This window comes from Sphingomonas palmae (assembly GCF_900109565.1).
Classification (GTDB): Bacteria; Pseudomonadota; Alphaproteobacteria; order Sphingomonadales; family Sphingomonadaceae; genus Sphingomonas; species Sphingomonas palmae.
This window is the reverse complement of sequence record NZ_FNZZ01000001.1, coordinates 737,349-793,752: the sequence shown is the minus strand read 5'-3', so window position 1 is coordinate 793,752 and position 56,404 is coordinate 737,349. Positions and strand designations below refer to the sequence as shown.

At 68.7% G+C, this 56,404-nt stretch carries 55 protein-coding genes, 1 other RNA gene and 1 pseudogene (2 of these 57 only partly in view); 33 read left to right on the top strand and 24 right to left on the bottom strand.

The window, feature by feature from the left end; genetic code table 11:
* The 5 genes from nuoN to BMW51_RS03825 form a co-directional block, all read left to right on the top strand.
* Positions 1-1,370: the 3' portion of an NADH-quinone oxidoreductase subunit NuoN gene (gene nuoN / locus BMW51_RS03845; protein ID WP_093003436.1), read on the top strand. It extends 91 nt beyond the left edge of the window; the window shows 1,370 of its 1,461 coding nt (coding positions 92-1,461); the start codon falls outside the window, past its left edge; its stop codon occupies positions 1,368-1,370.
* Positions 1,337-2,104, top strand: coding sequence for a biotin--[acetyl-CoA-carboxylase] ligase (locus tag BMW51_RS03840; protein WP_425440960.1), 768 nt, complete (start codon positions 1,337-1,339; stop codon positions 2,102-2,104). The genes nuoN and BMW51_RS03840 overlap by 34 nt, the downstream gene beginning before the upstream one ends.
* 12 nt (positions 2,105-2,116) lie before the next feature.
* A complete protein-coding gene (locus BMW51_RS03835; protein WP_093003433.1) occupies positions 2,117-2,908 on the top strand; it encodes a type III pantothenate kinase in 792 nt (263 codons plus the stop codon).
* A gap of 102 nt (positions 2,909-3,010) precedes the next feature.
* The gene (locus BMW51_RS03830; RefSeq protein ID WP_093003431.1) at positions 3,011-4,651 is read left to right on the top strand and encodes a ribonuclease J; all 1,641 of its coding nucleotides are present in this window, start codon (positions 3,011-3,013) and stop codon (positions 4,649-4,651) included.
* Positions 4,652-4,657: 6 nt separating this feature from the next.
* Complete coding sequence (locus BMW51_RS03825; protein ID WP_093003429.1) at positions 4,658-4,933, top strand: DUF1467 family protein; 276 nt, start codon at positions 4,658-4,660, stop codon at positions 4,931-4,933.
* A 66-nt stretch (positions 4,934-4,999) separates the two neighbouring features.
* Here the strand turns inward: BMW51_RS03825 and BMW51_RS03820 are convergent, their stop codons facing one another.
* Complete coding sequence (locus BMW51_RS03820) at positions 5,000-7,321, bottom strand: coiled-coil domain-containing protein (protein WP_093003427.1); 2,322 nt, start codon at positions 7,319-7,321, stop codon at positions 5,000-5,002.
* Positions 7,322-7,438: 117 nt separating this feature from the next.
* Here BMW51_RS03820 and BMW51_RS03815 point away from each other — a divergent pair, with 117 nt between their 5' ends.
* The 4 genes from BMW51_RS03815 (at position 7,439) to BMW51_RS03800 (ending at position 11,420) form a co-directional block, all read left to right on the top strand.
* The gene (locus BMW51_RS03815) at positions 7,439-7,732 is read left to right on the top strand and encodes an Hpt domain-containing protein (protein WP_093003425.1); all 294 of its coding nucleotides are present in this window, start codon (positions 7,439-7,441) and stop codon (positions 7,730-7,732) included.
* 68 nt (positions 7,733-7,800) lie between these two features.
* Complete coding sequence (locus BMW51_RS03810) at positions 7,801-8,967, top strand: hypothetical protein (RefSeq protein ID WP_093003423.1); 1,167 nt, start codon at positions 7,801-7,803, stop codon at positions 8,965-8,967.
* A gap of 36 nt (positions 8,968-9,003) precedes the next feature.
* Positions 9,004-10,086 (top strand): DUF2336 domain-containing protein, encoded by a 1,083-nt coding sequence (locus BMW51_RS03805; protein WP_093003421.1) that lies wholly within the window; start codon positions 9,004-9,006, stop codon positions 10,084-10,086.
* On the top strand, positions 10,083-11,420 hold the full coding sequence (locus BMW51_RS03800; protein WP_093003419.1) for a sensor histidine kinase: 1,338 nt from the start codon (positions 10,083-10,085) through the stop codon (positions 11,418-11,420). Before BMW51_RS03805 ends, BMW51_RS03800 begins: the two co-directional genes overlap by 4 nt.
* A gap of 48 nt (positions 11,421-11,468) precedes the next feature.
* Here BMW51_RS03800 and BMW51_RS15820 read toward each other — a convergent pair whose 3' ends face one another.
* From BMW51_RS15820 to gltX, 4 genes are all read right to left on the bottom strand, one after another.
* Positions 11,469-12,182, bottom strand: coding sequence for a hypothetical protein (locus BMW51_RS15820; protein WP_143051792.1), 714 nt, complete (start codon positions 12,180-12,182; stop codon positions 11,469-11,471).
* A 143-nt stretch (positions 12,183-12,325) separates the two neighbouring features.
* Positions 12,326-12,529: a hypothetical protein gene (locus BMW51_RS03795; RefSeq protein ID WP_093003417.1), complete on the bottom strand. Its 204-nt coding sequence runs from the start codon at positions 12,527-12,529 to the stop codon at positions 12,326-12,328.
* Positions 12,530-12,535: 6 nt separating this feature from the next.
* Positions 12,536-13,819: a citrate synthase gene (locus tag BMW51_RS03790; RefSeq protein WP_093003415.1), complete on the bottom strand. Its 1,284-nt coding sequence runs from the start codon at positions 13,817-13,819 to the stop codon at positions 12,536-12,538.
* 26 nt (positions 13,820-13,845) lie between these two features.
* Positions 13,846-15,315, bottom strand: a complete 1,470-nt coding sequence (gene gltX, locus BMW51_RS03785; protein ID WP_093003413.1) for a glutamate--tRNA ligase — start codon at positions 15,313-15,315, stop codon at positions 13,846-13,848.
* Between the two features lie 31 nt (positions 15,316-15,346).
* Between gltX and BMW51_RS03780 the strand changes: the two are divergent.
* Positions 15,347-16,891 (top strand): annotated as a pseudogene (locus tag BMW51_RS03780) (ComEC/Rec2 family competence protein); the annotation flags it as partial.
* 568 nt (positions 16,892-17,459) lie between these two features.
* On the opposite strand, the gene lexA reads toward BMW51_RS03780, so the two are convergent.
* The 7 genes from lexA to BMW51_RS03745 form a co-directional block, all read right to left on the bottom strand.
* The gene (lexA, locus tag BMW51_RS03775; RefSeq protein ID WP_093003411.1) at positions 17,460-18,116 is read right to left on the bottom strand and encodes a transcriptional repressor LexA; all 657 of its coding nucleotides are present in this window, start codon (positions 18,114-18,116) and stop codon (positions 17,460-17,462) included.
* A gap of 69 nt (positions 18,117-18,185) precedes the next feature.
* Positions 18,186-19,367: a molybdopterin molybdotransferase MoeA gene (locus BMW51_RS03770; RefSeq protein ID WP_093003879.1), complete on the bottom strand. Its 1,182-nt coding sequence runs from the start codon at positions 19,365-19,367 to the stop codon at positions 18,186-18,188.
* Positions 19,364-19,942 (bottom strand): NUDIX hydrolase, encoded by a 579-nt coding sequence (locus BMW51_RS03765; RefSeq protein WP_245708258.1) that lies wholly within the window; start codon positions 19,940-19,942, stop codon positions 19,364-19,366. Before BMW51_RS03765 ends, BMW51_RS03770 begins: the two co-directional genes overlap by 4 nt.
* Positions 19,939-20,406 carry a cyclic pyranopterin monophosphate synthase MoaC gene (gene moaC, locus BMW51_RS03760; protein WP_093003409.1) on the bottom strand — a complete coding sequence of 156 codons (468 nt, stop codon included), beginning with the start codon at positions 20,404-20,406 and terminating at the stop codon, positions 19,939-19,941. Before moaC ends, BMW51_RS03765 begins: the two co-directional genes overlap by 4 nt.
* Positions 20,403-21,188, bottom strand: a complete 786-nt coding sequence (trpC, locus tag BMW51_RS03755; RefSeq protein ID WP_093003407.1) for an indole-3-glycerol phosphate synthase TrpC — start codon at positions 21,186-21,188, stop codon at positions 20,403-20,405. Before trpC ends, moaC begins: the two co-directional genes overlap by 4 nt.
* Positions 21,185-22,180, bottom strand: a complete 996-nt coding sequence (gene trpD / locus BMW51_RS03750; RefSeq protein WP_093003405.1) for an anthranilate phosphoribosyltransferase — start codon at positions 22,178-22,180, stop codon at positions 21,185-21,187. Before trpD ends, trpC begins: the two co-directional genes overlap by 4 nt.
* On the bottom strand, positions 22,177-22,761 hold the full coding sequence (locus tag BMW51_RS03745; protein ID WP_093003877.1) for an anthranilate synthase component II: 585 nt from the start codon (positions 22,759-22,761) through the stop codon (positions 22,177-22,179). The genes trpD and BMW51_RS03745 overlap by 4 nt, the downstream gene beginning before the upstream one ends.
* Positions 22,762-22,912: 151 nt before the next feature.
* Between BMW51_RS03745 and BMW51_RS03740 the strand changes: the two genes are divergently transcribed.
* A complete protein-coding gene (locus tag BMW51_RS03740) occupies positions 22,913-23,368 on the top strand; it encodes a hypothetical protein (RefSeq protein WP_093003403.1) in 456 nt (151 codons plus the stop codon).
* 71 nt (positions 23,369-23,439) lie between these two features.
* On the opposite strand, the gene trpE is transcribed toward BMW51_RS03740, so the two are convergent.
* A complete protein-coding gene (gene trpE / locus BMW51_RS03735; RefSeq protein ID WP_093003401.1) occupies positions 23,440-24,978 on the bottom strand; it encodes an anthranilate synthase component I in 1,539 nt (512 codons plus the stop codon).
* A complete protein-coding gene (locus BMW51_RS03730) occupies positions 24,965-26,911 on the bottom strand; it encodes a peptidylprolyl isomerase (protein ID WP_093003399.1) in 1,947 nt (648 codons plus the stop codon). The genes trpE and BMW51_RS03730 overlap by 14 nt, the downstream gene beginning before the upstream one ends.
* Before the next feature lie 150 nt (positions 26,912-27,061).
* Here BMW51_RS03730 and tpiA point away from each other — a divergent pair, with 150 nt between their 5' ends.
* On the top strand, positions 27,062-27,802 hold the full coding sequence (gene tpiA / locus BMW51_RS03725; RefSeq protein WP_093003875.1) for a triose-phosphate isomerase: 741 nt from the start codon (positions 27,062-27,064) through the stop codon (positions 27,800-27,802).
* A gap of 4 nt (positions 27,803-27,806) precedes the next feature.
* On the opposite strand, the gene BMW51_RS03720 is transcribed toward tpiA, so the two are convergent.
* Positions 27,807-29,195: a leucyl aminopeptidase family protein gene (locus tag BMW51_RS03720; protein WP_093003873.1), complete on the bottom strand. Its 1,389-nt coding sequence runs from the start codon at positions 29,193-29,195 to the stop codon at positions 27,807-27,809.
* 93 nt (positions 29,196-29,288) lie between these two features.
* On the opposite strand from BMW51_RS03720, the gene trxB reads away from it, so the two are divergent.
* Positions 29,289-30,257, top strand: a complete 969-nt coding sequence (gene trxB, locus BMW51_RS03715) for a thioredoxin-disulfide reductase (protein WP_093003397.1) — start codon at positions 29,289-29,291, stop codon at positions 30,255-30,257.
* A gap of 6 nt (positions 30,258-30,263) precedes the next feature.
* Here trxB and BMW51_RS03710 read toward each other — a convergent pair whose 3' ends face one another.
* From BMW51_RS03710 to BMW51_RS03700, 3 genes are all read right to left on the bottom strand, one after another.
* Entirely contained in the window at positions 30,264-31,037 is a 774-nt protein-coding gene (locus BMW51_RS03710; protein WP_093003395.1) for a hydrolase 1, exosortase A system-associated, read from the bottom strand.
* A 118-nt stretch (positions 31,038-31,155) separates the two neighbouring features.
* The gene (locus tag BMW51_RS03705; RefSeq protein ID WP_143051791.1) at positions 31,156-31,743 is read right to left on the bottom strand and encodes a hypothetical protein; all 588 of its coding nucleotides are present in this window, start codon (positions 31,741-31,743) and stop codon (positions 31,156-31,158) included.
* Between the two features lie 56 nt (positions 31,744-31,799).
* On the bottom strand, positions 31,800-32,072 hold the full coding sequence (locus BMW51_RS03700) for an acyl carrier protein (RefSeq protein WP_093003391.1): 273 nt from the start codon (positions 32,070-32,072) through the stop codon (positions 31,800-31,802).
* Between the two features lie 77 nt (positions 32,073-32,149).
* Between BMW51_RS03700 and BMW51_RS03695 the strand changes: the two genes are divergently transcribed.
* The 12 genes from BMW51_RS03695 to BMW51_RS03640 all read left to right on the top strand — a co-directional run bounded on the left by BMW51_RS03695 (position 32,150) and on the right by BMW51_RS03640 (position 47,355).
* A complete protein-coding gene (locus BMW51_RS03695) occupies positions 32,150-33,649 on the top strand; it encodes an AMP-binding protein (RefSeq protein ID WP_093003389.1) in 1,500 nt (499 codons plus the stop codon).
* Complete coding sequence (locus BMW51_RS03690) at positions 33,646-34,875, top strand: pyridoxal-dependent decarboxylase, exosortase A system-associated (protein WP_093003387.1); 1,230 nt, start codon at positions 33,646-33,648, stop codon at positions 34,873-34,875. Before BMW51_RS03695 ends, BMW51_RS03690 begins: the two co-directional genes overlap by 4 nt.
* A gap of 101 nt (positions 34,876-34,976) precedes the next feature.
* Positions 34,977-35,624: an XrtA/PEP-CTERM system exopolysaccharide export protein gene (locus BMW51_RS03685; RefSeq protein ID WP_093003385.1), complete on the top strand. Its 648-nt coding sequence runs from the start codon at positions 34,977-34,979 to the stop codon at positions 35,622-35,624.
* Between the two features lie 12 nt (positions 35,625-35,636).
* The gene (locus BMW51_RS03680) at positions 35,637-37,160 is read left to right on the top strand and encodes an XrtA system polysaccharide chain length determinant (RefSeq protein WP_093003383.1); all 1,524 of its coding nucleotides are present in this window, start codon (positions 35,637-35,639) and stop codon (positions 37,158-37,160) included.
* Positions 37,157-38,164: an AAA family ATPase gene (locus BMW51_RS03675; protein ID WP_093003381.1), complete on the top strand. Its 1,008-nt coding sequence runs from the start codon at positions 37,157-37,159 to the stop codon at positions 38,162-38,164. The genes BMW51_RS03680 and BMW51_RS03675 overlap by 4 nt, the downstream gene beginning before the upstream one ends.
* A 2-nt stretch (positions 38,165-38,166) precedes the next feature.
* Positions 38,167-39,798: a TonB-dependent receptor gene (locus tag BMW51_RS03670; RefSeq protein ID WP_245708257.1), complete on the top strand. Its 1,632-nt coding sequence runs from the start codon at positions 38,167-38,169 to the stop codon at positions 39,796-39,798.
* 12 nt (positions 39,799-39,810) lie between these two features.
* Positions 39,811-40,860: an ExeA family protein gene (locus BMW51_RS03665; RefSeq protein ID WP_093003377.1), complete on the top strand. Its 1,050-nt coding sequence runs from the start codon at positions 39,811-39,813 to the stop codon at positions 40,858-40,860.
* Between the two features lies 1 nt (position 40,861).
* Entirely contained in the window at positions 40,862-41,707 is an 846-nt protein-coding gene (locus BMW51_RS03660) for an XrtA system polysaccharide deacetylase (protein ID WP_093003375.1), read from the top strand.
* Positions 41,708-41,709: 2 nt separating this feature from the next.
* Positions 41,710-42,750, top strand: coding sequence for a FemAB family XrtA/PEP-CTERM system-associated protein (locus BMW51_RS03655; protein ID WP_093003373.1), 1,041 nt, complete (start codon positions 41,710-41,712; stop codon positions 42,748-42,750).
* Between the two features lie 2 nt (positions 42,751-42,752).
* Positions 42,753-43,922, top strand: a complete 1,170-nt coding sequence (locus BMW51_RS03650) for a TIGR03087 family PEP-CTERM/XrtA system glycosyltransferase (protein WP_093003871.1) — start codon at positions 42,753-42,755, stop codon at positions 43,920-43,922.
* A 65-nt stretch (positions 43,923-43,987) separates the two neighbouring features.
* A complete protein-coding gene (xrtA, locus tag BMW51_RS03645; protein WP_425440967.1) occupies positions 43,988-45,463 on the top strand; it encodes an exosortase A in 1,476 nt (491 codons plus the stop codon).
* Positions 45,463-47,355: an XrtA/PEP-CTERM system amidotransferase gene (locus tag BMW51_RS03640; protein ID WP_093003369.1), complete on the top strand. Its 1,893-nt coding sequence runs from the start codon at positions 45,463-45,465 to the stop codon at positions 47,353-47,355. Before xrtA ends, BMW51_RS03640 begins: the two co-directional genes overlap by 1 nt.
* Before the next feature lie 9 nt (positions 47,356-47,364).
* On the opposite strand, the gene BMW51_RS03635 is transcribed toward BMW51_RS03640, so the two are convergent.
* From BMW51_RS03635 to BMW51_RS03615, 5 genes are all read right to left on the bottom strand, one after another.
* On the bottom strand, positions 47,365-47,904 hold the full coding sequence (locus BMW51_RS03635; RefSeq protein ID WP_093003367.1) for a DUF4337 family protein: 540 nt from the start codon (positions 47,902-47,904) through the stop codon (positions 47,365-47,367).
* 56 nt (positions 47,905-47,960) lie between these two features.
* Positions 47,961-48,146: a hypothetical protein gene (locus BMW51_RS03630; protein WP_017978200.1), complete on the bottom strand. Its 186-nt coding sequence runs from the start codon at positions 48,144-48,146 to the stop codon at positions 47,961-47,963.
* Positions 48,146-48,622 carry an MAPEG family protein gene (locus BMW51_RS03625; RefSeq protein ID WP_342723235.1) on the bottom strand — a complete coding sequence of 159 codons (477 nt, stop codon included), beginning with the start codon at positions 48,620-48,622 and terminating at the stop codon, positions 48,146-48,148. The genes BMW51_RS03630 and BMW51_RS03625 overlap by 1 nt, the downstream gene beginning before the upstream one ends.
* Positions 48,623-48,731: 109 nt before the next feature.
* Positions 48,732-49,811, bottom strand: a complete 1,080-nt coding sequence (locus BMW51_RS03620; RefSeq protein WP_093003365.1) for a 1,9-bis(guanidino)-5-aza-nonane synthase — start codon at positions 49,809-49,811, stop codon at positions 48,732-48,734.
* 108 nt (positions 49,812-49,919) lie between these two features.
* Positions 49,920-51,149: a type III PLP-dependent enzyme gene (locus tag BMW51_RS03615; protein WP_093003363.1), complete on the bottom strand. Its 1,230-nt coding sequence runs from the start codon at positions 51,147-51,149 to the stop codon at positions 49,920-49,922.
* Between the two features lie 161 nt (positions 51,150-51,310).
* Here BMW51_RS03615 and BMW51_RS03610 point away from each other — a divergent pair, with 161 nt between their 5' ends.
* Positions 51,311-52,270 (top strand): threonine ammonia-lyase, encoded by a 960-nt coding sequence (locus tag BMW51_RS03610; protein WP_177171497.1) that lies wholly within the window; start codon positions 51,311-51,313, stop codon positions 52,268-52,270.
* The gene (locus BMW51_RS15815; RefSeq protein WP_143051790.1) at positions 52,267-52,449 is read left to right on the top strand and encodes a hypothetical protein; all 183 of its coding nucleotides are present in this window, start codon (positions 52,267-52,269) and stop codon (positions 52,447-52,449) included. The genes BMW51_RS03610 and BMW51_RS15815 overlap by 4 nt, the downstream gene beginning before the upstream one ends.
* Before the next feature lie 107 nt (positions 52,450-52,556).
* Here the strand turns inward: BMW51_RS15815 and BMW51_RS03605 are convergent, their stop codons facing one another.
* Positions 52,557-53,213 carry an alpha/beta hydrolase gene (locus tag BMW51_RS03605; RefSeq protein WP_093003359.1) on the bottom strand — a complete coding sequence of 219 codons (657 nt, stop codon included), beginning with the start codon at positions 53,211-53,213 and terminating at the stop codon, positions 52,557-52,559.
* A gap of 72 nt (positions 53,214-53,285) precedes the next feature.
* Between BMW51_RS03605 and BMW51_RS03600 the strand changes: the two genes are divergently transcribed.
* The 6 genes from BMW51_RS03600 to ffs all read left to right on the top strand — a co-directional run.
* Positions 53,286-54,362: a cysteine desulfurase family protein gene (locus tag BMW51_RS03600; protein ID WP_093003357.1), complete on the top strand. Its 1,077-nt coding sequence runs from the start codon at positions 53,286-53,288 to the stop codon at positions 54,360-54,362.
* Complete coding sequence (locus BMW51_RS03595) at positions 54,359-55,444, top strand: cysteine desulfurase family protein (protein ID WP_093003867.1); 1,086 nt, start codon at positions 54,359-54,361, stop codon at positions 55,442-55,444. The genes BMW51_RS03600 and BMW51_RS03595 overlap by 4 nt, the downstream gene beginning before the upstream one ends.
* A complete protein-coding gene (locus BMW51_RS03590) occupies positions 55,441-55,746 on the top strand; it encodes a 2Fe-2S iron-sulfur cluster-binding protein (protein WP_093003355.1) in 306 nt (101 codons plus the stop codon). Before BMW51_RS03595 ends, BMW51_RS03590 begins: the two co-directional genes overlap by 4 nt.
* 86 nt (positions 55,747-55,832) lie before the next feature.
* Positions 55,833-56,102: a hypothetical protein gene (locus BMW51_RS03585; protein WP_093003353.1), complete on the top strand. Its 270-nt coding sequence runs from the start codon at positions 55,833-55,835 to the stop codon at positions 56,100-56,102.
* Between the two features lie 12 nt (positions 56,103-56,114).
* Positions 56,115-56,345 carry a hypothetical protein gene (locus BMW51_RS03580; protein ID WP_093003351.1) on the top strand — a complete coding sequence of 77 codons (231 nt, stop codon included), beginning with the start codon at positions 56,115-56,117 and terminating at the stop codon, positions 56,343-56,345.
* Between the two features lie 38 nt (positions 56,346-56,383).
* Positions 56,384-56,404: signal recognition particle sRNA small type (gene ffs / locus BMW51_RS03575), an RNA gene on the top strand; it runs 73 nt beyond the window's last position.

The window sequence follows — 56,404 nt, the reverse complement described above, 5'->3', positions numbered from 1 at the left end:
GTCCGGCGTCGACCAAGGCGGTGTCATGGGCCGCGGTCGCGGTGCTCGGGGGTGCGCTGATCGCGCTCGTCGGCCCGGCAACCTCGGGTGGAGAGGCGTTCGGCGGGCTCTATCGCGCCGACGATTTCGCCGGTTTCGCCAAGGTCCTGATCTTCATCGCGGCCGCCGTCGCGATCGTGATGGCGCCCGATTTCTTCGCACGCACCGCGGGCGACAATCTGCGCCCCGAATATCCGGTGCTAATTCTGTTGTCCGCTGCCGGCATGGGAATGATGGTGTCGGCGGCCGACCTGCTGACGCTCTACGTCGGGCTCGAGTTGCAGAGTCTGTCAGCATACGTGCTCGCTAGTTTCATGCGGCAAGATGCGCGTTCGGCGGAAGCCGGGCTCAAGTATTTCGTGCTCGGCGCGCTCGCCTCGGGCATCCTGCTCTACGGCATCAGCCTGGTCTACGGCTTTACCGGATCGACGATGTTTAACGAGATCGCGGGCGCTTACGCTGCGACGCCGCTGTCCGGCGACGCCAAGTCGTACGGGCTGCTGTTCGGGCTGGTGTTCGTGTTCGCCGGCCTCGCGTTCAAGATGTCGGCGGTGCCGTTCCATATGTGGACGCCCGACGTGTACGAGGGCGCGCCGACGCCGGTAACTGCGTTCTTCGCCTCCGCACCCAAGGTCGCATCAGTTGCGCTCGGCGTGCGTGTCGCGGTCGAGGCGATGGGCCCGGCCGAGGGGCAGTGGCGGCAGATCGTGATCTTCGCCGCACTCGCCTCGATCCTGCTCGGCGCGGTCGCGGCGATCGGGCAGCAGAACATCAAGCGCCTGCTCGCTTATTCGTCGATCAACAACGTCGGCTTCGCGCTGATCGGCCTCGCCGCGGGCACGCCCGAGGGCGTCGCCTCGGTGCTCAACTACATGGCGATCTACATCGCAATGACGCTGGGCAGCTTCCTGGTCGTGTTGCAGATGCGCGACGTAGACGGTCAGCCGGTCGAGACGATCGCGAGCCTGTCGGGGCTATCGCGCACGCGCCCGGCGCTCGCCGCCGCGCTGGCAATCTTCATGTTTTCGCTCGCCGGCATCCCGCCGCTGTTCGGCTTCTACGCCAAGTTCGAGGTGTTCTACGCCGCGGTGCAGGCAGGGCTGTTCCCGCTGGCGGTGTTCGGCATCGCGTTCAGCGTGATCGGCGCTTATTACTACCTCCGCGTCATCAAGACGATGTACTTCGACGAGCCCGTCGCCGAGTTCGGGCGCGGCGATGCGTTTGAGGGCGGGTTGATCGCGGTGGCGGCGGTGATCGTCTCACCGCTCGGCTATCTGGCTATTCCCTTGCTGTCGGGTTGGACGTTGGCCGCGGCGCGAGCCTTGTTCTGATCTCCACGCTGACCGGCCCCCGCATCATCTCGGTGCCGGAAACGGGATCGACCAACGCCGACCTGCTGCGGATGGCGGAAGCGGGTAGCGTTGGCGAGGGCGTGTGGCTGCGCGCCGATCGGCAGTTGGCGGGGCGCGGGCGGCTCGGGCGGGACTGGTCGTCGCCGGTCGGTAATCTGTATGCGAGCACGATCGTCATCGTGCACGCCGACGACCCGCCCGCACCGAGTCTGGCGTTGGTGGCGGCGGTTGCGCTCGACGAGGCGATCGATGCCGTCCTGCCCGACACGGCTCGTCGTAAGCTGGCGATCAAATGGCCGAACGATCTGTTGATCGGCGGCGCGAAAGTGTCGGGCATCCTGCTGGAGCGTGCTGGCGCGCACGTCGTGATCGGCATGGGCGTGAACATCGCGCATTATCCAGACCTGTCCGACCGAGCGACAACGAGCCTGCATGCTCAGGGCGCAAACGTCGAAGTCTCGGCGTTCGCGGAGCGGCTGGCCGGGTTGATGTCCGCGCGGCTGTTGCTGTGGCGCTCACAGGGTCTCGCGCCCGTGATCGCGCGCTGGTGCGAGCGGGCGCATCCGATCGGTGCGCCGCTGCGCGTGCGTCTGCCGGATGGCGCTGAACAGGCAGGCGTGTTCGACGGGCTCGACGCGCAGGGTGCGCTGCGGTTGCGCTTGGAGGATGGCGAGACCCGTGTCATCCACGCCGGCGACGTGTTTCTGGTGTAGGAGAGGGAAGCCATGCTGCTCGCGATCGATGCCGGCAACACCAACGTGGTCTTCGCCCTGGTTGAGGTGAGCGGTCAAGCGCGCGAGATCCGCGCGCGCTGGCGGATCGCGACCGATCCAAGGCGGACCGCAGACGAATATGCGGTGTGGCTGAGCCAATTGCTCGCGCTCGAAGGCTTCGCGCGCGATGACGTGTCGGCGGTGGTTATCTCGACGGTGGTCCCGCGTGCGCTCCACAACCTGCAGGTGCTGGCGAGCAAGTATTTCGGCGGTGACGCGCTGATCGCCGGACGCGCGCCGCTGGAATGGGGCGTGTCGATCGACGTTGACGAGCCCGCGTCGCTGGGTGCCGACCGCGCGGTGAACACGATCGCGGCGCACGCGCTGCACGCGGGCGACCTGATCGTGATCGATTTCGGCACCGCGACGACGGTCGACTTCTCCGACTACAAGGGTGCGTACAAGGGCGGGATCATCGCGCCGGGCATCAATCTGTCGCTCGACGCGCTGGTCGCCGCCGCCGCCAAGCTGCCGCGGATCGCGATCGAGGCGCCGGCCGTGAACAGCGTGATCGGGCGCAACACGGTCGATCAGATGAACATCGGCATCTACTGGGGCTACCTCGCGATGATCGAGGGGCTGGTCGCGCGAATGAAGGCGGAGGTTGGCCGCCCAGTAAAGGTGATCGCGACCGGCGGACTCGCCACGTTGTTCGAACGGCACACGGCTGTGTTCGACGCGATCGAGCCCGACCTGACGATCCAGGGGCTGGCGATCATGTGGCAGGGCGCCCATATAGGTTAGTGAGATCGGCGCCGGGGCCGCAGCCCGGAAATCAGCGAAAACCGCGCTTTGGAGCTACCGTTCGACCACGCGTCCGAGCGGAGCGGCGCGTGAAGGACAAGAATGACACCGAAGAACAACGAACTACTTTTCTGCGCGCTCGGCGGATCGGGCGAAATCGGGATGAACGTCAACCTGTACGGCCACGCCGGCAAATGGGTGATGGTCGATTGCGGCGTGACCTTCGCCGATGCCGGCTTCCCGGGGATCGACGTGATCCTGCCCGACCTGCGCTTCATCGAGGAGCAGATCGACAATCTGGTCGGACTGGTGCTGACGCACGGGCACGAGGATCATATCGGCGCGCTGCCGTATCTGGCCGAAGATCTGGGCGTGCCGCTCTACGCGACGCCGTTCACCGCCGGGCTGATCCGCGGCAAGCTTGAGGAAGAGCGGATCGACGACCGGGTCAAGATCAAGCTGGTCGAGGCGAACAAGGCGTTCGACGTCGGCCCGTTCAAATTCACGATGGTGCCGCTCGCGCACTCGATCCCCGAAGCGAACGGCCTGGTGATCGAGACCAAGTCGGCGCGGGTGTTCCACACCGGCGACTGGAAGCTCGATGCGACCCCGCTGATCGGCAAGCCCTCGACGCCCGAGGAACTGCGCGCGATCGGCGATAAGGGCATCGACGTGCTGGTGTGCGATTCGACCAACGTGTTCAACGCCGAGGCGTCGGGCAGTGAGGCGGACGTGCGGCGTGGTATCGCCGAGACGGTGGCGAAGGCGAAGGGGCGCGTGCTCGTCACCTCGTTCGCGTCGAACGCGGCGCGGATCGCGACTCTCGGCAAGGTGGCGGAAGAGACCGGGCGCAAGCTGGCGGTGGCGGGCCGCTCGCTCGATCGCATCATCCGCGTGGCGCAGGCGACGGGGTACCTCAAGGACCTGCCGAACCTGATCGACGCCGAGACCGCGATGCGGTTGCCGCGCAACAAGGTGCTGGTGATCGCGACCGGCGGGCAGGGTGAGCCGCGCGCCGCGCTGGCGCGCGTCGCCGAGGGCACGCACCCGATCAAGCTCGACGAGGGCGACACGGTGATCTTCTCGTCCAAGCAGATCCCCGGCAACGAGGTCGCGATCGGGCGTATCCAGAACCAGCTCGCCGCCAAGGGCGTTGAGATGGTGACCGAAAAGCAGGCACATGTTCACGTCTCGGGTCACCCAGGTCGGCCCGAGCTCAAGTCGATGTACGAGTGGATGCGCCCCAAGGCGCTGATCCCCGTGCACGGCGAGATGCGGCACCTGAAAGAGCAGGCGCGCTTCGGCTTGTCGAACGGGATCGCGCACGCGTTGGTGCAGACCGATGGCGACATCGTGCGGCTGGCGCCGAACGGGCCGGAGAAGATCGGTAACGCGCCCGTGGGCCGGCTGGTGCTCGACGGCGACGTGATCCTGCCGTCTAACGGCAGCACGATCAACGAGCGGCGCCGTATTGCGGTGAACGGCCAGATCTCGGTCGGGATCGCGGTCGACCGCAATGGCCGCGCGGGCGGCACGCCGGACGTACGCGTGCAGGGCGTCCCGGTCGAGGAAGAGCGTGACGCGTTCCTCGAAGACGCGATTGCGGCAGCGAGCGAGGCGATGCGGGGCGCGCCGCGCGATCGCGAGCGCCTGCGTGAGCAGGTCCGGCTCGCGGTGCGTCGCGTCGCGACGCGCTGGACCGGCAAGAAGCCGGTGATCGACGTGGTCGTCGTTCAGGTCTGACGCACGATGCGCTGGACCTCGATGCTGGCGATCTACGTCCTGTTCTGGGCGTTCTCGGTCTTTCTAGTCCTGCCGTTCGGGGTGAAAACCTCGGCGGAGGCGGGGGCCGAGCACGTGCCGGGCACCGCCGAGAGTTCGCCGCACGAGTTTTCGATGAAGAAGGTGGCGGTGCGCACGACGATCGTCGCAACGATCATGTTCGCGCTGTTCATCGCCAATTATGAGTTCGGCTGGGTCGACGCCAGTTCGCTCGACTATTCGGATGCCGCCAACGCGGTCTGACCGCTGCGGGGCGCTCTATGCTCCGTCCATGTCTTAGCGGGTAGCGCGGGCCAGTAGGCCGTCGTGTCAGCGCAGCCGCTCGATCGCCTGTGCCAATGCGACGTAGAGCTTGCCCATGTCCGACGACAGCAGCGTCACGCCGAGCGGCGAGGAGTCGCGCTGGGTCAGGATCGTGCGCAGCATCGCCTCGAAATCGTGGATGTAGCGATTGACCTGATCGCGGAATGCCGGCTGTTCGTCGTAGAGATGCGCGATGTCGCGCTGCTCGGCGGCATCGAGCAGGCGCACCGCGCGGCGCGTGAAGACGCCGCGGTCACCCTTCAGATACGCGGCCCAGGCGCTGTCGGACACGTCGGGGGCGAGCGTGCGGGTGAGGTCGATTGAGGCCGAGTTGAGCTGTTCGATCAGCAGCGAGGCACGGCGCGCGAAGCTGTCCTGCTCGACGCGGTCGCGCTGCTGCTGCTCCTCGGCGAGCCGCGTGTCGACGCGCGCGGCGGCAGCGTCGATGACCGCGATCTGCTGCTCAAGCCGCTGCGTCGCGCGTGCGGCCGCTTCGACCGCGGTCTCCGCCACTGCCGAGACCTGCGCGATCTGCGCCTCGACCCCGTTGGTGACCGAGCGGTGGAGCGCGTCGTTGCTGGCAGCCTGCAGTGCCTCGGCCGCCTCGGGAATGACCTGCGCCAGCGTGTCGCGGGCGTGGTCGGCAGCGGCCGCGGCGGTGTCGCGGACGCGCATCAGCGCCTCGATCAGACGCGGCGCTGCTTCTTCGGCCAGACGGTGCGCGCGCTCGGTCGCCTCGTCGACGGTGTGGCCAATCGCGTCGGCCTTGGCGCGGCCGCTGGTGAGCGCGTCGAGCAGGGTGCCGGTGAGTGCGTCGACGGTGCGGCGCTGTTCGGCAATGACCTGCGCGATCGCCTCGATCGCGTCGTGCGTGCTCTCCGCCGCGGTGACGAGCGCGAGCAGCTCGGGGCGCGCGGCGACGACGACCGACTGGCTCGCGGCGATGCGGGCGTCGAGCCGATCGATCGCCTCGGGCAGCGTTTCGTCGATCTCGCGCGTCGCGGCGTCCAGCGCGGTGAGCAGCGTCTCGGTGGTCGCGATCGTGCGCGTGGCGAGCTGGTCGCCCGATTGCAGCGCGTCGCCCATCGCCTCGGCCGAGCTGGTCAGGGCGCTGATCGAGGCGGCGAGTTGCTGCGAGCGTTCTGTCCCACTGAGGTGCAGCGCCTCGATGCGGCGCTCGTTGCGGCCGAGGCTGTCCTCGAGCGTGGAGAACAATTCCTCGCCAACGCCGCGCTGCGCGTCGAGACGGCGTGCGATCCGCTCGATCACCATTTCGACCAGCTCGATCCGCTGCGTGAGCGCTTCCGCACTCTCGCGCGCGGCCTGATCGAGCGCGACCTGGCTGGTGCCGATCAGCGCGAGCATCGCCTCGCCCTGCGCCGCGATCCCCTTGCGCGATTCGTCGATTGCGTCGGCGGTTCGGTCGAGCAGCGCATCGACCGCGCCCGCGGCCTGTGAGGTGACCGACTCGAGCCGGGCGCCGGCGGTTTCGCTGGTCGCCTCCATCCGGCGGATGTGCGCGGCGAGCTTCTCTGCTGCACCGCCCGCGACCGCCTCGGCCTCGCGCCCGCGCGCGGTCAGCGCGACGATTTGCGCGTCGAGGGCGGCGGCGCGCTCACCCGCGGTGAGGCCGGTCTGCTCGATCGACTGCGTCAGCGCGTGCGTCTCCGCCTGCGCATGCGGCAGGCTGTTGAGCAGCGTCGACAGGCTCGCCCGCGCGGACGACGCGGCGTCGGCGAGCGCGCGGGCATGAACGTCGGCCTGATCGATCTCCTCCGTCAGGCCACGCCCAATCGAGGTGAGCCGCGCAGTCGCGGCGTCGCCGGTCGTCGCGAGCATGCGCAGCTGTTCGGCAAGCTGCGCGCGCTGCTGATCGATCACGAGGCCGAGCGAGCCAACGGTCGATTCGAGCGCCTCCGCCTCCAGCCGCATCGCGCGTGCACTGGCGCCGAAGCGCTGCGCCTCGGCGCGGCTGGTCCTGAGCGCGAGCAGCCACGCGACACCGGCGGCGAGCGGGCCGAGCAAAGCGGCAGCAGCGATCTGCGCGATCTCGAGCGGGGTCGAGACCCGCCCCCAGGCGAGCGCCACCAGTGCCGCGACCCAGAGAAACGCGAAAGCGACCAGCAGCCACGGCATGATCGTCCGCCACGCCGGCTCTGGCTCAACCCCGTCGCGCGAGGTCCAGTCGCCGCTGCTTGGAGTATATGGCTCGTGCCAGTCGGCGTCGCCGAACGACGCGACCGGCATCGCCGGCTCGTCCCCGAGCAGGTTGCGCTGCTGCATGTCCTCGGACACGCGTATACCGACGATTGACGGCCCCCCGTTCATGACGATCGGCTTACCACGTTTGTGGGGATGCGAAAGCGGTTCGCGACGGAGCGTGCGGCGGATCGCATGCCGTGGGCGCCAACGCGGCGTTAACCAGCCGCGGCTACCATCGGTCGCATGGCCTATGATCCCGGAGCGATCGATCACGCTTTATCCGCCGCGGTCGGCGACGATCCCGTGCTGATCGCCGATCTGCGCGCGGCGTTCATCGACAGCGCGCGCGGCGTCTTCCGCGCGCTGGAGTTGGCCGGCGACGATGTCGCCTGGCGCGACGCGTTGCTGCGGCTGCGCGGGCTGGCGGCGAGTTTCGGTGCGGTCCGGCTCGCCGCGCTCGCGCTCGATGCGGTCGAAGCGCCGGTCGGTGATGCGCGCGCGCTGCGACTGATCAGGCGGAACATGGAACGCCTGTGACCTGATCGACGCCGGCCGGTGGCGGCTGGCGGGTTGCCCGCGCCTGGTTGCCGCCGTAAGCGCCACGGATGCTGGCAGGGCTGCTATTTGCGACAAGAGAAGCGGTTGATCGGCCGGGCACGCTGACGGCGACGCTGCCGTTCGCGGCCGCGACGCTGATCGAATATCAGGCGCGCCTGCTGATTGCCGCTGGTGCGTCGCAGATCGTCGTGATCGTGTCGCGGCTGACGCCCGAGCTGATCGGTGCGCTCGCACGGATCGGCAAGCGCGGCGTCGCGGTCGACGCGGTGCGCAGCGCGACCGATGCGCTGGGCAAGCTCCACCCGCTAGCGCGCGTGCTGCTGATCGCCGACGGACTGGTGACGAACGAGCCGGTGGTGAATGCGCTCGCCGGTGAAAAGGACGACACGCTGCTGGTCGTGCCCGATGCGGCGGCCGGAACGGAGTTCGAGCGGATCGGGGGCGGCGTTGCCTGGGCAGGGCTGGCGCGGATGGATGCGCGGCGCTTGTCCGAGGCCGCGGGGATGCCCGCCGATTACGACCTGCAATCGACGCTGCTCCACGTGCTGGCGCAGGCGCGCGCCGAGCGGGTCGAACTGCCCGCTCACGCGATCGCGCAGGGGCACGGGATCGAGCACCGCGCCAGCGCGCTCGATCAGCGCGGGCGCGCGGTGCTGTCGGCAACGATGGCGGCGCGGCCGGGCTGGTTCGACCGCGTGGTCCTGCGCCCGCTCACGCGGCTGGCGGTGCCAGAGGTGGCACGACGCGGCGTCGCGACGATGGCGGTGGCGGGCGTCGGTGGTGTGCTCGCGCTCGTCGGGCTCGCGGGCGTCTACGCGGGATGGCGCGCGTCGGGTCTGGCCGCGGTGCTTGCCGGCGTGATCCTCGCCGAGCTGGCCGGATCGCTGGCGCTGTTTCGCGACGAGGCGGAGGTTCAGCGTGGGATCCACGTCGCCTCGCTGGTGGCGCCGGCGCTCGCGATATTGCTGTTGGGGCAGGGGCTGGGTGCGGTCGCGTTGCTGCTCGCGGTGCAGACGGTCGCACTCGGCGGCTTGTCCGAGCGTGCGGCACGCCCGTCACTGCGGCGCCGCTGGTGGGGCGGCGCACCCGCTTACCTGGCTGTCGTGACGGCGGGGACGCTGCTGGGCCTGCCATTGTGGGGACTGGCGGCGGCGGCGCTCTACGCCACGGCGACGCTCGCGGGCACGATCGAGGCGCTCAGGCCTGAGGCTTAGCGCCCCTTTAACGAAGCCGCGCTACAAGCGAACACCATGTCGCTTCCCCCTTCCTCTTCGTCGGACGTGTCGGCCGCGGATCTGGCGTTGCGCGCGGCGGCGGCCGAGCGGCGCGCAGGGCGCCGGCTCGGCGCCGCGATCGAGGACTTCTTTCGCGTCGAGCAGGATCGGCTCGACGACCGTGCACGCGCGCTGATCAGCGCGATGGTCGAGGCAAGCGTGGCGGCGATCGAGTACGATGTCGGCAGTGCCGCCGCACGGCTGCTCGCCGCGCGCGGCGACGGTGCGGCGGCGAAGGCGCTGGCCGCGGGCAACGCGGGCGTCCTCGCGCGATTGATCGATTCGGGGCTGCTCCGCGACCGCGCGCTGATGGACGAGATCGTGACGCAGGCGCGCGTCGACCTGATCGACGAGGCGTTGATCACCAACCGTGCCCCCGGCGTCACGACCGGGCTGCTCGCGAGGCTGCGCGATCATGCCGATGCGATGGTGCGCGATGCCGCGATCGATTACCTGCTGGCCGACAGTCGCCGCCGCGCGCCGATCGAGGAGCGCCGCGCCGAGCTGCCCGCCGAGTTGCACCATCAGCTGGTCTGGTGGGTGGCGGCGGCGTTGCGCGAGCGGTTGGGCGGCGTGTCCGCCACCGCCGACCGCGCGCTGGTTGACGCGGCGATGCAGCGGATCGCGCATTTCGATGGCGCGGCGGGAACGATCGTTGCGGCGCACCGGCTCGCAACCGCGATCGACGCCGATGTCGAGCGTCTGCCCGGACTGCTGATCGAGGCGCTGACCGAGGGGCGATTGACGCTGTTCGCGGCGTTCCTGGCACATGCGCTGGGGATTGAGATGGACGAGGCGCGCGCGCTGGCACTCGAACCCGACGGCGAGCGGCTGTGGATCGCGCTGCGTGCGCTCGGCATGGACCGAGATGTGCTGGCGCGTGTCGGCTGGGCGCTGGGTGAGGCGGACCGCTCGCGCGATGTCGAGGCCTTGCCCGAGGCGATCGACGCCGCGGCCGGGGTGCAGCCCGAGCAGGCGGGGGCAGTCATCGCACCGCTGATGCTGACGCGTGACTTTCGTCAGGCAGTGCGCGCGCTCGCGATGGGCAGCGCTGCGTGAACGATCCATTGATTTTGCACGCGCGGCTCGACCGCGAAGATCGGCTGATCGACGCCGACGAGGGTTTCGGTGCGATCAACGAGCGCGCCGGCGGCAGTCGCGGTCAGGTGCTGGCCGTGCCGCAATTTGCGACCTTGGTCCGGCTCGCGCGGCGACTTCGCATCCTGATCACGCGCGGCGTGACGATCGCCGACGGCGAGATCGATCTCGATTGCTGGATCAAGGCGACGCCGGGTGACGGCGGCACCTCGCTTGCGGTCTCGGTCCTGCGCGAGCGGCCGGCGTGGCGTACGCCGACGAGCGCGAACACGGTCGCCGCACTGCCGCCACCACCCGGTGCCGATTGGCAGTGGGAAGTCGATGCCGAGCTTCGCGTCACGCGGATCGACGAGCAGGCAGGCATCCGTCAGGGTTTTGACGCGGTTGCGGCGCTGTCACGCCCGCTGACGCGGTTGTTCGCGATGGAACCCGACGAGGACGGCAATGTCGTGATCCTCGATGCGGTGGCGGAGCGGGTCGACTTCGACCGGCAGGTGGCGACGATCCGTGAGAGCGGCGTGCGCGTGTTCCTCGCCGGATCGGTCCGGCGCGATGCGCTGGGCGGGTTTGACGGCTTCGTCGGCGGCACCTACCTGCTCGATGAAGCGCCGCCCGAGCCGGTCAGCGAGACGTTCAACGCGCGCCTCGATCAGGTGCTGCGCGGTCCTTTGGGCCGGATCGTCGCCAATGCCGACACGATCAACGCCGGGATGGATGGCGCACTCGATTCGCATTACGCCGATTACGCCGCCGACATCGCCAGCGCGGGACGCCATCTGCTCGGGCTCGTCGACGATCTGGTCGATCTGGAAGCGATCGAACGCGACGATTTCACGGTCGAGGACGAGGCGATCGACTTGGCCGACGTGGTACGACGCGCGGCGGGGCTGCTGCAGGTGCGCGCGGCGAATGCGGGCGTGTTGATCGACCGCGATGGGCTCGACGATGCGCTGCCCGCGCGCGGAGAATTCCGTCGAACGCTGCAGATTCTGGTCAATCTGATCGGCAATGCGGTGCGCTATTCGCCCGAAGGCGCGACGATCTGGCTGCGTGCACAGCGCGACGGCAACCGCGCAGTGGTGATCGTCGCCGACCAGGGCAAGGGCATCGCGCCGGACGACCAGGCGCGCATTTTCGAAAAGTTCGAGCGCGTCGACGCGAGCGAGGCGGGCGGAAGCGGCCTCGGGCTCTACATCGCGCGGCGGCTGGCGCGGGCGATGGGGGGCGACCTGACCGTCGACAGCGACGTCGGGATGGGCGCGCGCTTCCTGCTGTGGTTGCCGGCGGGGGCGTAGCAAGGGTCAAGCGGTCTCAACGGTCGGACGATTTCCGACGCGCCACAATCAATCGCTAAGCTCTTCAGTTATCCCGATATCGGTGAAGTTCGTCACAACGTTCTTATTTGCGGCGGTTGCTGCCCGAATGTCCTTATGCCCTTCCGCATCGCCAAGCCGAATGCGAGCGATGCCGCGACCGAAGGCGGCATCTGCAAGAAAAGGGTGGGCTGCGAACTGCTTGTCTCCAAGCGCCTCGTCAAAGTCGCGAAGTGCCTCGATGTTCAATCCCAATTGGAGCTCAGCCAGTCCGCGGAAGAGTAAAGTGTAGCCTTTACGATCCGCGGCGATGGCGAGATCGCAAACAGAAATAGAATTTTCTAGATCGATCCCGCGCGCGGCACGTGCCCAGCAAGCGGTGTTGAGCCGAGTCTTGTCTTCTGGATGGTTCAGGGCATTATCATCGTAGAAGGAGATGATCGCTTCAGGATGACCGGCTGCGGCATCAACCCACATGCTCTGCTCGCTAACGTCGTCCAAGGATCGACCAGAATGAGCTAGCGCATCCTTCAGCTGCTGGGCCTGCCTCTCGTTCGTGGCGGCTAGTTTTAACTCATGCCAACTCAGTGCTGCATACGGACGATTCTTAGCCGCTCGGATAAGCCTTCGCAGAGCTGCGTTCTGTTGCTGATCTTCCGGTTGTGCTTGGGCTTGAACGGGCGCAGTTGACGCGATGAGCATAGCGGCCGCGAGCCATCGGCCGATAATCCTCAACGCACGCATGTCTATCTACTCCGCGCACAACGAATATTCGGCCTCATTGTAACGTCTTTGTTAGTTCGGCACTAGTAAGAGGCGCCAAGTCCAGCGGTAGCAAAAAGTGTCTGACCGGCGGAACTATCAATCAAACTGCTTAACAGCGCGCCTTACTGCCGCAATCGCCGCGCCAAGAGGATCATCAGCAGTCCCGCGACCGCCAGTGCGGCGCCGTAGTCGCCCCAGACGCGCTGGTCGAGCATGAAGCTCGAGGCAGGCCAGTGGATCAGGCCGCGGCCCTGGCCGATCCACAGCACGCCCATCAGTGTGCAGAGCACTCCGAGGACGAGGAGGACCGGCCGGAGCCGCTGCATGTCAGATCAACGCTCGCCGACGGGGACGTAGCTGCGCTGCGTCGGCCCGGTGTAGAGCTGGCGCGGGCGGCCGATCTTCTGGTCGGGATCGGTGATCATCTCGTTCCATTGCGCGACCCAGCCGACGGTGCGCGCGAGCGCGAACAGCACGGTGAACATGCTGGTCGGGAAGCCGATCGCCGAGAGGATCACGCCCGAATAGAAGTCGACGTTCGGGAACAGCTTCTTTTCGATGAAGTACGGATCGTTGAGCGCGATCTCTTCCAGCTTCAGCGCGGTCTCAAACACGGGGTCGGAGACGTTGAGCGTCTCGAACACCTCACGCACGGTCTTCTGCATCACGGTCGCGCGCGGGTCGTAGTTCTTGTACACGCGGTGACCGAAGCCCATCAGGCGGAACGGATCGTTCTTGTCCTTCGCCCGCGCGATGAACTCGGGGATGCGATCGGGCGTGCCGATCTCGTGCAGCATGTTGAGCGCGGCTTCGTTCGCGCCGCCGTGCGCCGGACCCCAGAGACACGCGATGCCCGCCGCCATGCACGCGAACGGGTTGGCCCCCGACGAGCCGGCGAGGCGGACGGTCGAGGTCGAGGCGTTCTGCTCGTGGTCGGCGTGGAGGATGAAGATACGGTCCATCGCGCGCTCGATCGCCGGGTTTACCTCATAAGGCTCCGCCGGCACGCCGAAGGTCATGCGCAGGAAGTTGCCGGTGTAGGACAGTGAATTGTCCGGGTAGAGGAACGGCTGACCCACGCTGTACTTGTACGCCATCGCCGCGATCGTCGGGATCTTGGCGATCAGACGGTGCGACGCGATCATGCGCTGCTGCGGATCGTGGATGTCAGTCGAGTCGTGATAGAAGGCCGACAGCGCGCCGACCACGCCGCACATGATCGCCATCGGGTGCGCGTCGCGCCGGAACCCACGGAAGAAGGTCGCCAGCTGCTCGTGCACCATCGTGTGGCGGCTGATCGTGTGGTTGAAGCCCGACAGCTCGTCCGCCGACGGCAGCTCGCCGTTTAGCAGCAGATAGGCAACCTCCATGAAGCTCGACTTCTCGGCCAGCTCGCCGATCGGGTAGCCGCGGTGAAGCAGCACGCCCTCGTCACCGTCGATATAGGTGATCTCCGACCGGCACGACGCGGTCGAGGTGAAGCCGGGGTCGTAGGTGAAGGCGCCGGTCTGGCCGTAGAGCTTGCGGATGTCGACCACGTCGGGGCCGACCGAGCCGGAGAGCACGGGATAGTCGAAGTTCTTGCCCGCCAGATCGAAGGTAGCTGTGTCGGTCATGATCGTCTCCTGTCAGGCCCAAGGGCTCATGCGTTGCCGGGTGTGTGATCCGCGATGCGCGCCAGGCTTTCCTCGCGTCCTAGAAGGACGAGTACGTCGAAGATGCCCGGCGACGTCTTGCGTCCGGTTAGTGCGACGCGAAGCGGCTGGGCCACCTGTCCGAGCTTCACGCCCGCATCATCGGCGACCTGCCGCACCGCGGCCTCTGCCGTCTCCGTATCCCAGTTGTGCACTGCGTCAAGCGCTGCGTGGAGCCGTTCGAGCAATGCCGGCGCCTCACCGCCGAGCAGCGGGGCTGCGGCGTCGTCAATCGCTAGCGGGCGTTCGGCGAACAGGAACGCGGCGCCGTCGGCGAGCTCGTTGATGTTGGCGGCGCGCGGCTTCAACGCCGGCATTGCCGTTTCGAGTCTGGCGCGCCGCGGATCGTCCTGTGCCAGATCGAGCTTGTCCGCGACCAGTCCGGCGAGACGCGCATCGTCGGCGGCGCGGATGTAATGGCCGTTCAGGTTCTCGAGCTTCTTGAGGTCGAAGCGCGACGGGCTCTTGCCGACGCCCGACAGGTCGAACCAGCGGACCGCGTCGTCGCGCGCGATGATCTCGTCGTCGCCGTGACCCCAGCCGAGCCGGAGCAGGTAGTTGTCGAGTGCCTCGGGCAGGATGCCGAGTTCGTCGCGATACGCCTCGATCCCGACCGCACCGTGTCGCTTCGAGAGCTTGGCGCCGTCCGATCCGTGGATCAGCGGGATGTGCGCGTAGACCGGGTCGGGCCAGCCGCCTTCTATGGCGTCCATCGCGCGGTAGATCGGCAACTGGCGGAAGGCGTTGTTGAGGTGATCGTCGCCGCGGATGACGTGCGTCACGCCCATGTCGTGATCGTCGACCACCACCGCGAGCATATAGGTCGGCGTTCCGTCGGAGCGGAGCAGGACCATGTCGTCGAGCTCGGCGTTCTGGACGGTCACCGCGCCCTGCACCTGGTCGTCGATCGTGACCGCGCCCTCGGTCGGCGCCTTCAGCCGGACGACGAAGGGCTGGTCGGCAGGACCGTCGCTGCGCTCGCGCCAGGGGGAACGAATACGCAGCGGCTTCTTCGCCGCCTGCGCCTCGGCGCGCATCGCGTCGATCTCACCTTGGGTCATATAGCAGCGGTAAGCGTGGCCGTGCTCCACCATCTGCTGCGCCACGGCGGCGTGGCGGTCGGCGCGCGCGAACTGGTAGACTTCCTCGCCGTCCCAATCGAGCCCGAGCCAGCGCATTCCGTTCAGAATCGCGGCAATCGCGGGCTCGGTCGAGCGCGCGCGGTCGGTATCCTCGATCCGCAGCCGGAACGTGCCGCCGTGGTGGCGCGCGTAGAGCAGGTTGAACAGCGCGGTGCGCGCGCCGCCGAGGTGGAGAAAGCCGGTCGGCGATGGCGCGAAGCGGGTGACGACCTTGGACGGGTTCTGAGTCGCGTCGGCGGGCGCCGCATGGGCGTCGGAGTTGGTGGTTGCGCTCAAGCGCGCTTGCTCCCAGGCTGCGAGGAATGTGATGGCCAGTTCAGCCGCGACCGCCCCTAGCAAAGCACAAGCGTCGCTTCAAATCGCGGCGGCGTGGTCGGGCGCGTGGGAACGCTGGCTCGAGGCGGAGCGGCACCAGCTGGTGCTGTGGCTGCCGATCATGCTGGGGGCGGGGATCGCGACGTGGTTCGTGCTGCCGGACGCGACGGGCTGGACCGCGGCGTTGCTCGGCAGTGCGGGGATCGCTGGCTCAGCACTGGCGCTGGCGCGTGGTGGGCGCTGCGGCGTGACGATTGCGGCGGGCGCGATCGCTTTCGCGATCGGTCTCGCGCTGGTGTGGTGGCGGGCGGAGGCGGTCCGTGCGCCGGTGCTCGCCCGCCCCGCGATTGTCGAGCTGGTCGGGCGCGTGACGCGGGTTCAGGCCCAGCCGGCGCGTGACCTGACGCGCGTGTGGATCGCGGTGGAGCGCTGGGATGGGCAGGTGCGCGACGACGTGCCGCGACGCGTGCGGGTCAATGTCGCGGACGATGACCTGCCCACCGGCGTCGTCGAACAAAGCCGGGTGCGGGTGCGCGCGCGGTTGATGCCGCCTGCGCCGCCGGCGGTGCCGGGCGCATATGACTTCGCGCGGGTGGCTTGGTTCGAAGGGCTCGGTGCCACCGGACGCGCAATCGACATCGCCGTGATCGCGCGCGCCGGATCGGATCGGGAGGGTATTCGTGCGCGGCTGACGCGCCATATCGAGGCGCAACTGCCTGGCAGCGCCGGCGGGATCGCGGCGGCGCTGGCGACCGGCGATACCGGCGCGATCGCGGACGAGGACGCCGAGGCGATGCGCCGCGCGGGCCTCGCGCATCTGCTGTCGGTCAGCGGGCTGCACATCACCGCGGCGGTCGGGATCGTGATGGCGCTCGCGCTGCGGCTGCTGGCGTTGTCGCCGAGACTTGCGTTGACGGGGCGCGTTCCGCTGCTCGCAGGCGGAGCCGCCGCATTGGCGGCGATCGGCTACACCTGGCTGACGGGCGCGGAGGTGCCGACGATCCGCAGCTGCGTCGCCGCGCTGCTGGTGTTGGCGGCGCTGGCGATGGGGCGCGAGGCAGTGACGCTGCGGCTGGTGGCGGCGGGCGCGCTGATCGTGCTGGTCGCGTGGCCCCAGGCGCTGGTGAGCGCGAGTTTCCAGCTGTCGTTCGCGGCGGTGACCGCGATTGTCGCGCTCCACGAACATCCGCGTGCCCGCGCGCTGTTCCTGTCGCGCGAGGAGGCGTGGTGGCGGCGCGGATTGCGGGAAGGCGGCTCGCTGCTCACGACCGGCTTGCTGGTTGAGCTCGCGTTGATGCCGATCGCGGTGTTCCACTTCCACAAGGCTGGCGTGTACGGCGCGTTCGCCAACATCGTCGCGATCCCGCTGACAACCTTCGTCGTGATGCCGGTGGAGGCGGGTGCGTTGATGCTCGATGCCGTCAGGCTCGGCGCACCATTATGGTGGGTCGCGGGTCAGACGTTGCGCTTGCTGCTATGGATCGCGCACGCGGTTGCGTCCGCACCGGGATCGGTCGCGGCACTGCCCGCAATGCCGCGCGGTGCGTTCGCGCTGATGATCGCGGGTGGATTGTGGGTCGCGCTGTGGCGTACGCGTGCGCGCTGGGCCGGACTGGTCCCTGTTTTCGTCGGCGCGTGCTGGACGATTGCGACACCCACACCCGACCTGATCGTGACGGGCGACGGACGGCATCTGGCGTGGCGCGGCGAAGACGGCAGCCTGGCGCTGCTTCGCGACCGCGCCGGCGACTATACGCGCGACACGCTGGCGGAGAATGGCGGGTTTGACGGCGAGATGGCCGCGCTGTCGGAAACGCGGAGTGCGCGCTGTAACCAGGATTTGTGCTGGGCCACGCGGCAGATCGGCGAGCGGCGGGTCACCTTGCTCGCGACGCGCAGCGGCTATCTGGTACCCGCCGGCGCCTTCATCGACCTGTGTCGCCGCGTCGACATCGTCGTGAGCGAGCGCCGTGTCCCCCGGCGATGCCGCGCTCGGTGGCTGACGCTGGACCGTGCGTCGCTTCGGCGCACCGGCGGTGTCGCGGTGAGTTTCGAGGATGCGAGCATCACGACGGTGCGCGTCGCGAAAGACGCGCACCCGTGGATCACGCGTAGCGGCGGAGAATACCGGCCAGCTTACCCTGAACGCGCACCTGCGCGGGGGCGTAACGCTGCGGATCATAGGCGCGGTTGGCGGGATCGAGCCGCACCATCGCACCTTCGTGACGGAAATATTTGAGCGTCGCCTCGCTGTCGTCGATCAGCGCCACCACGATCTCGCCGTCGCGCGCGACCTCCTGCTTGCGGATCAGTGCATAGTCGCCGTCTAGGATACCGGCCTCGACCATCGAGTCGCCCGAAACTTCCAGCGCGTAATGCTCGCCCGCGCCCAGCAGCGCCGCGGGAACGGGCAGGCTGGTCGAGCCTTCGAACGCCTCGATCGGCACACCGGCCGCGATGCGGCCGTGAAGCGGCAGCTCGACCACGTCGTTCGCCGGCTGCGGGGCCACGCGCGAGGCGGGCCGCTCGTTTCCGTCGGCATCGACACGGTCGGGCGTGCGCAAAATCTCGAGCGCGCGTGCGCGGTTGGGCAACCGCCGGATGTAGCCGCGTTCCTCGAGCGCGCTGATCAGGCGGTGCACGCCCGACTTTGACTTGAGCTCGAGCGCTTCCTTCATCTCCTCGAACGAGGGCGACACGCCCGTCGCGGCGAGCCGATCTTCGATGAAGCAAATCAGCTCATGCTGCTTGCGGGTGAGCATCGCGCGGCTCCTTTGGTGAACAGATGCAGAACCTTTATGGAACAGCAGGTGTTCCGTCAAGCGACGCGGTCAAGCGATGGTCAGGATTTCCGCCGAGTCGCCGGCTCGGGCCGCAGGGGCGTGAGGTGGGCGGATCACGAGGCAGGTCGAGCGCGCGAGCGTGCGCAGCATCGAGCTGTCCTGGATCGTCGAAGCGTAGACGCGACCGTCGCGCATCTCGGCACGCAGATAGTCGGTCCGGTTGTTGTTGGCCGCGAGCGGCTCACCCAGGATCGCGCTGCTCGCGCGCGGAAACGGGTCGGCGGCGCCCGACAGGTGCGCCACCAGCGGGCGCACGAACAGGAGCGCGGTGACGAAGGCGGACACGGGATTGCCGGGCAACCCGACCACCGCGGTCGCACCGCGGCGCCCCGCCAGCATCGGCTTGCCCGGACGCAGTGCGATGCGCCAGAAATCGAGCGAGAAGCCTGCCGCGTCGAGCGCGGGACGGACAAGATCATGGTCGCCCACGGACGCGCCGCCAGTGGTGACGAGCACGTCCGCCGCTACCTTCGCGAAGGCCGTCGTCATCACATCGAGACGGTCGGGCAGAATGCCGAGATCCATGAACGTGACCGGCAGGTCGGCGAGCAGTGAGCGGAGCAGCAACCGGTTGGACTCGGGCAGCGCGTCCAGTCCGGCCGAGGTGCCGGGTTCGACCAGCTCGTCGCCGGTCGCCGCGATGGCGACGCGGATCGGGCGTGCGACGGCGACGCGCCCGACGCCGCCGGTCGCGCACACGGCGAGCCGGGCAGGGGTCAGCCGCTCGCCCGCGTCGACCAGCAAGTCGCCCTCGGCGAAATCGAGGCCGCGGCGGCGCACGTTGCGCGCCAGATGCGGCGGCCCCTCACCGGCGAGCAGCAGGCGGTCGCCGTCTCGCGTCGCCTCTTCCTGCACCAGCACGGTGTCGCCGCCGTCGGGTATCGCCGCCCCGGTAAAGATGCGCACCGCTTCGCCCGCGCCGATCCTGCCCGCGAACGGGCTGCCGGCCGCGCTCTCGCCTGTGACGCGCCACGGGCCCGGCATGTCGGCGAAGCGGATCGCGTAGCCGTCCATCGCCGACAGGTCGCGTGCCGGCTGGGTTCGCTGCGCGACGACCGGCTTGACCGCCCAACGCCCGAGGGCGTCGTGGATGTCGACTTCCTCGTGGGCGGCAAAGGTGCCGAGTGCCAGAACACGCGCCTGCGCTTCGTCGATCGGGAGCAGGCTCATGCGGAATTCCATCGGTTCATACGGCCAAGCACGATCGCGAGCGCGGCGACGTGAACCGCTTGCTGCACCTCGTCCGCCATCGCACGGCGGACAACGTCGGCGATCGGCATCCAGCGGCGGCGCACGCGTTCGCTCGGCTCGTCCTGCGGCTCGGCGATGCAGCGCGTTCCGAGCGCCAGCACGGCGTGGCACTGGTTGGTGTGGATCGCCGGATTGGGGCTGAGCGAGGCCATCACTTCCCACGTGTCGGCAACGCAGCCGGTTTCCTCCAGCAGCTCGCGCCGTGCCGCCGCGAGCAGGTCGGCGTCGCGCGCGTCGACACCGCCGCCCGGCAGCTCGAGCGAGACGATGCCGCGGGCGTGGCGATATTGCTCGATCATCAGCAGATTGTCGGCGTCGTCGATCGCGACGATTAATACCCAGTCGGGATAATCGGTGACGTAGAAGGGGGCGATCGTCGCACCGTCATCGGTCACGCAGGTGTCGGCGTGGAGCGTCAGCCAGCGGTCGTCGATCAGCGTCTCACGCGCGGTCGTCCGCCACGGCACGATCGCCGGATCGTCGAAGTCGTTCAACGCTGCCAGTCGCCGGATCGGCCACCGCTTTTCGCGACGACCTGAATATCCTGCATGATCATCGCCTTGTCGATCGCCTTTGCCATGTCATAAACGGTGAGGAGCGCGACCGAGACGGCGGTCAGCGCCTCCATCTCGACGCCCGTCTTGCCGTCGGTTCGCACGGTTGCGGTCGCGGCGACGCCGGCGTCTTGTATCTCAAGGTTGAGCGAGACGCGCGTGATCGGCAGCGGGTGGCACAGCGGCACCAGGTCACTGGTCCGCTTGGCCGCCATGATCCCGGCGACGCGCGCGACCGCGATCACGTCGCCCTTCTTCACCGCACCGGCGCGGATCGCCGTGACGGCCTCGGCCGACATCAGCACGCGTCCGGTCGCGGTCGCCTCGCGCCGTGTTACCGCCTTGTCGCCGACATCGACCATGTGCGCCGCGCCATCGGCGTCGAGATGGGTGAGGTCGCTCATCCGACCAGCGCGAGGGTCGCTGCCTCGACGTCGGGCTGGCGCATCAGTGCTTCGCCGATCAGGAAGCAGCCGATGCCGTGCTCGGCCATCGCGTCGAGGTCGGCGCGCGTCGTCAGACCACTTTCCGCAACAAAGGTGCAGCCGGCTGGCGCGTGCGCGACGAGGTCGTAGGTGCGGCAATAGTCAACGGTGAAATCGCGCAGGTCGCGGTTGTTGACGCCGATCAGCCGCGATTTCAGCCGCGCGGCGCGCTCCATCTCGCCTGCGTCGTGGACCTCGACCAGCACGTCGAGCCCGACCTCGATCGCGGCCGCCTCGCACTCGGCGAGCGTCGCGTCGTCGATGGCGGCGACGATCAGCAGGATCGCGTCGGCGCCGAGCGCGCGCGCCTCAATCACCTGGAAGGGGTCGACCGTGAAGTCCTTGCGGATCACCGGCAGATCGCACGCGGCGCGCGCGGCCTGCAAGTAGGCGTCGGAACCCTGAAAATATCGCTCGTCGGTCAGCACCGACAGGCAGGTCGCGCCACCGGCCGCATAGGCGTGCGCGTGCGCGGGTGGATCGAAGTCGGCGCGGATCAGCCCCTTCGACGGGCTGGCCTTCTTGATCTCGGCGATCAGCGCGTGGCGACCGGCGGCGACGCTGCGATCGAGCGCGGCGCGAAAACCACGCGGCGGCGATTGTTCGGCGATGCGCGCGTCGAGCTCGGCGCGGGTGGCCGCGGCCTTGCGCGCGGCGACTTCCTCGCGCTTGGTGGCGATGATCTGGTCGAGGATGGTCATGCGTAGGCGATCCAGCGGTCGAGCAGCGCGTTCGCGTCGCCGCGGTCGATCGCCTCCGCGGCGCGCGCTGCGGCATCAGGGAGCGTCGACTGCGTACCCGACAGGACGAGCGCGGCAGCGGCGTTGAGCAGCACTGCGTCGCGATACGGCCCGTGCTCGCCGAGCAGCAGACGGCGGAGCGCCACCGCATTGAAGGCCGCATCGCCGCCGCGGATGGCGCTGGTCGGGTGGCGCGGCACTCCCGCATCCTCGGGCGTGATGCGCGCTGGCAGCGTCACCTCGCCGATGCTGACCACCACGGTCGCGCCGGCACCTGAAATCTCGTCCAGCCCTTCCTCGCCCGAGACGACGAGTGCGCCCTCGCTGCCCAGTTGCGCCAGTGCCTCGGCGTAGACCGGCGCATAGTCGGGCCGTGCGATGCCAATCAGCTGCCGGGTGACGTGCGCTGGATTGGCGAGCGGCCCCATCAGGTTGAAGATCGTGCGACGCCCGATGCGGCGGCGGATCGGCGTGATCCGCTTCATCGCCGGGTGATGGTTGGCCGCGAAGAGGAAGCAGATGCCGAGGTCGGCGAGCGTTGCCTCGGCCTGCGCGCCGGCGCGGTCCATGTCGAGGCCGAGCGCCTCCAGCGTGTCGGCGGCACCCGCCTTCGACGAGGCGGCGCGGTTGCCATGCTTGGCAACCGGCACGCCGCAGCTCGCGACCACGAGGCTGACCGCGGTCGAAACGTTCAGCGTATGCTGTCCGTCGCCGCCGGTGCCGCACACGTCGATGGCGTTCGCCGGCGCGGTGATCGGGATCAGTCGCTCACGCAGTGCGCGGGCCGCCTCCGCAATCTCCAGGCTGGTTTCGCCGCGGATCGACAGCGCGACCAGGAACTCGGCGATCGCCTCCTCGCTCGCGTGTCCGTCGAGGATGTCGGCGAAGGCCTGCGCCGCGCTCTGCCGGCTGAGCGGCGAGACGGGATCGGGCAGCTGCGCGAAGCTGGTCATGCCGGCATGCTCGCGGGCATCCCGGCGATGCGCAGGAAGTTGGCGAGCAATGCATGGCCGTGCTCGGTCGCGATGCTCTCGGGGTGGAACTGCACGCCGTGGATCGGCAGCTCGCGGTGGCGAAGTCCCATGACCGACGCGTCGGCGGCGGTCGCGTTGACGACGAGGCTGTCGGGCACGTCGGTGACGATCAGCGAATGGTAGCGCGTCGCGGTGAAGGGCGAGGGCAGATCGGTGAACAGGCCGGTGCCGTCGTGCTCGACCGGGCAGGTCTTGCCGTGCATCAACCCGCCGCGGCGCACCGTGCCGCCGAAATGCTGACCGATCGCCTGATGGCCCAGGCAGACACCCAGCAGCGGGCGCCGCGCCTCGGCACAGGCCGCGACCAGATCGAGGCTGACCCCGGCCTCGTTGGGCGTGCACGGTCCAGGCGAGATCAGGAACGCGCTCGCCCCGCTCGCCAGCGCGTCGGCGGCGGACAGCGCGTCGTTGCGCACCACCCGCACTGGGGCGCCCAGCTCCATCAGGTAATGGACCAGGTTCCAGGTAAAGCTGTCGTAATTGTCGATCACCAGGATCATGCCCGCCGCCATAGCCGATGCGCGGGCGCGCGCAACGTGTCCCGCTCACGTCACGCGCGGGAAATCGCCGGGACACACGATAGCGGCTAGGAAGTAAGGAGATATTCAGGCGCGCACGCGTTTGTAGCTGTACCCAAGGAGCGTTTTCCGCATGCTGCGTCTGTTATCCGCCATCTCCCTCGTCCTCGTGCCCGCGGGTGCGCTGGCGCAGACCGCCCCCACGAGCTCGACCGCGCAGGCGCAGGCGGAGACCGGGCGCGCGCCGAGCCGCATCCGCAACGTACAGCTGACCGGCAACGATAAGTGCCCGACCGCGCAGGGCGACGAGATCGTGGTGTGCAGCCGGATCAACCCGGACGAGCAATATCGTATTCCCAAGCAGTTGCGGAACACCGCGGAGCCGGCAGCGCAGAACCAGAGCTGGGCCAATCGCACCGCGGTCGCCGACGAGGTCGGACGCGTCGCGGGCGGATTGCCCGACACATGCTCACCGGTCGGTACGGGCGGGCAGTCGGGCTGCACGCAGATGTGGGCGCGCGCCTATGCCGCGGAGAAGAAAGCGGCCGAGAAGAATGACGCGATGATGCCGGGCGCTACGCCGCGGTAAGGCGCAGGATCGGCAGACGCGGGTAAATAGTCTCGAATGGCCGGTTCGAGCGTCGTCGGCTCGCAACTGGATTACTGCGCGAACCCCGATTCGCTCGCCTGCCGGATCGCCTCGCGCGCGGCGGCGAGGAGCGCGCCCGATTTCGCCTCGCACTCGCGCTGTTCGTACGTCGGATCGCTGTCGGCGACGATGCCCGCCCCCGCTTGGACATGCATCAAACCGTCCTTCACCAGCGCGGTGCGCAGCACGATGCACGAGTCCATGCTGCCGTCGGGCGAGAAGTAACCGACTCCGCCGGCGTAGGCGCCGCGCTTCTCCGGCTCCAGTTCCGCGATGATCTGGCACGCGCGTACCTTGGGCGCGCCGCTGACGGTGCCGGCCGGGAAACCTGCGAGCAGCGCGTCGACCCCGTCGTGTGCGGGGTCGAGCCGGCCGACCACGTTCGACACGATGTGCATCACGTGGCTGTAGAATTCGACCGTGTAGCTGTCGGTCACGGTGACGCTGCCCGCCTGCGCGACGCGGCCGACGTCGTTGCGGCCGAGGTCGAGCAGCATCAGATGCTCGGCGCGCTCCTTCGGATCGTCGAGCAGCGAGGCACGATTGGCGGCATCCTCCGCAGCGGTGCGCCCTCGCGGACGCGTGCCCGCGATCGGGCGGATCGTCACCTCGCCGTCGCGCGCGCGCACGAGGATCTCGGGACTCGATCCGGTCAGCGAGAAGCCGGGCAAGTCGAGATGGTAGAGGAACGGCGATGGGTTGATCCGCCGGAGTGCGCGGTAGAGCTCGAACGCGGGCAGGGTGAACGGCGCGGTGAAGCGCTGCGCGAGCACAACCTGGAAGATGTCGCCGGCGAAGATATATTCCTTCGCCGCCGCGACCATCTCGGCGTAGCGGCCAGCGGGCAATGTTGGGGTAAGCGTGATGTCGCTCGCGTCGGCGCGCACGCGCGGCGGCAGCGCGGCGTGCGCCAGCCGCGCCTCGGTCGTGTCGAGCCGCTCTTCGGCAGCGGCGATCAGCGCCTCGGGCGTGCGCGCTACATCGGGCCAGACGGGCGCGACGAGGAATAGCGCGTCCGCGAGACGATCGAACACCAGGATCACGGTCGGGCGCACGAACATCATGTCGGGCACGCCGAGCGCGTCGACCTTGGGATCAGGCAACTGCTCGACCAGTCGGATCGTGTCGTAGCCGAAATAGCCGACGAGGCAGGCGAGCGCGCGCGGCAGCTCGGGCGCGACCGTCATGCGGCATGAGGCGACCAGTGCCCGCAGCGCCGCCAGCGTCGGCTTGCCGCACGGCTCGAACGTGTCGCGGTCGTCGAGCCAGTGTGCGTTGATTGCGGCTTGCTTACCTTCGGCACGGAAGACGAGGTCGGGGGCGAGCCCAAGCAGGCTGTAGCGTCCGCGCACCGCGCCGCCCTCAACCGATTCGAGCAGGAAGTCGCCGCGACCCGGCTCGATCAGCTTGAGCGCGGCGGCGACCGGCGTCTCGGTGTCGGCGATGCGGCGCCGCCAGACGAGCGCGGGGCGGCCAGCGGCGAGTTCGACCCGCGGATCGACGGGGGCGTCTGCCCCATCGCCCGCGCCGGCGGCGTTACTGGTTGCCACCCTGACCCGCCAGTTCGCGCTTCAGCTCGGTAATCGCGTCGGGCTTGCGCTTGACGCCCACCGTTTCGACCGCGGCGCGGGTGAATTGCTGCGCATATTCTTGCCCGATCACGCGACCGAGGTCGGCGCGCGTCGCGGCGATCACGCCCGGCTTGGTTTTCGCATCGCCCGGCGTCACGCGGTCGAGCTTGATCAGCAGCCAGCCCATGTTGTTGGGCGCCGCCAGCATCTTGGCGCTGCCCTGCTTCATCGAGAACAGCAGCGCCAGCGTCGGCTCGACGCCGCGGCGGTCGGCGTTCAGCTGCGCGCGGGTCGTGTCGATCCGCTGCGGCGCCGGACCGCGCACGCCGGTCTGCGACAGCACGGCCGCGAGCGTCGCGCCCTTGTCGAGCTTGGCGAGCGCCTGCGTCGCGATCTGCTTGGCAGCGTTGCGCTGCCGCTCGGCGATCACGTCCTTCACCACCTGTGCGCGGACCTGCGCGAGCGGACGCGGTGCGGCACGGACGATGCGGTCGAGCGCGACCACCGCGAAGCCGCCGTCGGTCCCGAGCGCGACGATCGTCGGCGTGTCGCCTTCCTCCGCGGCGAAGCCCGCCTGCATGATCGGGGCGAGGCGCGGATCAGGTTTGGTCGCGGCATCGTCGGGATCGATGCCCGAGGCGAGCAGCGGCTTGGTCGTCGAGACCGCCAGCTTCTGATCCGACGCGACCTCGTTGATGTTGGCGTTGTCCGACAGCGCGTCGTCGATCTTGTTCTGCATCTGCGACAGCGCGTCGGTCGTCTTGCTGCGGGTCAGCGTCTGGACGATCTCGTCGCGCGCCTGCGCCAGCGAGCGGCCGGCGACCTGCGTGACGCCGTCGACCTGCGCCACGACGAAGCCGATCGTGCCCTTGATCGGGCCGACAACCGCACCCTTCTGCGCCGCGAACAGCGCGTCGGCGACCGCGGCCGAGGTCTGCGTGGCGAGCGCGGTCTTCTCGACCTTCTCGATCGTGCGCGGCTCCAGCCCCGACGCGCGGGCGGCGGCGGCGAGCGCGGTGCCCGACTTCACCTTCGCGGCGAGCGCGTCGGCGGCTTTCTGATCGAGCACGGTGACGATGCTGACGGTGCGCTGCTCGCGCGGCTGATAGGCGGCGCGGTTGCCGTTATACGCCTGCTGGATTTCCGCGTCGGTGGGCGTCGCCTGCGCCTTGACGCTGTCGGGGGTGACGACCGAGTAGCGCACCACGCGGCGTTCCGGCACCGTGTAGCGCGGCAGGTGGCTGGCGTAGAATTTCTGCACCTCGGCGTCGGTCGGTGCGGGGCCGGTGGGGACGGCCGCGGCGGGGATCAGCGCGATCTGGCCCTCGCGCCGCTCGAGCAGCAGGGAGGCGTAGGGAAGCGTGAGCTTCTCCGACACCTGGCTCGCGCCGATCGTCGGGGTGACGAGGAACTGGGTCATGATGCTGCGCGCGAATTCGTCCTGCACCTGCGCGTCGTTCAGCCCGCGCTGCGCGATCAGCCGCTCATAGGTCTGCTGGTCGAACTGGCCGGTCGGCCCCTGGAAGGCGGGGATGGCCTTGATTTCGCTGCCGATCAGCGCGCGGCTGACGCGCAGGCCCTGGTCATGGCCGAACTTCTCCAGCCCGATCGCGTTCGCCAGCCGCTCGATGATCGACTCGATCCCGCCCAGCTCGATGAGCTGCGCCATGTCGAAGCCGGGCTGCTGCGTTTGCGCGAAGCGGACCTCGTCCTGCGCGCGCTTGCGCACGTCGGCGGCGGTGATCCCCGAGTTGCCGACCGTCACGACCGAGTTGCCCAGCAGCCCGCCGCCGCCCGACGACAGCCCGGTCACGTCACCGGCCGCGAACGACAGGGCGATAATGCCGAGCAGCGCTAGCGTGATGACGACGCCGGCCTTTGAATTGACGATGCGGCGAAAGAAGCTGAGCATGGACCCGGAGCCGTGGAGACGAAGATCGGGCGGCTTTAGGCACCGCTCCGCGTGGAGGCAATGCCGCGTCGACGCGCAGCGGTGATGGCGGACCGGCGCAACCGCGGCTATCGCGCCGAACGAACGAGATCGGATCAGGGGGAGGATGGCATGACGCGGCGCAAACTGGTGGCGGGCAATTGGAAGATGAACGGCAGCCATGCCGCGCTGTCGGAGCTCGACGCGATCGCGGAAGCAGCGGCGGCGCATACGAGCATCGACGTGGCGGTGGCGGTGCCCGCGACGCTGATCGCTCCTGCTGCGACGCGCGTGCCGGCGCTGTCGATCGGCGCCGAGGACGTTCACGCCGCCGACCACGGTGCGCATACCGGCTGCGTTTCCGCCGCGATGGTCAAGGAAGCCGGCGCGCGCTTCTCGATCGTCGGCCACTCGGAGCGCCGCGCCGATCAGGGCGAGCGCGATGCCGACGTGAAGGCCAAGGCGGAGGCGCTGCACCGCCACGGCCTGAACGCGATCGTCTGCGTCGGCGAAACGCTGGACGAGCGTGAAGCGGGGCGGGCCGAGGCGGTGGTCACCGCGCAGATCGCGGGATCGCTGCCGGATGGGGCCGCGGCCGAGTGGTGCGCGATCGCCTACGAACCCGTTTGGGCAATCGGTACCGGGCGGACGCCGACCGCGGCTGATGTCGCGGCGATGCAAGGCGCGATCCGTGCGAAACTGCGCGCGATGATCGGTGAGGAAGCCGACCGCTTGCGCATCCTCTACGGCGGGTCGGTTACGCCCGACAATGCGCGCGAGCTGCTCCACGTCGCCGACGTCGACGGCGCGCTGGTCGGTGGTGCCAGCCTGACCGCGGCGAAGTTCGTGCCGATCATCGCCGCGGCAAATTGACGCCTCAGGCGGGGTAGCGGCGGCGCAGCAGCTCGAACGCGGCGCGCAGGCCGTACGCCTCGCCGCCCTTCGGACGACCCGGCTTCGCCGCCGGGCGCCACGCGAACGTGTCGAGGTGCGCCCACGGCGTGCCCGCGTCCACGAAGCGACGCAGGAATAGGGCCGCGGTGACCGCACCCGCGAAGCCACCATCGGGCGCGTTGACCATGTCGGCGACGTCCGATTTTAGCATGTCGTCGTATCCGTCCCACAAGGGCAGGCGCCACAGCGGATCCTTGACCGCGTCGGCGGCGGCGAACAGGTCGGCGGCGAGCGCGTCGTCGTTGACGAAGGTCGCCGGGAGGTCAGGCCCGAGCGCGACACGCGCAGCACCGGTCAGCGTCGCGAAGTCGATGATGAGCGCGGGATCGCTCTCACCCGCCTTGGTCAGCGCGTCGGCGAGGATCAGGCGTCCCTCCGCGTCGGTGTTGGTGTTCTCCACGCTCACGCCCTTGCGCGTCGGCAGCACGTCGCCGGGGCGGAAAGCATCGGCGGAGATCGCATTCTCGACCGCGGGGATCAGGAGGTGAAGGCGGATCGGCAATCCCGCCTGCATGACGACGCTGGCGAGCGCCAGCGCGTGTGCGGCGCCGCCCATGTCCTTCTTCATCAACCGCATGCCGGCCGAGGGCTTGATGTCGAGCCCACCCGAATCGAAGCACACGCCCTTGCCGACGATCGCGACGCGCGGGTGGCTGGCGTCGCCCCATTCGAGTTCGATCAGGCGCGGCGCGCGGTGCTCGGCGGCGGCGCGGCCGACCGCGTGGATCATCGGGTAACCGGTCTTGAGCGCGTCGCCCGTCGTCACTGCAAGCGTGGCCGAGTGGCGGTCGGCGAGCGCGGCGGCTTCGGCCTGCAACTCGGCCGGGCCCATGTCGTTCGCGCCTGTGTCGACCAGATCGCGCAGGTAGGCGGTAGCGCGCGCGAGGCGTACAGTCTGCTCGATCCCGGCGTGATCGTCCGTCAGCAGCACGCGGTGCGGCGCCGGCTCGCTCTTGCGATAACGGGTGAAGCGGTGCTGAGCGAGCAACCAGCCGAGCGCCGCCGCACCGACCGGCGCATTGCCCGCCAGACGGTAGGTCCCCTCCGGCAGACCATCGCCCAGCGAAGCGATGCGCCACGGCGAGTCAAGGCTCTCGTTGCAGATCAGCAGCATCGACCAATCGTCCGCGTCCTCGCCAGGCAGCATCGCGCGGTTGCCGGGTTTTCCGGTGACGCGATTGGCGGCGAGCGCGGCGCGTATCCGCGGCCCCTGCTCGGCCGCCCATGCCTCATACGTGTCGGGGTGGACGACGTGGATGTCGCGCGCGGGCTGGCCGCGGTCGGGCTGGAGCAGGAAGGTGAAGTCGGTCATGCGCGCGACCAAAGCAGGACTTGGGGATGCACGCAACGAAGCTGTCGCGGCCGATAGTTTCCAAGCCGCGCGGCGCGCCCTACATCGCGACCCATGACGACACATTCGACTCGCATGCTCGTGCTCGGCTCGGGCCCGGCCGGGCTGACCGCCGCTATCTACGCCGCGCGCGCCGGCATGAAGCCGATCGTGGTGCAGGGCATCCAGCCGGGCGGCCAGCTGACCACCACCACCGACGTCGAGAATTATCCTGGCTTCGCCGACGTGATCCAGGGTCCGTGGCTGATGGAGCAGATGCAGAAACAGGCCGAGCACGTCGGCACGCGCATGATGTGGGACACGATCGTACAGGTCGACCTGTCGACACGGCCGTTCCGCCTGATAGGCGATGGCGGCGACGTGTACGAGGGCGAGGTTCTGGTGATCGCGACCGGCGCGCAGGCGAAGTGGCTCGGCCTCGACAGCGAGGACGCGATGAAGGGCAAGGGCGTCAGCGCGTGCGCGACCTGCGACGGCTTCTTCTATCGCGGCAAGAAGGTGGCGGTGATCGGCGGCGGCAATACCGCAGTCGAGGAGGCGCTGTACCTCACCAACCACTCGGACGATGTGACGCTGATCCACCGTCGCGACTCGCTTCGTGCCGAGCGCATCCTGCAGGAGCGGTTGCACGCGCACCCGTCGATCAAGGTGCTGTGGAACAAGGAAGTGCGCGAGTTCGTCGACGGCGGCGGCAACGCTGGCCTAGTCGCGCTCGAGTTGGAGGACACGCAGACGGGCGAGCATTCGCGCATCCCGGTCGACGGCGGGTTCGTCGCGATCGGGCATCATCCCGCGACCGAGCTGTTCCGCGGGCATCTCGCACTCGACGACGACGGCTATATCGCGGTCGAGACCGGCACCACCAAGACGAGCGTCGCGGGCGTGTTCGCGTGCGGCGACGTGATGGACAAGTCGTACCGGCAGGCGGTCACCGCGGCGGGCACCGGCTGCATGGCCGCGCTCGACGCCGAGCGCTTCCTGGCGGCGGTCGAGTTCGAGGAGTTCAAGGAAGCGGCGGAATAACGCCGCTCAAGCGTCCAGCCAGCGCGTGATGATCTCGGCGAGCGCCTGCTTGTCGGCGGCGCGCGCGAAGCTGTGCGACGACGTGTCGATCGTTAGCGTTTGAAAATCATGCGAGCGCGCCGCGTCGGCGAAGGCGCGCGCCGTGTTGTCGTCTCGCGCGAGCAGCACTGTTGCGGCGTCGCCCCATTGAGCGATCGCGGTCGTCACCTTCGTTGCCAGGGTGTTCGGCTGTGATCGTGTGCGAGCGATTTTCCATAAGCCTTTGAACACCTTGTCGATATTGATACCGCCGCCGAGCAGTCGACGCCATTCCGCCGGGTCACGCAGCTGCTGCGCGTAGCCCGCGCGGATCGCTGCGGCGGGGGGCAGGTCGTCGGCCTGCTCGATCGTCCACGGATTGGCGAGCAGCACCCGCTCGATTTCCGCACTGCGCCCCTCCAGCGCGAGCAGCGTCGCCGCATCGCAATTGCCGAAGGCGTAGAGACGAGTGACGTGTGGCGCGGCTTGGCGGAAGGCGGCGGCGGCGGCGCGCAGATCGTCGCCCGCGTGAGCGAAGCCGCGATTGTCACCCTCCGAGTCGCCGATACCGCGGCGATCGTAGCGGAACACCGGCGTCCCGCGCGAGGCCAGACGTTGCGCGAGCATCGCCATGCCGCGATGCGCGCCGTGACGCACCTCGTTGCCGCCGGAGACGATCAGCAACCCGGTGGTCGCGTCGCCCGTGTCGAGCGTGCCGGCGAGCATCGCGTCGGCGCAGCGGAAGCTGATCAGGCAGCGCATGATGCCTTGATGCCGGGATGGCAGCTGACGCCGAGTCCCATCAACACGTAGTAACGTACTGATGCGCTGCGCCATTCAACTACCAAGCTTGGAATCGGCGTTCGGCGGGTGTGTGAATTCATGCGAGCCACTCCGCGATGTCGTTGGCGAGTGATGCGACGAGCATCGGATCGCACGACGGCTCGCTCGCGCGCCACGGCGCGGCGCCGGCGACCTTCCGGTCGGCGAGGCGGGGATCTCTTTCCATGCGGACGACGCGCGGCGGCGGGGTGATTGTCGGCTGCGCATCGCGCAACTGCGCGAGCAACGCGTCGGAGAGGTCGTTCCCGGCGTAGCCGTCGCCGTCGCCGAGTGCGCGCTGACGGGTGAGTTCGCGTACCTGCTCCTCACCCGTGATCGGCGACCAGTACCAGCGGCTCGCCGCTGCGACATCCGCGTCGACCAGCGCACCGGCGCGGATCGCGACGACGTGGCTCGGTGACGAGAGCACCCCGGCCGCAGCGACGGCTGCCTCGCGCCACGCAGCCAAGTCCACCTCAACAACGGGTGTCGTGCTCTCGCCTTGTCCGGGCAGGTCGGGCAGCGCGACCGACCAGCCTGCCTGCGCCAACCGTCGCAGGACGCGGACGAGGATCGCGCGTGTACGGTTCGCTTCCTCGAACAGGGCGGGAAAGGAGAGGATCGTCGGACCCTCGTCCGGCCCCATGCGCAGCATCGCCTCGCGGCCGCCGCGCCAGTGATAATCGACGAAGCGCAGGTCGCTCAGTTTAGGACCTTGGTCTGGGCGAAGGTGGTGAGCGCACCAAAGGTTTCCAGCATCTCGCCGTCGACCTCGTCATCCTCAATCACGATGCCGAGCCGATCCTCGAGTTCGGTCAGCACGCCCGCGACCGCCATCGAATCGAGTTCGGGCAACGAACCGAACAGCCCGGTCTCGGGCGTGAAGGTGGCGACGCGCTCGGGCGAGAGGCTCAGCACGTCGGCCAGCACCGCGCGCAGCGTCTTCTCGATCTCGTTGGTGCCTTCCGGAATCACGCAAACTCTCCCGTGCTTTGCTGCGGTGCGATAGGCGCGGGGGGTGAAATGCGCAACGGGCGCGCTATGGAGGCGGGATGGTGCCGCTCGACCGCCACGCCCGACCGATCGATCACGTGCTGCGCGGCGCGCCCGATGCGCCCGCGCTGATCGACCGTGCGGGAGCGATGACGTTCGCCGAGGCCGAGCAGAAGGTGGCAAGGCTCGCAGGCTGGCTGAGGGCGCAGGTGCCCGACGTTGGCGCGCGCGTCGCGACGTGGCTGCCGAAAACGCGCGAAGCGTGCCTGATGCCGCTCGCGGCGGCGCGCGCGGGGCTGGTGCACGTGCCGATCAACCCCGCACTCAAGCGCGCGCAGGTGGCGCATATCCTCGCCGACAGCGGCGCCGCGCTGCTGCTGACGCAAGCGGCACGCGCAGCGACGCTCGAGGCGGGTGACGTGCCCGCGGGAGTTTCGGTCCATGTCGCGGCAATTGAGGGTGACCCGCTGCCGCCATCGAGCGCCGACCCCGACGCGCTCGCCGCGATCCTCTATACGTCCGGGTCCACCGGGCGACCCAAAGGCGTAATGCTCAGCCACGCGAACCTGTGGCTCGGCGCGGTGTCGGTCGCGCATTATCTGGCGCTCGAGCCCGAGGATCGCGTGCTCGGCGTGCTGCCGCTGTCGTTCGATTACGGGCAAAACCAGCTTTTCTCGACCTGGCTGGCGGGCGCGGCGGTCGCGCCGCTCGATTATCTGGCGCCGCGCGACGTGGTGAAAGCGGTCGAGCGCGTCGGGGCGACGACGCTCGCGGGCGTGCCACCTTTGTGGACGCAATTGCTCGAGCCGGAGTGGCCGGCAGAGACGGCGGCGCGGCTTCGGCGACTCACCAACTCGGGCGGTGCGCTGTCGCCGGCGATGGTGCGCGCGCTGCGGGCGCGCTTTCCGGCGGCCGATCTGTACCCGATGTATGGACTGACCGAGGCGTTCCGTTCGACCTATCTTCCGCCCGCGCTGGTCGATGCCAACCCCGATTCGATCGGGCGCGCGATCCCGTTCGCGGAGGTGATGGTGGTACGCGGCGACGGTACGCAGGCGGCAGCGGGTGAGCCGGGTGAACTGGTCCACGCCGGGCCTTTGGTGGCGCAAGGGTATTGGCGTGACGCTGAACGAACTGCGCAGCGCTTTCGCCTCGCACCCGCCTTCTCGCGCGAGGGCGGGGTGACGGTGTGGTCGGGCGATACGGTGGTCGCCGACACAGCAGGATTGTTGCGCTTCGTCGGGCGCGACGATGAGATGATCAAGACCTCGGGCAACCGCGTCAGCCCGCAGGAGGTCGAGGAGGCGGTGACCGCCGGCGACGAGGCGCGCGAGGCGGTCGCGATCGGTGTCGACGATCCACGGCTGGGGCAGCGGATCGTCGTCGTCGCGCGCGGGCATGCCGATCTTGAGCCGGCGCTGCGCGCGCGGTTGAAGCGCGATCTGCCGACCTACATGCAACCGGCCGAGATCGTGTGGCGCGCAGAGCTACCGCGAAACGCCAATGGCAAGCTCGACCGCGCCGCGCTCGCCGCCGAGATACGGGGAGCACGCGCGTGAAGCCGATCGGACCAATCCCGCCCGCCTTTGCGGAGCAGCACGGCATGCTGACGATCGCGGGGCATAGTGCAGAAGCTTGGGTGGCAGAGCACGGCTCGCCGGTGTTCGTGTACGATTTCGGCGTGGTGCGCGGCCAGGTTGATCGCTTCCGTGCCGCGATGCCGGACGGCGTGCGGTTGCACTACGCGGTCAAGGCGAACCCCTATGTACCACTGGTGCGCGCGATCGCGGCGTTGGTCGACGGGCTCGACGTGGCGTCGGCGGGCGAGTTGTCCGACGTGCTCGCGTACAAGCCTGGCGGGGCGATCAGCTTCGCGGGACCGGGCAAGCGCGACGCGGAGCTGGAGGCGGCGGTGCGCGTGGGCGTGACGCTGAACGTCGAATCGGAGGGTGAGGCACGCCGCGCGATTGAGATTGGAACGCGGCTGGGCATCGCGCCACGGCTGGCGGTGAGGGTCAATCCCGACATCGAGCTGCGCGGGTCGGGCATGAAGATGGGTGGGCGCGCTTCGCCGTTCGGGGTCGATGCCGAGCGCGTGCCGGCGTTGGTGCGCGAGATCGTAGCGAGCGGAGCCGAATGGCGCGGGTTCCACATCTTTGCCGGATCGCAGGCGCTCGACAGCGACGCGCTGATCGAAACACAGGCGGCGACGCTCGCGCTCGCCACGCGGCTTGGGGAGGAGAGTGGTCATGCGCCGCCGCTGGTCAACCTGGGCGGCGGCTTCGGCATTCCGCATTTCGCGGGCGATCGACCGATCGAGGTCGAGCGGATCGGCGCGGCGCTGGCGAAGGCGCTGGATGCGCGCAATGCGGTGCTGGCCGACACGACCTTCGCGATCGAGCTCGGCCGCTGGTTGGTTGGGGAGGCGGGGGTGTACCTGACGCGCGTGGTCGACCGGAAGGAGAGCCGCGGCGAGACGTTCGTCGTGGTCGACGGCGGACTGCATCATCAACTCGCCGCCTCGGGCAATTTCGGCACGGTGGTTCGGCGTAATTATCCAATCGCGCTCGCCCACCGGATGGGCGCGGCGGCGGACGACGCTGTGTCGGTCGTTGGGTGCCTCTGCACGCCACTCGACCGGCTGGCCGATCGCGTCGTGCTGCCGCGCGCGGACGTGGGCGACGTGATCGCGATCTTCATTGCGGGCGCCTATGGTCTGACCGCCAGTCCCAGTGCCTTTTTGGGACACCCCGCACCCGCGGAGGTGCTCGCGAACGCGTCCTAAACGCTATCTTCACCTCTACCGCACATAGCTGACCACCGACGCCACCAGTCCGCCTGACGCGAGTCACGTAGGCTGGTCGGTCGGCGTGTACGGAGGGTTGAATGCGGTTCGCGACGGTTTCCAAGGGTTTGATCGCTGCGCTGATGGCGTCGACGACGCTCACCGCCTGCGCGGGCGGCGGCGCCGCGCGCCCGGAACTGCCGCCCGCGACCTTCGTCGCCAGCAAGGAGCAGCCGGGCGAGGAATATGTCATCGGCCCGCTCGATTCGCTCAGTATCTTCGTGTGGCGCAACCCCGAGCTGTCATCGAAGGTGCAGGTGCGCCCCGACGGTCGCATCACCACGCCGCTGATCAGCGACATGCCCGCGGTCGGCAAGACGCCCGCGATGCTCGCCGCCGATATGAAACTGGCGCTGGGCGAATATATCAAGGACCCGATCGTCTCGGTGATCGTGGACAGCTTCTCCGGCACGTTCAGCCAGCAGGTCCGCATCGTCGGCGCGACGCAGAAGCCCGCCAGCCTGCCGTACCGCGCCAACATGACGCTGCTGGACGCGATGATCGCGGTCGGCGGGCTGGGCGAATATGCCGCCGGCAACAAGGCGCGACTGATCCGCTACGATCGCGCGACCGGCAAGCAGACCGAATATGCGCTGCGCATCAACAAGCTGCTGAAGGACGGCGACCCGAGCGCGAACGTCCGGCTCGAACCCGGCGACGTCATCATCATCCCCGAGAGCATGTTCTAAAAGGAAGCGCGGGTGGGCGGTCTCTTCAACGAAGCGCGTATCGCGCTGCACGCGATCTGGACGCGGCGCTGGATCGCGCTGGCGGTCGCGTGGGGCGTGTGCATCGCGGGCTGGCTGGTCGTCAGCCAGATCCCCAGCCGGTACGATTCAAAGGCGCGCGTGTTCGTGCAGATGCGATCGGTCCTGCCCGCGGGTGCCGATTCGATGCAGGCGGCGAACGACGACGCGCGCGACATCGACACGGTGCGCCAGACGCTGACCAGCGCGGTGAGCCTCGAAAAGGTCGTACGCGGCACCGACCTTGCCAAGACCGTGTCGAGCGACCGTGACGTGGCGGACCGCGTCGCCGGCTTGCAGAGCGCGATCAAGATCGTCGCGCAACAGGACAATCTGTTCGAGATCACCACGACCTCGTCGAGCCCCAAGCTCGCCGCCGCGATCACGCAGAAGCTGATCGACATCTTCGTCGAAACCAATTTGTCGTCCGACCGCTCGCAGAACACGCAGACGCTCGCCTTCCTCGACGGGCAGTTGCAGGCGCTCGGCACCAAGCTGCAGGACGCGGAGGCGAAGCGCGCGTCGTTTCAGAACAACTATCTCGGCGCGCTGCCCGGCACGGGATCGATCAGCGACCGGATCGGCGCGGCGCGCACGCAGATGAGCCAAGTCGACGGCGATCTGGCGGCGGCGCAATCGAGCATGGCGGCCTTGTCGGGCCAGATGGCGGCGACGCCGAAGACGATTGCGGGCGCGGGTATTGCCCCCGGCGTCGGCCCGGCGCGCGCGAGGTTGGCGGCGATCCAGGGCCAGCTTGCCGACGCGCGCGGTCGCGGTTACACCGAGGAACACCCCGACGTGATCGCGCTCAAGCGGCAGCTGGCGCAGGCGCAGGCGGCGGCGCGTGGTGAGCCGCTGACCGGCGGCAGCGACGGCGGCGTCGCCAACCCGGCCTATTCCTCGCTTCAGGCGATGATGACCGACAAGGGGTCGACGGTCGCCGCCTTGCAGGCGCGCAAGCAGCAGTTGCAGGGCGACCTCGACCAGCTGAACGCCAAGCTTGCCGGCGATCCCGCAGTCGCCGCCGAGCAGGGCGAGATCGACCGCAACTATGATGTGCTGAAAGGCCAGTACGACCAGCTGCTCGCCCAGCGCGAGCAGGTGAGCTTGCGCAGCCAGGCGCAGACGCAGACCGACGCGGTCAAGTTCAGCGTGATCGATCCGCCGACCGTACCGCGCACGCCGACCGCGCCCAATCGCCCGTTGCTGCTGACTGGCGTGCTGGTGGCCGGGTTGATCGCGGGCGTCGGCGCGGCCTTAGCGCTGGGTCAATTGCAGGGCACGTTCCCGACCGCGCAGAAGCTCGAGAAGGTCACCGGCATGGCCGTGATCGGCTCGATCGGTGAGATGGTGACGCGCCAGCAGACCGAGCTGCGCCGCCGCCGGCTGACGTGGCTGGCAGGCGGGTTCGCCGCGCTGGGCGTCGCGTATGTGGCGCTGCTCGGCGTCGAGATGCTCCAGCGGGGACTTGCCGCATGACCCAGTATCCGAAACGCGCGACCGAGGAGTCGCTGATTGAGCGCGCGGCCAAGGTCTACGACTTCGGCGCCCACCTGCGCGCACGCGACATCCCCGCATCCGAAGATCCCGCACCGCCGATGGCGGACGAGCCGCTCATCGATCAGCCTTCCGTCGCTGAGCAGGTCGCCGCGGCTCCGCAGCCGGTGTCGCCGACGCTCGCCGCGATCCCGGCGGAGTTCTTGTCAAACACCGACGACGATGGCCTCGACAAGTGGGAAGCACCCGAGAGCGACGTGGCGCAGATCGATCGCACGATGCTGGCGGAGGCTGGCATGCTGGTGCCCGGCGCTCCCGTCGGCGCGCTCGCGGAGGAGTTCCGGCTGGTCAAGCGGCAGCTGCTGCTGACCGCACGCGACATCGCCGAAGGGCCGATCGGGCAGCGCGCGCGCACGATCATCGTCGGATCGGGAAAGCCCGGCGAGGGCAAGACCTTCTGCGCGATCAACCTCGCCATCAGCCTCGCGGCCGAGCGCGATGTCGAGATCCTGCTGGTCGATGCCGATTTCGCCAAGCCCGACATCATGCAGCGGCTGGGGCTGGAGGACAGTGTTGGGCTGCTCGACATTCTGGGGGACCCGCGGCTCGATCCCGAGACGTGCGTGGTGCGCACCGACGTGCCGCAGCTGTCGCTGCTGCCCGCGGGCAAGCGGAGCCATGCCGACACGGAGCTGCTCGCCTCGCACCGAACCGAGGCGGTGATCGATCGCCTGCTCGCGGCCAATCCGCGCCGCATCATCGTCTTCGACACGCCGCCGGCACTCGCCGCGTCGCCCGCCTCCACGCTCGCGCTGCTGGTCGGGCAGGTCATGCTGGTCGTGCGCGCGGATCGCACGACCGAGACGGACGTGCGCGAGGCGGTGCAGCTGCTCGACGGGTGCGAGCAGATCCATCTCGTCATCAATTCGGTGTCGTTCGAGCCGGGGCGTGGGCGCTTCGGCAGCTATTACGGTCAGGAGAAGTAATCGTGACCCGGTATTCTTTGGGTTCGACGGGTGCGCTGCTGGCGTCGGCGGCGGTACTCGCCGCATCGCCGGCCGATGCGCAGTCGCGGTCGCACTACGTATCGCCCTATATCGAGGCGACGCAGGCGGTCGCGGCCGACCTGTCGAACGGCGACGACGTCGTCACCTACACCGCGCTTGCCGCCGGCGTGGATGCGGGGATCAGCACCGGTCGGACCGACGGGCAGATCAGCTACCGCTACGAGCGGCGCTTCTCGTGGGAGGACAATACCGAGGACCTGAGCGTCCACAGCGGCCTCGCTCGCGTGACGACGCAGGTGGCACCCTGGCTGTCGCTCGACGGCGGCGCGCTGGCCACCCGGCAGCGCAGCGACATCCGCGGCGCCGCACCGATCAATCTCGTCGGCACCAGCGACAACCTGACCCAGGTCTACTCGCTGTTCGCCGGGCCCACCGTCGCGACGCGCGCGGGACCGTTTGACGTGAATGGCAGTTACCGCTTCGGCTATACGAAGGTCGAGGGCAACGACGACATCGTGCTCGCGCCGGGCTCGCCGCGGCTCGACGGCTACGACTCGTCGACCAATCATGTCGTGCAGGCGAGCATCGGCGTCCCCGCCAACCGGATCGCGCCGTTCGGCGTGACGCTGAGCGGCGCGTACGAGCGAGAGGACGCGAACCAGCTCGATCAGAATTACGAGGGCTATTACGCCCGCGGCGACGTGGTGCTGCCGGTCAGCCGTACCGTCGCGCTGCGCGCCGGTGCGGGGTACGAACGGATCAAGGCGACGCAGCGTGACCCGCTGGTCGATACGGCCGGCAACGCGGTGGTCGACAATAATGGCCGCTTCGTCACCGACCCGAACTCGCCCGAGCGGATCGCCTATGACACCGATGGGCTGATCTACGATGCGGGCGTGATCTGGCGTCCGTCGCCGCGCGTCGAGTTACAGGCGACCGCGGGCTATCGCTACGGTGGGGAGACCTACACCGGCGCGCTTTCGTGGCGGATGTCGGAAGCGTCGGGGTTGCAAGTTGTCGTCTACGACGCGATCGAGACGTTCGGGCGCCAGCTGCGCGACGGGATCGCGGGCCTGCCGACCAGTTTCCAGACGCAGAACGATCCGTTCGGCCAGCTGTTCGGCGGTTGCGTGTTCGGTCGCCAGGGCGGCAGCCGCGAGAGCGGCGCGGGCGGATGCCTGAATGACGTGTTCCAGTCGATCTCGACAGCCAGCTACCGCGCGCGCGGGATCGACGGCGCGTGGACCGTGCAGCAGGGACGGACCGGCTACGGCATTGGCGCGGGCTACGCCAACCGCCGGCTCTACGCGCCGCGCGTCGCGGTCGGCACGCAGGTGTTGGGGAACGAGGACCAGAGCGCCTACGCGCAGGTGTTCTACTCGCGGGCCTTGAGCCGCGTGTCGCAGTTCGACGCCAACCTCTACGCCAACTGGTACTCCAGCGATCTGGTCGGCGCACAGGACGTGTACGGCACCGGGCTGAACGGCACCTACAGCCGCAACTTCGGGCGGCTCGGCACGTCGCTGTCGGCGGGGCTCTACGCCTTCGACCAGGGCGATTTCGACAAGCAGGTGTCGGCGCAGGCGCTGCTCGGCGCGCGCTACAATTTCTGAACGGATACGGCCATGTACGAGACGTTCTTCGGATTTCACGACCGCCCGTTCCAGCTGACGCCCGACCCGCGTTTCTGGTTCGATACCGCCACGCACAAGAAGGCGATGGCGTATCTGGGCTACGGTCTGGCACAGGGTGAGGGTTTTATCGTCATCACTGGCGATATCGGCGCGGGCAAGACGACGCTGGTCGGGCACCTGATGGATCAGATCGATCCCGCCAACCTGAAGGTCATCAAGATCGTGTCGACCGCGATCGAGGCGGACGATCTGCTGCGCATCGTCGCAACGGGGCTCGGCATCGATCACGCGGGCAAGAACAAGGCCGAGCTGCTGCTGCTGATCGAGCGCGGGTTGCACGCAGTTGCGCGCACGGGGCGGCGCACGCTGCTGATCGTCGACGAGAGCCAGGCGTTGCCGACCTCCGCGCTCGAAGAGCTGCGGATGCTGTCGAATTTCCAGGCCGGCGGTCACGCGGTGTTGCAGATCTTCCTGCTCGGCCAGCCCGAGTTTCGCGAGCGGTTGAACGGATCGGCGCGGCTGGAGCAGTTGCGCCAGCGCGTCATCGCGGTGCATCACCTCGATCCGATGGAACCCGACGAGGTCGCCGATTACGTCGGCCACCGTTTGCAGATTGCCGGCTGGACCGGGCGACCTAACTTTACCGAGGACGCCTTCCCAGTCTTGTACCGCGCGAGTGAGGGCGTGCCGCGCCGGTTGAACCAGCTGATGAGCCGCGTGCTGCTCCACGCCGCGGTGGGCGAGATCGAGATGATCGACGCCAAGGTGGTGCGCGCGGTCGTGAACGATCAGCGGCGCGAGATGCCCGCGGTCACCGCATCGACGCCGCCCGCGCCCGAGCGTCCCGCCGCGGCGAACACCAATCATGACGAGGTCGAGGCCGTGCAGGTGTCGCCGACGACGATCGACGACGAACGCCTGGCGGTGCTGGAGGAGCGGATCGCGGAGCAGGATGCGGCACTCAGGCGCGTGCTGACGCTGCTGATTGACTGGGTCGAGCGCGACGAGTTGCGCGACGTGCCGGTGCGCGGAGCCGCCTGAGATGGCGAACGCGCGCGTTCTGAACGGCATGTCGGTCGACGTGGAGGAATGGTTCCAGGTCGGCGCGTTCGAGCGCACGATCGACAAGGCCGACTGGGCGACGCTGGAGAGCCGCGTCGCCGACAACACCGCGCGCGTGCTCGACCTGTTTGCCGAGACGGACACCAAGGCGACGTTCTTCACGCTCGGCTGGGTCGCGGCGCGACAGGGCACGCTGATGCGGCGCATCGTCGACGAGGGCCACGAGGTCGCGAGCCACGGATGGGACCACCAGCGCGTCTTCACGATGGATGCCGTCTCGTTCCGCGCCGATTTGCGTCGCGCGCGCGGAGCGCTGGAGGACGCGACGGGGGCGGCCATCGCCGGTTATCGAGCCCCGAGCTTCTCGATCGATCAACGCACGCCCTGGGCGCACGCGGTGCTGGCGGAGGAGGGCTATCGTTATTCCTCCAGCGTCGCGCCGGTCGCGCACGATCATTACGGCTGGCGCGACAGCCCGCGCTATGCCTGGCGACCGCTGCGTGACGACGCGCTGGTGGAGGTGCCGGTGACCGTTGGCGAGGCGGCGGGACGACGCTTCGCGACTGGCGGCGGCTTCTTTCGCCTGCTGCCCGCGGGTGTGACCGACTTCGCGCTGCGACAGGTCAATGCGGCAGCCCAGCCCGGCATGTTCTATTTTCACCCGTGGGAGGTCGATCCCGGTCAGCCGCGCGTCGCTGCGGCGCCGCTCAGGTCGAAGCTGCGCCACTACAGCCGCTTGGGGGCGATGGCGGGCAAGCTGCGCGGGTTGCTCGAGCGCCACGAGTGGGGCCGCGTCGACGCGGTGGTGAAGCGGCTGGCGGTGTGACGATGCCATTGCTCGAACGGCCGGTCGGCGTGCGTGCTGCCCGCGCGAAGGACCGCGCGGCGATCGACCGTTTCGTACGCGCGCACCCGGACGCGACACCCTTTCATCTGCCTGAATGGGGCGAAGCGATCGCTGCCGCCTGCGGACAGCGCGCGCACCTGCTCGTGGCTGAACATGCGGGCGGTAGCCTCGCCGGCGTGCTGCCGCTGACCGAGATGCGCTCGCCGCTGTTCGGTCGCGCATTGGTATCTAGCGGCTTTGCGGTCGAAGGCGGTATGCTGGGCGACCCATTCGCGATCGAGCCGCTCGCGTCGGCGGTGCGCGACCTGGCGGCCCGGCTGGGCTGTCCGTCGGTCGAGCTTCGGGGCGGCGCGCATCCGGCCGGCTGGGCAGTCGATGCGGGCAGCTACCTCGGCTTCGCACGCCCGCTCGCCGCCGATGACGACGCTGAACTGCTCGCGATCCCGCGCAAACAGCGCGCCGAGGTTCGCAAGGCGCTGGCGAACGATCTGACGGTCGATGTCGGCAGCGACGCGGCGGCACTGCGCGATCACTACTACGTCTATGCAGAGTCGGTGCGCAATCTGGGCACCCCGGTGTTTCCGCGCGCCTTGTTCCGCGAGGTGGCAGCGCGAATGGATGCCGACGTGCTGACGGTGCGGCACGGGCTTGAGCCGGTGGCGAGCGTGCTGAGCCTCTACTGGCGCGGCACTGTCTATCCGTACTGGGGCGGAGGCACCGCGGCGGCGCGCGGGCTGCGCGCCAACGACCGGATGTATTTCGCATTGATGGCGCACGCGCGCGCGCGGGGCTGCACGCGCTTCAATTTCGGCCGTTCCAAGGTCGGCACGGGCGCCGCGGCGTTCAAGAAGAACTGGGGCTTCACCGGCGAGCCGCTCGCCTACGCATCGTGGAGCGAGGGCGAGCGGCGCGAGGTCAATCCGCTCAACCCCAAATACGCGCTGATGGTGCGGACCTGGTCGAAGCTGCCGCTGCCGATCGCCAATCTGGTCGGCCCGTGGATCAGCCGCGGGCTCGGCTGACGATGGAAATCCTGTTCCTAGCGCACCGCGTGCCGTTCCCGCCCGATCGCGGCGACAAGATCAGGAGCTTTCACGTCCTGCGCCACCTGGCGAGGCGCGCGCGCGTGCATCTGGTCGCGTTCGCCGACGATCCGCGCGATCTGACGCCACCGGCCGAGTTCCGCGACCTGCTGTCCGAGTGCGTGGTGGTGGAGCGAACAAAACCGCGCTGGCGGGCGGGATTGGAAGCCATCGCGAGCGGGCGACCGCTGTCGCTGGCGGCGTTCGACGACCCGCGCGTACACGCGCCGGTCACGCGGATCGTGCGCGAGCGGTCGATCGATCGTGTCTACGCCTTTTCGGGGCAGATGGCGCAGTATCTACCCGAAGGTTTGCCGGCGGTGATGGACTTTGTCGACGCCGACTCGGCCAAGTTCGAGGCATTTGCCGGGGATGCAGCCGGCGTAGCGCGCTGGATGTACCGCCGTGAGGCGCGGCTGCTCGGTGCCTATGAGCGCGCGGTGACCGCCCGTGTCGAGGCGAGCCTTTTCGTCAGCGCAGAGGAAGCAGCTCTGGTTCCGGGCGCGCGCGCGCTGGAGAACGGCATCGATATCAGCTTCTTCGATCCAGCTGCCAGCTTCGTGCCGGTGGTCGGGCAGGGGCGGTTGATCGTGTTCACCGGGCAGATGGACTACAAACCAAACGTCGACGCGGTGGTCGGCTTCGCGCGCGAGGTGCTGCCCCACGTCCGGGCGCAGCACCCCGACGTGCGCTTCGCGATCGTCGGTCGCGCGCCGGTGCGCGAGGTGCGAGCGCTCGCGGGTGAGGGCGTGATCGTGACCGGGGAGGTGCCCGACGTACGCGGCTGGCTCGCCGCCGCCGACGTCGTGGTGGCGCCGCTCGGGCTCGCGCGCGGAATTCAGAACAAGGTGCTGGAAGCGATGGCGATGGCGCGCGCGGTGGTCGCCTCGCCAGCGGCCGCAGAGGGGATCGACCACGCCGGCACCATCCAGGTGGCGGCGGGCGAGGGGATGGCGGAAGCCGTGAACGCGCTGCTCCACGACCGAGCCACGGCAAGGTCGCTGGGCGAGGTAGCGCGCGCAAGGGTGCAGGCGCGCTACGCGTGGGATGCGTGTCTCGCCCCGCTCGACGCGATGATGAACCTTCCGGCGCAGACCCGGGTGGCGGCGTGACGATCGCCTTGCCGCGACGCAGCTTCGTCGCGACCGCCTGGACGCGGCATCTGGTCGTGCTGGGAATGTCGGCGGCGGCGCTGCTGCTGATCTTCCGCTCGGACGTGCGCGACATCGTGCATCTGTGGTGGACCAGCACGACCTTCGGCCACTGCCTGTTCATCGCGCCGGTCGTCGCCTGGCTCGTCTGGGCGCGCCGCGCGGAGCTGGGTCAGGTGCGACCCGACGCCTGGGCGCCGGGACTGCTCGTCGTGGCAGCCGGGGGCATGGGTTGGATGCTCGGCGAGATCGCCGGGGTTGCGCTCGCGCGGCAACTCGGCCTCGTGCTGATGCTGGAGGGCGCGGTCGTCACCACGCTCGGTCCGAACGTGGCGCGCGGGCTGCTGTTTCCGCTCGGCTACGCCTTCTTCATGGTGCCGTTCGGACAGGAGCTGGAGCCGCCGCTGCAGGATGTGACGGTCGCAATCACGATGCCGCTGCTCCATCTGTTCGGCGTGCCGGCGGTGGTCGACGGCGTGCTGATCCACGCCGGACGCTACTATTTCGAGGTGGCGGAGGCGTGTTCGGGCGCGAAGTTCGTCATCTCGATGATCGCGTTTGGCGTGCTGGTCGCGAACCAGTGCTTCACCTCCTGGGCTAGGCGTGCGCTGTTCATGGCGGTGTGCGTCGTCGTGCCCGTCATCGCCAACGGCGTTCGCGCGTTCGGTACGATCTACGCCGCGCACCTGACCAGCGTCGAGGCCGCGACCGGGTTCGACCACATCGTCTACGGCTGGGTGTTCTTCGCGATCGTCATGGCAGGGGTGATCGCCATTGCGTGGCGCTGGTTCGACCGCTCGCCCGACGATCCCGCGTTCGATCCGGCCGCGTTGCAGGCGCGGCCTCGGCTGACGATGGAGGTGATCGCGGCGGGGGTATTGGTCCTCGCGGGCGCGAGCGTGTTCCCGGCCACCGCAGCAGCGATCATGGCGCGTGCGGCACCCTTGCCCGCGCGGATCGGACTGCCCGATGTCGCCGGATGGCACCGCGTTGATCTCGACCCGCGCTCCGCCTGGTCGCCTTATCATCCCGGCGCCGACCATTTCCTGCTCGGCCGCTACGCCAATGCCGCGGGCGACGCGGTCGACGTGAGCGTCGCGGTGTACGCGTCGCAGCAGGAAGGACGCGAGCTCGTCTCCTACGGGACCGGCGTCCTGCGTGAGGACGATCGCTGGGTACGCGTCGCCGACCTGCCAGCGATCGATGGCGGGCGCGCAGTGCGGATCGTCGCCGACGCGGCCCCGGGCAACGGCGGCGGAGAGGTGGAGCGCGTCGTCGCGACATGGTACCGCGTCGGCGACACGGTGACGGGGGATGACGCGGCGGTGAAACTGGCAACGGTGAAGATGCGGCTGTTCGGCGCGCCCCAGCCCGGGATCGCGCTGCACCTGTCGGCGGTGGCGTCACCCGGTCGCGATCCGCGTGGCGTGATCGAACGTTTCATTGCCAGCCTGGGCGAGCCGGGCGACGCGATGCTGCGGATCGCCGAGACCCCCCGCTGATGTGCGGCATCGCGGGGCTGTTTTATCCTGCCACGCCCAAGCCGGTCGACCCCGCACGATTGCGCGCGATGGCGGACGCGATCGCGCATCGCGGCCCCGATGGCGCGGGCGTGTGGACCGTGCCCGGCGTCGGGTTCGCGCATCGACGGCTGTCGATTATCGACCTCGAAGGGTCGCCGCAGCCGATGGCGACCGCCGACGCGCGGTTGACGATCGTCTTCAACGGCGAAATTTACAACTATCGCGAGCTGCGCGAGGAATTGCAGCGGCGCGGCCACGTCTTCACGACCGACGGCGACACCGAGGTGCTGCTCCACGGCTACGCCGCCTGGGGTGCGGCGATGCTCCAGCGGCTGAACGGCATGTTCGCGTTCGCGATCCACGATGCCGCGACGCAGACCCTCTTCCTGGCGCGCGACCGGATGGGGGTGAAGCCGCTCCACTATGCCGAGCTGTCCGACGGCGCGGTCGCGTTCGGGTCCGAGCTGAAGGCATTGCTCGCGCATCCGCTGCTCAGGCGAAAGCCCGACGTGCGCGCGGTGGAGGATTATTTCGCCTACGGCTACGTGCCGGATGACGCCTGTCTGGTGGCGGGCGTGAGCAAGCTCGCCGCGGGGCACTACATGCTGATCGAGCGCGGCAAGGGTACGGTCAAGCAGCGGCAATGGTGGGACATATCGTTCGCCAATCGTGCGCGCGGCTCGGCAGCGGCGCTGGGCGAGGAGTTGATCGAGCGGATGCGCGACGGCGTGCGCTCGCGGATGGTCGCCGACGTGCCGCTCGGCGCATTCCTCTCGGGCGGGGTCGATAGCTCGGCAGTGGTCGCGCTGATGGCGGAGGCGAGCCGGGCCGCGGTCAAGACCTGCACGATCGGATTCGACGAGGCGGGGCATGACGAGCGTGCGCACGCCGCCCAGGTAGCCGAGCGGTTCGCGACCGATCATCACGTCCGCGTCGTGCGTCCCGACGATTTCGGGCTGATTGACACGTTGGTCGCGGCGTTCGACGAGCCGTTCGCGGACGCCTCCGCGCTCGCCACCTATCAGGTCGCGGCGCTCGCCCGCGAGCACGTCACGGTTGCGCTCTCGGGCGACGGTGCGGACGAGGCGATGGCGGGATATCGCCGCTACCGCTTCCAGGCCGCAGAGGAGCGTGTGCGCGGGATGCTGCCGCCCGATCTGCGTCGGCAGGTTTTCGGCACACTCGGGCGTGTCTATCCCAAGGCAGACTGGGCGCCGCGCCCGCTGCGCGCCAAGACGACGCTGCTGGCGCTCGCCGATGATGGGGCGGAGGCGTACGCGCGATCGGTGGGGGTCACCACGCCGGCGCTGCGCCGCGCGCTGTTCAGCGACGCCGCGCGGGCGGCGCTCGGCGGTCACCGCGCGGAGGAACGCTACATCGCCGCCATGCGCGATGCGCCCGCACGCGACGCGATCGACCGCGCGCAATATGCCGATATGAAGATCTGGCTACCCGGCGACATCCTGACCAAGAGCGACCGCACCAGCATGGCAGTGGGACTGGAGGCGCGCGAGCCGTTGCTCGACCACCGGCTGGTCGAGTTCGTGGCGACGCTGCCGCAGGCGATGCGGTTGCGCGGCGGCGAGGGCAAGTGGCTGATGAAGCGGTCGCTCGAACGCTATCTACCGCGCGATATCCTGTACCGGCCCAAGATGGGATTCGTGACGCCGGTCAGTGCGTGGTTCCGCGGGAGCCTGTCGGGTGCGGCGGCGGGGCTGGCGCGCTCGCGCGTGCTCGGTGACAGCGGCTGGTTCGACATGAACGAGATCGCGCGCATCGCGGAGGCGCATCGGACCGGGCGCGAGGAGCATGGGCGGACGTTGTGGCAGTTCGTCATGCTTGAACGCAGCCTCAAGCGCCTGTTCGCCTGAACGCTTCGCCTAACCCAGCAACGTGCTCAGCACATCGGGGTGAAAGCCCCAGCCGGCGAAGCCGCACAGCGACAGGAACAGCCCGAACGCGCCGAACACCCAGGCGGCGGCGAGCACCCACGGCGCCTCAACCAGCGCCGCCACCGCCGCGACCGAGATCGCGGTCGAGAGCGCTGCCTCGCTCGCGTCGAACTGGTCGTCGTGCACATTGAGCGCGTCGTATTGCGCTTCGAAGCCTTGTGCCTGCTTCTTCAATAGCGGCGTTTCGGCACGATAGCGCGAGAGGTCGGCGGCGAATGCGGGTGGGGCGGTGCGGTTCGCGGCGCTGACCTCGGCCATGCTCGTCTCGATCACGCGCGCCTTGACCCGCGTCGCCTGATATTCGTTCCAGCGATCGACGCTGTGTGCCTCGGCACGGTCCATCGCCTGTACGATGTTGCCGTCCTTGATGTTGCCGAGCCCCATCGCGACCGACAGCACGACGACGGTTATCGCGACCCCGCGGTTGAGGCGCTTGTCCTTCGCCTCGGCGCTGACTTCGATCTCCATGCGCGCGGATATGCGCGGGCAGAGATGACCGCGCCAATTAACTCGCGGTCATGATCTCAGCGCAGCTTGGCGATCGACAGCCCGTCGGCCTTGGCGCGGTCCTTGGTCGATTCCTCCGACCGCTTGAGTGCCTTGGCGATTGCCTTCAGCGCCATGCCCTTCTTCGCGAGCGTATGAAGCTTCTGTATCTCGTCCGCGGTCCAGGGTTGGCGGTGCCGCTCGAACGTTTCACCTTTTGCCACTATAGCACCGCCAACGCAGCGCGCACTGTTAAGGCAGCAAGGGTGAGGCTTGAAGCAAGGAAAAGCATGAGTCTCGGCACTACCTTGTTGCGGGTTACCTGCACCAAAGAGTGCGCGATACGAAGCGCCACGTAAATCCACGCAAGATACAGGTCGATCGCGCGAAATGTCAGCGTCAGAGCGAGTACGCCGCAAATTGCGTAGAAAAGCACTGGCTGCTCGAGCAAGTGATTGTAGTTATGCGCCTTCCATTGAACATGAGGCGGGATAACCCGGTCGGCATCGGAAGCTTTCGTGCCAACCAGCGTGCGCAGTTCGACGCCAGCGTTCTTCAAGGCCGGAAGGCGCGTTGCGAGCATCCAGCCCAGCATCACAAGGGTCCAAGCAACAAGCGCGACGACCGGCCTGAGCATTTCGTGCGGCATCATCATCAGCGGTTCATCCATAACCGAGACGTTAGCGGCGGCATCTGGCATGACAAGGTCACGTCACGGGGATGAACCCCGTGACGTCGGACGCGAGGCTATGCCCCGCGCCGGCCGGCCTTTCGCCGTCTCGCGAGTAGCGTGGCTACTCGCGTGCGGCTCAGGCGAACAGTTTCGCCCAACCCCGCTTCGCGCGATCCTTCCAATGGCCGCGATGGTACGCATCAGACGCCAGCAGCGGCATCACCGAGCCCGCTTCGGCGAACACCATCTGCTCGATGCCGGTGTTGACCTTGCCCCAGCTCGCCGCCTCTTGCAGCGTCGAGGACGAGCAGGCGCCGTCGCGCACGTCGGCGACGGTGATCTGCACCGCGTACTTGTGGACCTCGACATCCTCGTGGCCGAGAATCTCGGCGCAGACGACCGTGTCCTGAATGAAGTTCTTCGGCACGCCGCCGCCGATCATCAGCAGGCCGGTGGTACCCGCCTCGATCTTGATCTGCGTCAGCTCGCGGAAGTCGGCGATCGCGTCGAGCACCATGTACGGGCGACCTTCCTTCGCCGCGTCGACCTGATGCTTGACGAGGCCGAAGCCTGCGGACGAGTCGACGAAGGCCGGGCAGAAGATCGGCACGTCATGCTCGTAGGCGAGCTTGACGAGGCTGTTGTCCTTCTTGCCGTGCTCGACCAGATACTTGCCCATCTCGCGGATGAACGCGCGGCTGCTGTACGGCTTGGGCTCCAGGCTCTCTGCGATCTTGTTGATCGTGAAGTCGCAGTCCTGCAGCTGCTCCTCGTCGATGTACGTGTCGTAGATGCGGTCGATGTAGAGCGAGCGCAGCGTGTCGTCGTCGGGCACCTCGAGCGCCTGGTAGTGCTTGTGGCCGAGCCCCTCGAAGAAATCCATGTCGACGATGGTGGCACCAGTGGCGACGATCACGTCGACCATCTTGTTGCGCACCAGCTCGGCGTACAGGTCCATGCAGCCGCCCGCCGATGTCGAGCCGGCGATGACGAGCACCACCGTGCAATCCTTGTCGGCGAGCATGTCGTTGTAGATCTTGGTCGCGCGGCCGAGATCGCGGCTGGTGAAGCTCATGTCGCTCATCGCGTCGACGATCGGGCGCGCGTCGAAGCTCTTGATGTCGATGTGCTTGACCTGCTTGGACAGCAGTTCGGCCTTGCGATTGTCGTTGATCGGCGCGTTGGCGCCGGCGGTCTTGTTGAGGGTGTCAGTCATGGGATGCTCCCCGCATGATCGGCGCGACGTCGTTCAAATGGGGACGCGCAAACCCGTAAGTGGCGGCACGTCAATGCGCGCCGCCACCGGTTCGTTGCAGGCTGTGGGTTACAGCTTGACGACGTTCGAGGTTACTTCGGCATTGTCCTGCTCGATCGTCTCGTAGAGCGAGACCATCGGCTCGTCGGCGACGACGACGGTCTCGTCCGAACCGAAGCCATTGAACGCGGTGCGCATCGCCGAGCCGTACGCGCCGAGCATGCCAATCTCGATATAATCGCCGGCCTGCACGTCCGCCGGCAGCAGGAATGGGCCTGCCATATGGTCGAGGTCGTCGCAGGTCGGGCCGTAGAAGGAGAACGGATGGTCGCGCACGGTCGATTCCGGCTCGCGCAAAAGCGTCACCGGAAAGCGCCAGCCGATGTGCGCGGCGTCGAACAGCGCGCCGTACGCACCGTCGTTGATGTACAGCTCGTTGCCGCGGCGACGCTCGACGCGCACGACGACGCTGCTGTACTCGGCGCACAAAGCCCGACCCGGCTCGGCCCAGAGCTCGGCCGAGTAGGAGATTGGCAGGCTCTCGAACGCGCGGTGGATCGTCTCGAAATACCGCTCGAGCGGGGGCGGCTCCATACCGGGGTAGCTTGACGGAAAACCGCCACCGACGTCGATCACGTCAACCGTCACCGCCGCATCGACGATCGCGGCGCGCACGCGCTCCATCGCATCGGCGTAGGCGTCTGGCGTCATCGCCTGGCTGCCGACGTGGAAGCAGATGCCGAGCGCGTCGGCCGCCTGTCGCGCGGCGAACAGCAGCTCCTTCGCTTCGTGCGGCGCAACGCCGAACTTGGACGCGAGGCTAAGCTTCGAATGCTCCGACGACACGCGCAACCGGACGCAAAGCGTCAAATCGGTCGCGTTGCCGGTCGCGCGCATGATCTTGTCCAGCTCCTCGATCGAATCGAGGCTGAAGGTGCGGACACCGTGGGTCACGTACGCTTCGCGCACGGCTTCCTCGGCCTTGACCGGGTGCATGAAGCAGAGCGTCGCCTGCGGCAGCGTACGCGCGACGAGCCGGACCTCGGCGAGGCTGGCGACATCGTAGTGCGTGATGCCGTTATCCCACAGGATCTGCAGGAGCTCGGGGCTAGGATTCGCCTTTACCGCATACATCGAGCGGCCCGGAAACTTCTCCGAGAAGAAGCGGGCCGCCCGCGCCGCGGCGTGGGGACGAACGAGCGTGACCGGCTGAACCGGTCCACCCTTGGCGATGTCGATGCCGCCACGGACGGCAGTCGATTGGGACGCTAGCCCCAGCGCGCGATGATGGTTGTGCAATTCAAGGGACCTCCGTGCCACGGCGGCGCCGCGGACTTGTTGTTCGACAGATCACTGCCTTGCGGTGGAAGTCCCTTGGGGCAGCGGAGGGGTCACATAGGAGTGAGATACCCCCCTGTAAAGCGTTTCGCCGACCCATGTTTCGTGCCATTCCACGAGCTGTGACGATTTTACGACAGCCCACACGCGCAGGGGTTCGCGACGCCGCCGCGAAGGTCGCCGCGATCCTGCCGCCGACGCCCTTGTACGTGGTGACGATCGACGGCGTGGCGGTGGCGATGAAGGCCGAATCGCTCCAGCCGATCGGCGCATTCAAGATACGCGGCGCGTGGCACCGGCTGACCGCGATGGACGAGGAAGCGCGCGCGCGCGGCGTGGTCGCTTTCTCCAGCGGCAACCACGCGCAGGGGGTCGCCTGGGCGGCGAAGCGGCTCGGCATGGCGGCGACGATCGTGATGCCGTCGGATGCGCCGAGGGCAAAGCGCGAAGCGACGCTGGCGCTCGGCGCGGAGGTGGTCGACTATGACCGCATGAGCGAGAGTCGCGAGCTGATCGCTGCGCGGTTGGCGGAGGCGCGCGGCGCCACATTGGTGCCGAGCTTCGACGATCCGTGGATCATCGAGGGGCAGGGCAGCGTCGGGATCGAGGCGGCGGAGCAAATGGCCGCGGCGGGACTTCCACCGTGCACGCGCGCGGTGATCCCGTGCGGTGGCGGCGGCCTGGCCGCGGGTGTCGCGCTGGCGTTGAAGGATGCCGCGATCACCGTGGTCGAGCCCGAGGGCTGGGACGATATGCGCCGCAGCCTGGAGGCGAGCTGGATCGAGCCCGTCGGGCCGAACCCGCCACCGACCGCGTGCGACGCGTTGCAGACGAAGGAAGTGTCGCCGCTCACCTTCGACGTGCTGAGCCGGCGTGATGCGACCGGCAAGGCGGTTAGCGAGGCGGAGGTGCGCGCCGCGCAGCGCTGGGCGGCGGAGCGGTTGCGGCTGGTGGTCGAGCCGGGCGGTGCGGTCGCGCTCGCCGCACTGCTGGCGGGGAAGGTTATGCCGGAGCCGGGGCTGCTGGTGATCCTATCGGGCGGGAACGTCGATGTCGACGCTTATGCGCGGGCGATCGCGTGACCGGGGGCGTGTACGGATCGATCGCGAGTGCGGCGCCCGCGATCGCGATGCTGGGTATGTTCGCTTGCGTGATCGGGGGTGTTCAGCTGATCAGAAGCGGGCGGGATCGGCGCAAGGGCGTGCTGATGATTGCGGTGGCGCTGGTGTTGCTGAGCAACGTGCTGATCTGGACGCTGTAGTCGTGGCGCCACGGGCGAAGCCCGTGTCGTCGGTCGGCGCGTGCGCGCCGCCGGCCGGGCTCGCCGGCGAGACGCGGAATAGCGAAGGCTATTCCGCTCCGGCGAACTCACCTGATTGGCGAGTTCGGGTCGAGCCGCATATCCAGGTAATTGTCCACGCTCTTCATCAGGTCGGGCATTTCATGCTCGAAGAAGTGGTTCGCGCGCGGGATCGTGTCGTGGTGGATCGTGATGTGCTTCTGCGTGCGCAGCTTGTCGACCAGCTTCTGCGTCGCGGGCGGAGTCGCGACCTCGTCCTCCGCGCCCTGGATGATGATGCCAGACGAAGGGCAGGGTGCAAGGAAGGTGAAGTCGTAGAGGTTGGCGGGCGGCGCGACCGAGATGAAGCCGCGGATTTCCGGCCGGCGCATCAGCAGCTGCATGCCGATCCACGCGCCGAAGCTGAACCCCGCGATCCACGTCGTCTGCGCCTCGGGGTGGAAGCTTTGAATCCAGTCGAGCGCGGCGGCGGCGTCGGACAATTCGCCGACGCCGTTGTCGAACACGCCCTGGCTTTTCCCGACACCGCGGAAGTTGAAGCGCAGCGTCGCGAAGCCGCGGCGCTGGAAGGTTTTGTACAGCTCCTGCACGATGCGGTTGTTCATCGTGCCGCCCGCGTTGGGGTGCGGGTGAAGGATCATCGCCACCGGCGCGCGCGGGCGTGGCGCAGGAGCGAAGCGGCCTTCGATGCGACCTTCGGGACCGGGAAAGATGACTTCGGGCATGGTCACTCGTACTAAGAGTCTGGGACGCGCGAGCGCCCGGAATGGCGCGCTATATAGGCGCGGGCGTCAGGAATGGAACGTTTTGTGTCGGATCGTCTCTATCTGGATCACGCAGCGACGACGCCGATGACCGCGGCGGCGCGTGATGCGGTGCTCGCAGGCATGGCGATCTGGGCCAATCCGTCGTCGCCGCACCGCGAGGGTCGGGCGGCGCGCCACGCGCTGGAGGAAGCGCGCGCGCAGGTGGCGCGGGCTTATGGCTGGGCGGGAGAGGTGCTGTTCACCAGCGGCGCGAGCGAGTCGCTTGGGCTCGCGCTCAACCGCACGCACGCGGCGGGGCGGTACGCGAGCGCGGTCGAGCACGACGCGGTGTGGCGATCGGGCGCGAACCCGCAGATGTTGGCGGTCGACGCGAACGGTGTCGTGACGCGCGACGCGCTCGATGCAGTGACTGGCGGGCTGGTGTGCGTGCAATGGTGCAACAGCGAGACGGGCGTGCACCAGCCAATCGCCGTGATCGCCGAGGCGGTGCACGCGGCCGGCGCGCTGCTGCTGGTCGACGCGGCGCAGATGCCGGCGGGGGCAGGGGCGGAGGTGTCCGCCCATGCCGACATGGTGGCGCTGTCGGCGCACAAGCGCGGTGGACCGCCGGGTGTCGGCGCACTGCTGGTGCGCGATCTGGCGACGCTCGCGCCATCGGGCGGGCAGGAGCGGGGCTACCGTGCGGGCACGGAGAATTCGCCGGGCGTGCTCGGCTATGCCGCCGCACTCGCCGAACCAGAGCCAGTCGACCGTTGGAAGACGATGCGCGCGCGGCTCGATGACGCCATCCGCCGTTCGGGCGGTGAGGTCGTGGGTGAGGGCGCCGAGCGTCACCCCGCGATCGGCAGCTACCGCATGCCCGGCGTCGCCGCGAATGCGCAGCTGATCCGCTTCGATCTGGGCGGCATCGCGGTGTCGGCGGGAAGTGCGTGCGCGAGCGGAAGCCTGAAACCCAGCCACGTGCTGCGCGCGATGGGGTGGAGTGAGGAGCGCACACGCGAGGTGGTGCGCGTCAGCTTCGGGCGCACGACGAGCGAGGCGGGTATCGAGCGTTTCATCGCCGCGTGGCGCGGTGTAGCGCGCGAGACGCGGACGTTCGCCGCGTGATCTACCTCGATTATCAGGCAACCACGCCGCTCGCGCCCGAGGCGTTCGACGCGATGCTGCCGTGGCTGCGTGACGGGTTCGCCAATCCGCATTCGCCGCACCGCGCGGGCCGTGCCGCCAAGGCGGCGGTCGAGGTCGCGCGCGACGAAATCGCTGGCCTGCTTCCACCCGGCGGGCGGGTTTCGTTCACCGGCGGCGCGACCGAGGCGCTCAATTGGGCGATCAAGGGTACGAGCGGCGGCATCGTCACGCTCGCGACCGAACACGCCGCGGTACTCGACACGGTTGCAGCAGAGGCGGCACGCGGGAGATCGGTGACGGTGCTGCCGGTCGGGTCCGATGGGCTAGTCGACCTGGAGAGGGCGCGCGCGGCGATCGTGCCCGGCACCGGTCTGGTCGCCGCGATGCTGGTCAACAACGAGATCGGTGTGGTGCAGCCGGTCGCGGCGCTGGCGGCGATGGCGCATTCCGTGGGCGCGGTGATGCTGTGCGACGCGGTGCAGGGGTACGGCCGCGTTCCGATCCCGGACACGGTCGACCTGGTCGCGGTCTCGGCGCACAAGGTGCACGGTCCCAAGGGCATCGGCGCGCTGTGGCGGCGTGACGGCGTGGCGCTCACCCCGTTGCTGCACGGCGGCGATCAGGAGGATGGGCGCTCGGGAACGCTCAGCCCGGCATTGTGCGCCGGGTTCGGCGCGGCGGCGCGACTGATGCGCGAGTGTCGCGACCAGGACGCCGCGCACGTCGAGAGGCTCTGGCAACTCGCGACCGAACAGCTGCGTGACTGGACGATCAACGGCGCGCGCGACCACCGCTATCACGGTAATCTGAACGTGCGGCGCGACGGGCTGGATGTGAATCGGTTGATGAGCGACCTGCGCGATCTCGCTTTCTCCGCCGGCAGCGCGTGTGCGAGCGGATCGGGGCGCGCGAGCCACGTCTTGCGCGCGATCGGGCTCGATGAGCGCGAGGAGCGCGGCTCGATCCGGCTCGGCTTCGGGCGCTACACGAGCGAGGCGGAGCTGCGCGACGGGCTCGCGCGGATCGCCGCCGCCGCCGATGCGCAGAGGGTCGCGGCGTGAAGCTGTACGTCGTCGACGGCGACGCCGTCTCCGAATTCGCGGGCGAACCGGGCGAGCGGTTGCTCGATGCCTGCCAGCGCGCGGGATTGCCGCTGGAGGGAACCTGCGGCGGCGACATGGCCTGCGCGACCTGTCACGTCGTCGTCGCAGCGGAGGATTTCGGCCGACTGCCGCCCGCCAGCGACGAGGAGGAGGATATGCTCGACCTGGTGCCCGACGCGCGCCGCACCAGCCGGCTGGCATGCCAGGTGCTGCTCACGGCTGCACTGGAGGGGTTGCGACTCCGTCTCCCCGCCGCCTGACTCTCGGCTGACCGGCCGGTTCACGGAACCAGCAGCATCGCTGGCCTATTCTGCGCAGCATGGGGGCCAGTAGAGGAGTAAAGGGCATGAAGCTGATGATGTTGAGCCTGGCTGGCGTGGTCGCGGCCAGCGCGATGACGCCGGTGGCGGCGGACGCGCAGCGCTGGCGCGACGGTCGTGGCTGGCACTCGGGCCGCTACTACCACAACGGTCGCTATTACGCGCCGCCGCGCCGCTTCCGTGGACGTGGCTATCGCTACGATCGCCGCTGGCGCGGGCCGCGCTTCCGCACCGTCTGCCGCTATCGTCCCGCCCGCTACGGTTCGGTCCGTCGCTGCTACCGCGTCCGCTACTGAGGAGAGAAGATCATGAAGAAACTGATGTCCATGCTCGCGCTCGGCGCGCTGTCGCTCACCGGCGTGGCCGCAAGCGCCGCTCCTGCCGCTGCGCAGCAGCGCGTGGTGGTGCGCGAGCGGACCGTCGTCCGCCACGACGGCCCGCGCTATCACAATCGCTGGCGCACCAAGCGCGTGTGCGAGAAGCGCTGGCGCAATCATCGCCGCGTGACGGTCTGCCGTACGGTGCGCTACCGCCGCTAATCGCTTGATCCCACCGCCCGGCTCCGCCATATGGCGCGCGAGAGTCGGGCGGACGTGGT

Coding starts and splice junctions, on each gene's coding strand:
- BMW51_RS03655 (WP_093003373.1), top strand. CDS start 41,710: ATGCCATTGCTCGAACGGCCGGTCGGCGTGCGTGCTGCCCGCGCGAAG.
- BMW51_RS03580 (WP_093003351.1), top strand. CDS start 56,115: ATGAAGAAACTGATGTCCATGCTCGCGCTCGGCGCGCTGTCGCTCACC.
- BMW51_RS03685 (WP_093003385.1), top strand. CDS start 34,977: ATGCGGTTCGCGACGGTTTCCAAGGGTTTGATCGCTGCGCTGATGGCG.
- xrtA (WP_425440967.1), top strand. CDS start 43,988: ATGTCGGCGGCGGCGCTGCTGCTGATCTTCCGCTCGGACGTGCGCGAC.
- moaC (WP_093003409.1), bottom strand. CDS start 20,406: ATGAGCGACCTCACCCATCTCGACGCCGATGGCGCGGCGCACATGGTC.
- BMW51_RS03660 (WP_093003375.1), top strand. CDS start 40,862: ATGGCGAACGCGCGCGTTCTGAACGGCATGTCGGTCGACGTGGAGGAA.
- BMW51_RS03705 (WP_143051791.1), bottom strand. CDS start 31,743: ATGGGGCCGGACGAGGGTCCGACGATCCTCTCCTTTCCCGCCCTGTTC.
- BMW51_RS15820 (WP_143051792.1), bottom strand. CDS start 12,182: ATGCGTGCGTTGAGGATTATCGGCCGATGGCTCGCGGCCGCTATGCTC.
- BMW51_RS03770 (WP_093003879.1), bottom strand. CDS start 19,367: ATGAGCCTGCTCCCGATCGACGAAGCGCAGGCGCGTGTTCTGGCACTC.
- BMW51_RS03605 (WP_093003359.1), bottom strand. CDS start 53,213: ATGCCCGAAGTCATCTTTCCCGGTCCCGAAGGTCGCATCGAAGGCCGC.
- BMW51_RS03835 (WP_093003433.1), top strand. CDS start 2,117: ATGCTGCTCGCGATCGATGCCGGCAACACCAACGTGGTCTTCGCCCTG.
- BMW51_RS03695 (WP_093003389.1), top strand. CDS start 32,150: ATGGTGCCGCTCGACCGCCACGCCCGACCGATCGATCACGTGCTGCGC.
- BMW51_RS03820 (WP_093003427.1), bottom strand. CDS start 7,321: ATGAACGGGGGGCCGTCAATCGTCGGTATACGCGTGTCCGAGGACATG.
- BMW51_RS03720 (WP_093003873.1), bottom strand. CDS start 29,195: ATGACCGACTTCACCTTCCTGCTCCAGCCCGACCGCGGCCAGCCCGCG.
- lexA (WP_093003411.1), bottom strand. CDS start 18,116: ATGCTCACCCGCAAGCAGCATGAGCTGATTTGCTTCATCGAAGATCGG.
- BMW51_RS03665 (WP_093003377.1), top strand. CDS start 39,811: ATGTACGAGACGTTCTTCGGATTTCACGACCGCCCGTTCCAGCTGACG.
- BMW51_RS03650 (WP_093003871.1), top strand. CDS start 42,753: ATGGAAATCCTGTTCCTAGCGCACCGCGTGCCGTTCCCGCCCGATCGC.
- BMW51_RS03620 (WP_093003365.1), bottom strand. CDS start 49,811: ATGACTGACACCCTCAACAAGACCGCCGGCGCCAACGCGCCGATCAAC.
- tpiA (WP_093003875.1), top strand. CDS start 27,062: ATGACGCGGCGCAAACTGGTGGCGGGCAATTGGAAGATGAACGGCAGC.
- BMW51_RS03830 (WP_093003431.1), top strand. CDS start 3,011: ATGACACCGAAGAACAACGAACTACTTTTCTGCGCGCTCGGCGGATCG.
- trpC (WP_093003407.1), bottom strand. CDS start 21,188: ATGACCATCCTCGACCAGATCATCGCCACCAAGCGCGAGGAAGTCGCC.
- BMW51_RS03810 (WP_093003423.1), top strand. CDS start 7,801: ATGCTGGCAGGGCTGCTATTTGCGACAAGAGAAGCGGTTGATCGGCCG.
- BMW51_RS03745 (WP_093003877.1), bottom strand. CDS start 22,761: ATGATCCTGGTGATCGACAATTACGACAGCTTTACCTGGAACCTGGTC.
- BMW51_RS03825 (WP_093003429.1), top strand. CDS start 4,658: ATGCGCTGGACCTCGATGCTGGCGATCTACGTCCTGTTCTGGGCGTTC.
- BMW51_RS03805 (WP_093003421.1), top strand. CDS start 9,004: ATGTCGCTTCCCCCTTCCTCTTCGTCGGACGTGTCGGCCGCGGATCTG.
- BMW51_RS03740 (WP_093003403.1), top strand. CDS start 22,913: ATGCTGCGTCTGTTATCCGCCATCTCCCTCGTCCTCGTGCCCGCGGGT.
- trxB (WP_093003397.1), top strand. CDS start 29,289: ATGACGACACATTCGACTCGCATGCTCGTGCTCGGCTCGGGCCCGGCC.
- BMW51_RS03640 (WP_093003369.1), top strand. CDS start 45,463: ATGTGCGGCATCGCGGGGCTGTTTTATCCTGCCACGCCCAAGCCGGTC.
- trpD (WP_093003405.1), bottom strand. CDS start 22,180: ATGACCAGCTTCGCGCAGCTGCCCGATCCCGTCTCGCCGCTCAGCCGG.
- BMW51_RS03815 (WP_093003425.1), top strand. CDS start 7,439: ATGGCCTATGATCCCGGAGCGATCGATCACGCTTTATCCGCCGCGGTC.
- BMW51_RS03710 (WP_093003395.1), bottom strand. CDS start 31,037: ATGCGCTGCCTGATCAGCTTCCGCTGCGCCGACGCGATGCTCGCCGGC.
- BMW51_RS03675 (WP_093003381.1), top strand. CDS start 37,157: ATGACCCAGTATCCGAAACGCGCGACCGAGGAGTCGCTGATTGAGCGC.
- BMW51_RS03600 (WP_093003357.1), top strand. CDS start 53,286: ATGGAACGTTTTGTGTCGGATCGTCTCTATCTGGATCACGCAGCGACG.
- BMW51_RS03730 (WP_093003399.1), bottom strand. CDS start 26,911: ATGCTCAGCTTCTTTCGCCGCATCGTCAATTCAAAGGCCGGCGTCGTC.
- BMW51_RS03585 (WP_093003353.1), top strand. CDS start 55,833: ATGAAGCTGATGATGTTGAGCCTGGCTGGCGTGGTCGCGGCCAGCGCG.
- BMW51_RS03635 (WP_093003367.1), bottom strand. CDS start 47,904: ATGGAGATCGAAGTCAGCGCCGAGGCGAAGGACAAGCGCCTCAACCGC.
- BMW51_RS03625 (WP_342723235.1), bottom strand. CDS start 48,622: ATGCCAGATGCCGCCGCTAACGTCTCGGTTATGGATGAACCGCTGATG.
- BMW51_RS03795 (WP_093003417.1), bottom strand. CDS start 12,529: ATGCAGCGGCTCCGGCCGGTCCTCCTCGTCCTCGGAGTGCTCTGCACA.
- BMW51_RS03790 (WP_093003415.1), bottom strand. CDS start 13,819: ATGACCGACACAGCTACCTTCGATCTGGCGGGCAAGAACTTCGACTAT.